A 56,750-nucleotide genomic window follows, 5' to 3' on the forward strand; every position below is an offset into this window, starting at 1 on the left:
TCGCCGTACCTGGCGTCAGCGTCAGTGGAGGAATCGTGCCGGGGCCCTGCTGCCGGGGAAGGGGACGGGAACGGGGGCGGGGCGAGGGGCGGATCGGCGGGCACGCGCGAGGACGAAGAGATGCCGGTGGGAGTACCCATCCGCTCATCTCACCATGGGTGGATCCCTCGAACGCAAGTCTTACTGGAGGTATGTCGGCTACACGTCAATTGTTCGGGCCACCCTGACGAAAAATTCCCGCCAGGGTGGCCCGTACCCCCGCCGCTGCTCGCGCCCCTGCTGGACGATTACTTGCCTTACTTGCCCTACTGCTTGCCTTACTTGACGAGGGTGATGCGGTCCGCCTTCGGCGGGGTGAGCGGACTGTCCGCCGAGGCGTGGGCCTTCAGGTAGGCCAGGAAGGCGTCCAGGTCGGCGGGGCCGACATGCTTGTTCCGGGCGTCCTTGAAGACCGGGAAGCCGTCGCCGCCGCCGGCCAGGAACTGGTTCATGGCGACGCGGTAGGTCTTGGCCGGGTCCAGGGGGGTGCCGTCGAGCTTGACCGAGTCCTTGATCACGCGGTCGGCGCCGGTCTTCGTCATATCGAGCGTGTACGTGAGGCCCTTGGATACCTGGAGGATCCTGGGGGAGGCCTCGTTGGGGCCGCTGACCTGCTGCTGGAGGCCGGTCAGCAGCTGAGCGCCGGTGAGGTCGACGACGTTCAGCAGGTTGGTGAAGGGCTGGACGGTGAACGCCTCGCCGTAGGTGACGACACCGTCGCCTTCCGAGCCGGAGGCCTGGTAGGCGAGGTCGGAGCGGATGCCGCCGGGGTTCATCAGAGCGAGCTGGGCGCCGCCCTTGTCGGCTGCCTTGGTGGCCTCGAGCTGGGCGTCGGCGATGACGTCGCCGAGCGGGGACTCGGGGGCGCCCGCGCCGCGGCCCGGGATGTCGGCGGTGATGTGCCCCACGGGGCGGTTGGCGACCGGGGCGGCCAGCTTGGTCCAGCGGTTGATCAGGGAGGTCATGTCCGCGGCCTTGGGCACGTCACGTCGTACCGCGTGGTTCGCGGACTTCACGCTGGTCCGCACGATGTCCTTGGTCCTGCGGTCGTACGTCAGCGTCGTATCCGTGTAGACCTTGCCGAACGAGGACGCCGAGGTGACCATGCGCGGGTTGCCCGCCGGGTCCGGGATCGTGCAGACGTACGCCTCGTGGGTGTGGCCGGTCACGAATGCGTCGACCTTGGGAGTGACGCCCTTGGCGATCGCGGTGATCGGGCCCGAGATACCGTCGCCGGGCCCGGGGCTGTCGCACTGGTAGTTGTACGCCTTCGAGGCCGGCTCGCCGCCCTCGTGGATCAGGGTGACGATGGACTTCACACCCTGTCTGTCCAGCTCCTCGGCGTACTTGTTGATCGTCTCGATCTCGTCGTGGAACTTCAGGCCCTTGACGCCGTCGGCCGTGACGACGTCCGGGGTGCCCTCCAGGGTCAGGCCGATCAAGCCGATCTTGACGCCGTTCTTCTTCCACACCGTGTACGGCTTGAGGATCGGCTTGTCCGTCTTCTCGTCCGTCACGTTCGCGGCGAGGTAGGGAAAGCCCGTGCCCGGGAACCTCTTCCCCTTCTCATAACAGCCGTCCTTGGGGTGACAGCCGCCGTTCTGCATCCGCTGGAGCTCGGCGCGGCCCTCGTCGAACTCGTGGTTGCCGACGCTGGTGGCGTCCAGCTTCAGCTTGTTCAGGGCCTCGATGGTGGGCTCGTCGTGGAAGAGCCCGGACAGCATGGGCGAGCCGCCGACCAGGTCGCCGGCCGCCGCGGTGATGGAGTACGGGTGCCCCTTACGGGCCGTCCGCAGGGACTGGGCCAGGTACTCGACGCCACCGGCCGGGACGGTCTTCTTCGTCCCGTCCGGCTGGAGCTCCTCGACGGTGCCGGAGGAGCCCTGCGGGGGTTCGAGGTTGCCGTGGAAGTCATTGAAGGAGAGAAGCTGCACGTCGACGGTACGGCCGGCCTGGCTGGTACGGCCGGTGCTGCCCGCGCTGCCCGCGCTGCCCGCGCTGCCCGCGCTGCCCGCGCTGCCCGCGCTGCCCGCGCTGCCGGTGTTGCCGGTGTCCGCGCCGGCCGGCAGGGCGGCGGCGGTGAGAGCGGCGACCGCCAGTGCAGTGGCCCCCAGCGTCAATCTGCCTATGGTGCGGCGCCGTTGCGGTGTCGCTGGCATGTGTGCTTCCCCTCGTGAACGGTCATGAGCGGGGGAAGCTTATGGTCAACGCGCGTAGCACAACAGGGGGTGCCGGGTTACGAGCTGGTTGCCGTGGAGCGGCGGCGGCGCTGAGGCGGGGGGGCCGCGCCGGGCCACCGGGTGGTGTGCCCACGGGGACGGGGACAAGGACGGGGACGTGGGCGGTACCCGTCGGGAACCCCGGCGCGGACGTACGCTTTCGGCATGACTGACGCTGCACAGGAGATGGGCCGGACCGGCCGCAGGATCGAGGTGGCCGACGAGCTCGCGCCGGAGGAGGCCGAGGCCGTCCTGGAGCTGATCGAACGGGCCGTGCGGACGGACGGGCAGCACGCCGTGTCCGAGCAGGGGCGGCTCCAGCTGCGGGGTGGTGGTGGGCGACGGGATCAAGAAGGGGCATCGCAAAGCGATTCTGGCCGGGGTGGTGGTGGGCGACGGGATCAAGAAGGGGCATCGCAAAGCGATTCTGGCCGGGGTGGTGGTGGGCGACGGGAGGGCGTCCGGCATGTGCTGGTGTACGCGCCCGGGGACGAGGGCGAGGAGCTCGTCGGGTACGGGCAGCTGGAGGACACCGACCCGGTGGAGGCGCCGGCCGCCGAGCTGGTTGTCCACCCCGGATTCCGGGGCCGCGGGCACGGCCGGGCGCTCGGTGCCGAGCTGCTGAACCAGTCCGGGCACCGGCTGCGGGTCTGGGCGCACGGCGGGCATCCGGCGGCCCGGCACCTCGCCCAGACGCTGGGGCTGACGATGTTCCGGGAGCTGCGGCAGATGCGGCGCTCGCTGGCGGACCTGGAGCTGGCCGAACCGGTGCTGCCGGAAGGGGTGTCGGTACGGACCTTCCAGCCGGGCGTCGACGACGTGGCCTGGCTGGAGGCGAACGCGGAGGCTTTTGCCCACCATCCGGAGCAGGGCTCGCTCACCCAGCGTGACCTGGACGACCGCAAGGCCGAGCCGTGGTTCGACCCGAAGGGCTTCTTCCTCGCGGAGAAGGAGGGCCGGCTGGTCGGCTTCCACTGGACCAAGGTGCACGCGAAGGAGGGTCTGGGCGAGGTCTATGTGCTCGGGGTACGCCCCGGCGCCCAGGGCGGCGGCCTGGGCAAGGCGCTGACCTCGATCGGGCTGCGTCATCTGGCGGGGCAGGGACTGCCGACGGCGATGCTGTACGTGGACGCGGACAACAAGGCGGCGGTGAGCGTCTACGAGCGACTGGGGTTCATGACGCACGAGACGGACCTGATGTACCGCTCGGAGACCTGAGGACCTGGGGACCCACGGGGACCTGAGGGGCCCATGGAGGCCTGAGGGCCTGAGGGGCCCCGCGACGGTGTGAGCCACAGGAATACCCACCCACCCTCCGCCGGTTGTGGCTCGCAAGGGGCCCTCGCTACCCCTAGGGGATCTGTTCGAACGCCCCCTAGGGGACGCCGAGCGAGGGCCAGCGGGCCAGGGGGCCAGGGCCAGGAATCAGGCACTCAGCGCTAACCGGGCACGTCCATGCGCTGTGTACCGATGACCGACAGCAGTCGCAGCGCCTCTTCGGAGCCGGGGGCGGCGGTGTAGATGAGGACCCGCTGGTCCCGGTCGGCGATGTCCAGGACGTCGCAGCTGACGGCAATGGGGCCGACGAGCGGGTGCTCGAAGGTCCTGCACAGGGTGGGCCGGCCGGTCACGTCATGGGCGGTCCATATGCGGGCGAACTCCTCGCTGCCGGTGAGGAGTTCGTCGACCAGTTCGGTCACTTCGGGGTCGTCGGGGTAGCGGGCCGCGGTGGTGCGCAGGTGCTGAGCCGCGGTCCGTGCGAACTCCGCCGCCTCCGAGTCGCTGTACAGCCGCCCGCCGCCGGCGCGACCGTGCCCGTTGCCCGCCTCGTGCCCGTTTCCGGCCTCGTGCTTGTGCCCGTGCCCGTGCCCGTGCCCGTTCCCGTTCCCGTTCCCGTGCTCGTACGGGCCGAGGAAGGCGCGCCGGATGAGGTTCCGGTCGCGGCGCGGCAGGGCGGAGAAGTCCTCCATCAGGGCGGCGGCCAGGTCGTTCCAGGCGATGACCTCGTACGTCGCCGACAGCACGATCGCCGCGGCCTCCGGCAGCCGGTGCAGTAGGTCCGTGATGCTCTGCCGTACCTCCCGCGAGGGCCCGGCCGGGGGGCCGGGCGGGGTGCCGGCGAGGTGGTGGAGGTGGTCGCGCTCGGCATCCGACAGGCGTAGGGCGCGGGCGAGTTGGGCCAGCACCTCGCGGGACGGGTGCGGTGCGCGGGCCTGCTCCAGCCGGGTGTAGTACTCGGCCGAGATGTACGCCAGCTGCGCCACCTCCTCACGACGCAGTCCCGGCGTACGGCGGCGCGGCCCGGCGGGCAGCCCCACGTCGGCGGGGGTGAGGCGCTCGCGCCTGCTGCGCAGGAAGCCGGCCAGTTCTCGTCGATCCACCTCCCCAGTGTGCCCCGTGCGGGCGTGGGTACCGGGCGCTCAGCCAGGTATTGCCGGTGCCTGGATGAGCGGGGCGGCCGAACCCAGGCTCGTCGGCATGAACAACACATCAGCCGACACCACCACAGCCGCCGGCCTGCTCGCCGGCAAGGTCGCCTTCATCGCCGGTGCCGGTCGCGGCATCGGCGCCGCATCGGCGCGGCTGTTCGCGCGGGAGGGGGCCCGGGTGCTCCTCGCGGCGCGCACGGAGACCGAGCTCAAGGCGGTGACCGAGGAGATCCGGGCGGCCGGCGGCATCGCGGACTACGTCCTGTGCGACCTGGCCGACCCGGCGAGCGTGCGGGCCGCCGTCGACCGGTCCGTGGAGCGGTACGGCCGGCTCGACGTCGCCTTCAACAACGGCGCGACGGGCCAGCCGCCCGGCCCGATGGACCAGTTGTCGGAGGCCGACTTCGACCGCGTCTGCGCCGTCGACTTCAAGGGCCCGTGGCTGGCCATGACCGCCGAGATCGCCGCCATCCGCGCCACCGCGAAGCGCGGCGCGATCGTCAACACGTCCAGCGTCGGCAGCTTGATGGCCAACCCCTGGCTGCCCGCGTACGGCGCGGCGAAGCGGGCGGTCAACAGCCTCACCGCGTCGGCCGCCACCACCTACGGCCCGGAGGGCATCCGCGTCAACGCCATCGCGCCCGGCACCACGCTCACCGACATGCTCTACGAGTGGGACGAGAAATCCCCCGGCACCATCGATCAGCTCAACTCCCGGACCCCGCTGGGCCGGGCGGCCGATCCGGATGAGATCGCCCAGGCCGCCGCCTGGCTCCTCAGCGACCGCGCCTCGTACGTCACCGGTACGGTCCTCCGGGTCGACGGCGGTATGTGCGCCTGAAGCGGGCGGGAGATCCGGGCCGGGCGGGGGCGCGGGCCGGGCGGGGGCGCGGGGGCGCGTGGCGCGTTGGGCCGATGGCTGGAGGGGCGCGTTGGGTGATGGCCGGGGGTAACGATCGCCAGAAGGGGTAGCGCTCAATGTGTGCCGGGCGTGCCGTGCTCCGAGACGTCCGCCGGGGAACCTCCGGGGCCAGGGCCGGGGCCGGGGCCGGGGCCGGGGCCGGGGCCGGGGCCGGGGCCGGGGCCCTGGTGGTGACCCGGGATCCGGCGGGCGCCCCGCCCTTGGTGCCTCGATGGCCTGCCCGCTGCCTGTCCGCCACATCCGCGTAACCGGCGATTCAATATCGGTTGCGAGCATCGCTGAATGCAGCCCGCTGTGCCGAAGGTCCCGAGTCCGAGACTCCGAGTCGCGCCACCGCTTCCTGCCGACCTGCCTGTTGATCTTCCCGCTGACGCGCCTGGAACGCCCGGGAAGCGGAAGAATGGGGTCATGAAGCAGCAGCCCAGCGCTCAGGCACCGGTCCAGCCCGAGACGCAGGCGCCGAAGCCCCCGCCGGTCCTGGCGCCCGCGGCCCAGCCTTCGGTGGGCTCGATCGCCGCGCACCGCCCCAACGCGGTCCGTGGGACCGTGCCGGGCCTGGAGCCCGACCTGGACGCCGATCCGGACGCGTACGTGGACCGGGGCATGGTGGGCGTGGACGGCGAGGAGCTGCCCGGCGGCCGCTTCCTGGACCGTGAACGCAGCTGGCTGGCGTTCAACGAGCGGGTGCTCGAACTGGCCGAGGACCCGGCCACCCCGCTCCTGGAGCGGGTGAACTTCCTCGCGATCTTCGCCAGCAACCTGGACGAGTTCTTCATGGTCCGGGTCGCCGGACTCAAGCGGCGGATCGCGACCGGTGTGGCCACCCGCTCCGCGTCCGGACTCCAGCCCCGCGAGGTCCTGGAGCTGATCTGGACGCGTTCGCGCGAGCTCATGGCCCGGCACGCCGCCTGCTTCCAGCAGGACGTCGCCCCCGAGCTCGCCGACCAGGGCATTCACCTGATCCGCTGGCCGGAGCTGACCGAGAAGGAGCAGGCCCGGCTGTTCACCCTCTTCCGCCAGCAGATCTTCCCGGTGCTCACCCCACTGGCGGTCGACCCCGCGCACCCGTTTCCGTACATCTCCGGCCTCTCGCTGAACCTGGCCGTCGTCGTACGCAACCCGGTCAGTGGTCATGACCACTTCGCGCGGGTCAAGGTCCCGCCGCTGCTCTCCCGCTTCCTGGAGGCCTCCCCGCAGCGTTACGTCCCCATCGAGGACGTCATCGCCGCGCATCTGGAGGAGCTGTTCCCAGGCATGGAGGTGCGTGCGCACCACATGTTCCGGGTCACCCGCAACGAGGACCTCGAAGTGGAGGAGGACGACGCGGAGAATCTGCTCCAGGCTCTGGAGAAGGAGCTGATGCGACGGCGCTTCGGGCCGCCGGTCCGGCTGGAGGTCGAGGAGTCCATCGACCCCGCCGTGCTCGACCTCCTCGTCCAGGAGCTGAAGATCTCCGACGCCGAGGTCTACCCGCTGCCCGGTCCGCTCGACCTCACCGGCCTCTTCGGGGTCGGGGCCCTGGACCGGCCCGAGCTGAAGTTCCCCAAGTTCGTCGCCGGTACGCACCGTGACCTCGCCGAGGTGGAGTCAGCCTCCGCTCCCGACATCTTCGCCGCCCTGCGCGCCCGGGACGTCCTCCTCCACCACCCGTATGACAGCTTCTCCACCTCCGTCCAGGCGTTCGTGGAGCAGGCCGCGACCGACCCCGACGTCCTCGCCATCAAGCAGACCCTCTACCGCACCTCCGGCGACTCCCCGATCGTCGACGCCCTGATAGACGCCGCCGAGGGCGGTAAGCAGGTCCTCGTCCTGGTCGAACTCAAGGCCCGCTTCGACGAGCAGGCCAACATCAAATGGGCGCGGAAGCTGGAGGAGGCCGGCTGCCATGTCGTCTACGGCCTGGTCGGCCTCAAGACGCACTGCAAGCTCTGCCTCGTCGTCCGCCAGGAAGGCGACATGCTGCGGCGCTACTCCCACGTGGGGACCGGCAACTACCACCCCAAGACGGCCCGGCTCTACGAGGACCTCGGCCTGCTCACCGCCGACCCGCAGGTCGGCGCCGACCTCTCGGACCTCTTCAACCGGCTGAGCGGGTACTCCCGCCGCGAGACCTACCGGCGTCTCCTGGTCGCCCCCAAGTCCCTGCGCGACGGCCTGATCCAGCGCATCACGCGGGAGATCGCGCACCAGCGGGCGGGCCGCCCCGCCTACGTCCGTATCAAGGTCAACTCGATGGTCGACGAGGCCGTGGTCGACGCGCTGTACCGTGCCTCGCAGGCCGGCGTTCCGGTCGACATCTGGGTACGCGGCATCTGCGCGCTGCGCCCCGGGGTCACCGGCCTCAGCGAGAACATCCGCGTCCGCAGCATCCTCGGCCGCTTCCTGGAACACTCCCGGATCTTCGCCTTCGGCAACGGAGGTGAGCCCGAGGTGTGGCTGGGCAGCGCCGACATGATGCACCGCAACCTCGACCGGCGGATCGAAGCGCTGGTCCGGGTCACCGACCCGGCGCACCGTGCCTCCCTCAACCGCCTGCTGGAGACCGGGGCCTCGGACGCCACGTCCTCCTGGCACCTGGGGCCGGACGGCGACTGGACCCGGCACGCCGTGGACGCGGACGGCGCGCCGCTGCGCAACGTACAGGAAATGCTCATCGACGCCCGGAGGCGCCGACGTGGCTCAGCGACCTGACCAGCCGACCGGGGGGCCTGCCGGTCTCATGCCCGGTGCCCGCTCGGCGGCGGCGGTGGTGGTGGACGACCCGTACGGCGGGGAAGGCGCCCTCGGCGGTGGCCCCGGACCGCTCACCCACGCCTCCCCGGCCGGCCCGGCCTCCGCAGCCGGCCCGGCCTCCGTTGTCGGTCCTGCCGTTCCTCCCGGTTTTTCCGGCCTCGCCTCCCGCACCGCCGAGGAGGTGCTCGCCGGCTACCTCCACCACCATTCCGCGGAGTTCCTGCGCAGCCTGCGGTCGCACCGCGAGAGCGGTCAGGACGTGGCGGGGGCGGGTGAGGCCGCCTGCCGGATGCGCCGCGCCGCCCGTCGGATCAGCGCCGCACTGCACACTTTCCGGCCTCTGACCGACGAGGTCTGGGCCGGCCAACTCATCGCAGAACTGGGCTGGTTGTCCGGTACGCTCGCCCGCGAACAGGCCTGCGTGGCCCGCCGCGAGCGGCTGCTGGCAGCGCTCCAGCGGCTGACCGGGGCGGCAGGCCGGGGAGAACGCACCGAACACTCCGAACACTCCGAAGGCCCCGGCCCCGGCTCCGCCGTCGGCTCCGGCCCCGGCCCCGGCCCCGCCCCCGACTCCGCTCCCGACCCTGGTGCCGCGCTGTCCGCCGGCGCCGCCCGGGCCGGGGCGCTGCTGGACCGTCAGCTCACCCTCGCCCGCACCCGCGCCCACTCCGCCGCCCTGCAGGCGCTGGGCTCGTCCCGCTTCCACGCCGTCGCCGACTCCGTCGCCGTCCTCGCCTCCGAGGCGCCACCGGCCCGTACGGCCGCGGACCAGCCGGCCGTCAAGGCGCTGCCACCGCTCGCCGAGCAGGCCCATCGGCGGCTCGCGGAGGCGGTCGCCGCCCTGCCGCTGTCCCGTGCGGGGCACCCGTACAACGCCGAGGCGCTCACCACCGACCACCGCCAGGACGCACCCTGGCACCAGGTCCGGCTCCTCGTACGGCTGACCCGCTACGCCCAGGAACTGATCGCTCCGGACCACGCCGACCATCCCCACCTGGCCGAGGCCGCCCGGGTGCTGGACCTCCACCGGGACGCCGCGGAGGCCGCCGCCGCAGCCGCCGCCGCGGCCCGTACCCCCAGAATCGCCCCGGCCACCGCATACGCCCTCGGCGTCCTGCACGCCGACCAGCGCCACCAGGTCGAGGCGGCCCGCTTCACGTTCGGCCGCCTGTGGCTCCCCCGAAGGGCATGAGCGGGTCATGACGTCCTCCCGGCAGTCGGTGGTCCGCGCCGCGGGCTGCGTCCTCTGGCGCCGTACGTCACCCGGCAACGGCCCGGAGGAGGGCGACAACCTGGAGACAGGCCACGACCTGGATACAGGGACCAGCAACCTGGAGATAGGTCTCGTCCATCGCCCCAAATATGACGATTGGTCGCACCCCAAAGGCAAATTGAAGCGCGGCGAGGACGCACTGGCCGGTGCGGTGCGCGAGGTGACGGAGGAGACCGGCATGCACTGCCGGCCCGGCGCCCCGCTGCCGACCTCGTACTACCTGGCCGCCGGCCGTCCCAAACAGGTCCACTACTGGGCCGCCGAAGCCGTCGCGGGCTCCTTCATCCCGAGTACCGAGGTCGACCGCCTGCTCTGGCTCCCACCCGCCGAAGCCCGCGCCCGTCTGACCTACGAACGCGATCGCCCCCTGGTGGACGCGCTGCTGGCGACCCTGCGCCTGACCTGAGCGCCGTGTCGTGGGGCGGGGCCGGCGCCGGTCCGGGGGCGGTGCGCGCTGCGGTCCGTACAGTGACCGGGTGAGCGAGGGCAAAAGCCAGAGCCAGGGCGAGAGCAAGCGCCAGGGCAAGAACAACAGCCAGGGCCAGGGCCAGGGCAAGAGCAGGCGGGCGGGGCGGTGCCCGGCCGCCGAGGAACTGGTCGGGACCGTGCTCGGCACCGTCGTCTACGCGGCGGATGGCGAGCCCGCCGAGGACGCCATCGAGGCGGGCGCCTCGCTGCTGGCCGCGGCCCCGGTGGGCTGGGAGGCGGTGAGCCGGGCCGTACTGGCCGCCGCCGAGGAGCGGGTACGGCGCTGCTGGGAGGGCGGCTGGCAGCCCGCCGATCTGGAGCGGATGGTGCGGCGTACGGCGGAGCGGACCGCGCCGCTGGCCGTGGACGCGATCGCCGCGGAGGCCCGACGTGGCGCCGAGGCCCGACGTGGCGCCGGTGCCCCGCGCGATCCGCGGTGGGCGGCCCAGCTGCAAGCACTGCGCGCCGAGGTGTGGTGGGAGACGGACAGCGGCTATCTGGACGGACTGGCGCGCCGCCGCCGTACCTCGCGCTTCGAGACGGCGTACGACGTGCTGGAGGCGCTGCGTACGATCGCCCGGTTGCCGCGCATCACGCCGCTGCCCGGCCGGGGCGCGGCCGCATCGGCGAGCGGAAGCGGTGCCGGGCGACGTGGACACCTCCAAGAGCTCGGGGGAGGTGAGCCGCGGGTGCTCGGCCGTATCCGGGGGTTGTTGGCCAAGGCCGAGGCGACGCAGTTCCCGGAGGAGGCCGAGGCGTTGTCGGCCAAGGCACAGGAACTGATGGCCCGGCACAGCATCGACGAAGCCTTGCTGGACGGCGCGACTGCCGGGACTGACAGGGCCAGTGGTGCTGGTGGGACCGGTGGGACCGGTAGGACCGGTGGGACGGGCGGCGCGGTGGCGGGGGGCCGGGCGCCGTCGGCCGTCCGCATCGGCATCGAGGGGCCGTACGAGCAGGCCAAGGCGCTCCTCCTGGACGCGGTGGCCACTGCCAACCGCTGCCAGGCGGTGTGGGCGGCGGAACTCGGCTTCTCCACCGTCGTCGGCTTCCCGCCGGACCTGGAGGCCGTCGAACTCCTCTACACCTCGTTGCTGCTCCAGGCCACGTCCGCCATGAACCGCGCGGGCGATGACCACCACGCGCGCGGCCGTTCGCGCCGCACCCGGGACTTCCGGCAGTCCTTCCTCGTGGCGTACGCGGACCGGATCCGCGGCCGGCTGTCGGCCGCCACCGGAGAGGCCACGGCGCAGGCCGCGAGCCGGGCACCGGATCTTCTGCCGGTGCTGGCCGCCCGCGAAGCGGCCGTGCGGGACACGGCCGGCGAACTGTTCCCCGAGACAGCCCCGGTCCGGCTGCGCGGAGTGCGTGACGCCGCGGGCTGGCACCAGGGCACGGCGGCCGCGGACCGGGCACGACTCGGCACCACGCATACGCCGGACCCGCCTACCTCCTGAACAGCCTTTCGGTACGCACACTTCGGGCGCGCGTACCCCTGACAAATGTCATGGGATTCGATGACACGGCTCGGCCTCCGGGGCCGGTGCGGGTCGACAGAATCAAGACGACCGAGATCGCACAGGCGAACGGCCGCCGCCGTAGCCGTCGTGATGGGAGACCCCATGCCCCTGCCCTGCCCCGTCCGCCGTCGCGCCCGCCGTAGCGCCCGCGTCGCCGCCACGACCACGGCCGTTCTCCTCTCACTCACCGCCGCGGCGGTGCCTGCCCAGGCGACACCAGCACCAGCCCCCGCACCAGCCCCCGCACCCACGACCGCGCCCGGCGCCCATGGCGCGCGAACGACGGCCGCCCCGCTCCACCTCGACCGCAAGGCCCTGGACGAGAGACTGGCGGCCCTGCACAAGGCGGGCATGTACGGCGTCTACGCGGCCGTCCGGGACGGCCGGGACGCCTGGCGGGGTGCGGCCGGTGTCGCCGATATCGCCACCAACCGCCCGGTCCAGCCCCAGATGCAGCAGCGCATAGGCAGCATCACCAAGGCCTTCACCTCCGTCGCCATACTGCAACAGGTCGCCGCCGGCCGGATCGACCTGGACGCTCCCCTCGCCCGCTACCTCCCCGACCTCGTCCCCGGCGAACGCGGCCGGCAGATCACCGTCCGGATGCTGCTCAACCACACCAGCGGCATCGCCGATTACATTCCGGGCGCCTTCCCCTCGCTCCTCAAGGGGAGCACCAAGAGCCTGGACGACAACCGCTACCGCCACTTCGACCCCGAGGAGCTGGTCCGCCTCGGCCTGCAGGCTCCGGCGACGGGCAAGCCCGGCGAGAAGTGGTCGTACGCCAACACCAATTACGTCATCGCGGGGATATTGCTGCGGAAGGTCACCGGTGAGAACCCGGAGGAGTACATCACCCGCAATGTCATCCGCAAGGCCGGCCTGAAGCACACGTACTTCCCGACCTCCGCACGGATATCCGGGCCGCACTCCAAGATGTACGAGTCCATGTACGGCCTCATCACCCCGGCCCGCGACTACAGCACCTATGACGTGTCCTGGGCCGGCACCGCCGGGGCCCTGGTCGCGACGATGGAGGACGTGAACGACTTCTACCGGGCCCTGCTGACCGGCAAGTTGCTCGCCCCGGCCCAACTCCGCCAGATGCAGACCACCGTCGAAGCCAAGGACGACAAGGGCAATCTGCTGATGCACTACGGCCTCGGCATTGCCGCGACGGACACGGCGTGCGGGCGTTTCTGGGGACACAACGGCGCGGTGTGGGGCGCCGAGACGGTGACATTCTCCACGCCCGACGGGAAGCGCCAGATGACGTACGGTTTCAACCGGTCCAAGTACCAGCAGATCGACGAGGAATTCCACATCAAGCCGAGCCCGATCGACACCGCGGCCGGAGAGTTCGCCCAGAAGGCGATGTGCGGCACCAACGCGCCCACCACGCCGGCGAACCCCGCACAACCGGCCGCACCTCAGCCCCCCAAGAATCTGCCCGCCCCGCTCACCCGCTCCCTCAGCGCGCCCCCGGCCCTGATATCCACGAACCACTGACCCCAACTCTCACCTGCTCGCTGCCCCGCTGCTTCATATTTCGGACAGCCTTCTACGGGATCAGGGACCTGCTGCCGCACACTGCGCGGCATGGCAGCGGCTGGGCGGGGGGCGGCTGGTTCATGCCCGTGGGGCCAGGGCCTCCCAGCGCACCGTGACCTCGCCCTGGCGGCGCCGTCGCGGGTCGCCGGTCAGTGGCCAGTCCGTCGCCAGGGTCTGTACGGCGGCGCGCCACCGCTGGCGGGCGCCGAGTGCGCCGAGCGGGGCGGCCGCCGCCCAGGCGCGGTCGAAGTCCCGGAGGAAGGCGTGCACCGGCTCGCCCGGCACATTGCGGTGGATCAACGCCTTGGGCAGGCGTTCTGCCAGGTCGGAGGGGGCCCGCAGGGAGCTGAGCCGGGTGGCGAAGGTGACCGTACGGGGGCCCTCGGGCCCCAGCGCGACCCATACGTGCCGCCGCCCGATCTCGTCGCAGGTGCCCTCCACCAGCAGGCCGCCGGGCGCCAGCCGGGCGCACAGCCGCCGCCAGACCGCGGCCACCTCGTCCTCGTCGTACTGCCGCAGGACATTCGCCGCCCGGATCAGGAGCGGTGCCCGGCCCCGCTCGCCGGGCAGCGGTACCTCGAACCCGCCGTGTGCGAAGTCCAGCCCCGGTTTGCGGTACGGGAGGGCGGCCTCGACCCGGGCCGGATCGATCTCGACGCCGACGACACGGGCGTCCGGCCGGACCGTACGCAGCCGGTCCAGCAGCTCCACGGCGGTCCAGGGCGCGGCTCCGTAGCCGAGGTCCACCGCGACGGGGTCGGTGGCGCGGCGCAGCTCGGCGCCGTGTTCCGCGGCTATCCAGCGGTCCATACGGCGCAGCCGGTTGGGGTTGGTGGTCCCTCGGGTGGGATTTCCGACGGGCCGGGACGGCGGCGCGGCGGCGGTCAGGGGGCGGCGGGGCATGGCTTCGAGAGTATGGCGTCCCGGGCCGGGCTCCGTATCTCCCCTGGTCAGGCACGACGGCTGGCCCGTCAGGTGACACCGCTGGCCCGGCCAGGCACCCGGGCGGCCGTGCACGGTCACGCTTTGGCAAAGTACGGAGATGGCGGGCCGGACGGGAAGGGAACGCCGAGGTGTGTTGTTGCAGGGGTTCGGAGGCGTGCTGCCGAACGCCCCGCCTAGGAGGTAGCTCGACGTGAGCGGATACGTGACCCGGCTCCGCGGCCGTCCCGCCGGCCAGTTCTCGGGCCAGGGGCGGCTGCGCCTGCCCGGGGGCCCGAGGCGCCCGCGCCGGGTGGCCATGCTCAGTGTGCACACCTCCCCGCTGCACCAGCCCGGCACGGGCGACGCCGGCGGCATGAACGTCTACATCGTCGAGCTCGCCAGGAAGCTCGCCTCGATCAACATCGAGGTCGAGATCTTCACCCGCGCCACGACCGGCACCCTCCCGCCCGCCGTCGAGCTCGCGCCCGGCGTCCTCGTACGTCATGTGGACGCGGGCCCGTACGAGGGCCTGGCCAAGGAGGAGCTGCCCGCCCAGCTGTGCGCCTTCACCCACGGCGTGATGCGGGCCTGGGCCGGACACCGCCCCGGCTACTACGACCTGGTCCACTCCCACTACTGGCTCTCCGGCCACGTCGGCTGGCTGGCCGCCGAGCGCTGGGGTGTTCCGCTGGTGCACGCCATGCACACCATGGCCAAGGTCAAGAACGCCGCGCTGGCGGCCGGTGACACCCCCGAGCCGGCCGCCCGGGTGATCGGCGAGACCCAGATCGTACGGGCCGCCGACCGCCTGATAGCCAACACCGCAGAGGAGGCCGACGAGCTCGTACGGCATTACGAGGCCGACCCCGGCAAGGTCGCCGTCGTCCACCCCGGCGTCAACCTCGACCGCTTCCGGCCCGCGCCCGCGAGCGGGGATGCCCATGCCAACGGGGGTGTGGCCGGGCATGTCGCCGGCTCTGACGCTGACGCCGGCGCTGTCGCAGAGAGCCGGGCCGCCGCCCGTGCCCGTCTCGGCCTGCCGCAGGACGCGGTCATCCCGCTCTTCGCCGGCCGAATACAGCCGCTGAAGGCTCCCGACATCCTGTTGCACGCGGTCGCCGACCTGCTGGCCGCGGACCCCGCCCTGCGGTCCCGCCTGGTCGTGCCCGTCGTCGGCGGGCCCAGCGGCAGCGGCCTGGCCAAGCCCGAGGGTCTGCAGAAGCTGGCCGCGCGGCTCGGCATCGCCGATGTGGTGCAGTTCCGTCCGCCGGTCGGACAGGAGCGGCTCGCCGACTGGTACCGCGCCGCATCCGTGCTGGTCATGCCCTCGCACAGCGAGTCCTTCGGGCTGGTCGCCATCGAGGCGCAGGCCTGTGGCACACCGGTCGTCGCGGCCGCGGTCGGCGGCCTGCCGGTGGCGGTACGTGACGGCGTCAGCGGCTTCCTCGTCGCCGGCCATGACCCGGCCGACTACGCGCGTGCCCTGCGGCGGTTCGTCGCCGATCCGTCGCTGTCCATCCGTATGGGCAGCGACGCGGCCCGGCACGCCCAGTCCTTCGGCTGGGACACCGCGGCGGCGGCGACCGGCGATGTGTACACCGCGGCGATGCAGGAACGGCGGCGTCACCTACGATCCCTGCATGGCTGACGAGGCGCGACGGGCGGCGATGGCGGATGAGGCACAGCGGACGGGCGACGCGCGGCAGGTGGGCGGCCCGGGCGATCCGCAGCAGGCGGGCGGCCAGGGCGATCCGCGGCAGGTGATCGAGAGGGCGCTGACCGATGCCGGTCTCGTATGGGAGTCCCCCTCCGACGGCAACTACGTCGTCACCCTCCCCGGCACCCGCAAGCTCTCCACCACCTGCTCGCTCATCGTCGGCAAGCACTCCCTCTCCCTCAACGCCTTCGTCGTCCGCCGCCCCGACGAGAACCACGAGGCGGTCTACCGCTGGCTGCTGGAGCGCAACACCCGCCTCTACGGCGTCAGTTACGCCATCGACCGGCTCGGTGACATCTACCTGGCCGGCAAACTCCCGCTCGCCGCCGTCACCCCTGACGAACTCGACCGCATCCTCGGCACCGTGCTGGAGAACGCCGACGGCAGCTTCAACACCCTCCTGGAAATGGGCTTCGCCACCACCATCCGCAAGGAGTACGCCTGGCGCGTCTCCCGCGGCGAGTCCACCCGCAACCTGGAGGCCTTCGCGCATCTGACACGCGGAAGCGGCGAGGATCAGGCATGCGGGAGCGGCGGGAATCAGACGCGCGGGCACGACCGCGAGGCGTAGGCCCCGTTGCCGGTACGGCAACAACGCTTGCCTGCTCCGTCCGCCCGGGCGCATGGTCGGCGCCATCAGGCAGAGAGCAGCAGACCGCACGAGCCACGGGAGCGAGTGTCATGGCAGCCCACGCGAGGACGAACCGTAATGCGACAGCGGCACCGGCCAACGACGACCACCACCACGATGACGACCACCAGCACGTCCATGCCGATCACGACCACGGCCACGGCGACGACTTCGACTGGGCCGCAATGGCCGATCTGCTGGAGCTGGAAGGCGAGACGCACAGCCCGTACGTACAGCAGGCCTTCGACGAGCTGACGCGTCTGACGCACCTGACTCCCCGCCGGATCCTGGACATCGGCAGCGGCCCGGGCGTCGCCGCCTGCCGGCTGGCGGCGGTGTTCCCGCAGGCCGAGGTCACCGCCGTGGACGGTACCCCGGCGCTGCTGACCCGCGCCGAGGAGCGGGCCGCACGTCTCGGCGTACGACTGCGGACGCGGCCGGCCGAATTCCCGGCCGGACTGGCCGACCTGGGCCCGGCGGACCTGGTGTGGTCGGGACAGGTCGTCCACCACGTGGGCGATCAGCAGGACGCGCTGAACCGGCTGGCCGGGCTGCTCAACCCCGGCGGCGTTCTGGCCATCGTCGAGGGCGGTCTGCCGTCCCGCTGGCTCCCGCGCGACCTCGGTTTCGGCCGTCCCGGGCTCCAGGAACGGCTCGATGCGGCGATGGCGGACCGCTTCAGCCGGATGCGGGCGGAGCTGCCCGACTCGGTGGCGGTGGCCGAGGACTGGCCCGGCATGCTGCGCGCCGCGGGTCTCACCGGCGTACGGAGCCGGACCTTCCTCGTCGACCACCCGGCTCCGCTGCCCACGGGCCCGGAACAGCCGCTACGGCTCTGGGCGCGGCGGTCGCTGGAGCGCCGCCGCGAGATGTTCGGCGAGGTCCTGGACGCCGAGGACCTGGCGACCCTGGACCGGCTTCTCGACCCGGCCGACCCGGCCTGCGTCGACCGCCGCCCGGACCTGTTCCTCCTGACCGCGAAGACCGTGCACTTCGGTCAGCGTGCGGTTCGGTGAGACGCAGGCACTGACGTTACCGACGTCGGCCTCCGCCTTTCGGCCTGTCGCGTCGCGTCACGTCACGTCACCGAATCGCTCGGCGCCGCTGGGGATGCCGACGCCGATGCCGGCGAAGGTGGAGCCGGTGGTGTCGGCGTCGGTGTCGGCGTCGAGGTCGATGAGGTGGCGGTCTCCGCCTCCGCCTTCGTCTGCTTCGGCAGGTTCCTGAGCAGCAGTCCGTAGCCCGCCGCCGCCACTGTGCCCACGGCCGCGCAGCCCGCCCAGAGCACGCCCGAGCCCAAGTGGTCGATGACCGTGCCGCCGAGCAGCGGGGCCGTGAGGGAGGCGATGGACCAGGACAGTGCGTACATGCCCTGGTAGCGGCCGCGGCCGTGGACGGGGGAGAGGCGGACGACCAGGCCCATCTGGGTAGGGGAGTTGATGATCTCGCCGAGGGTCCAGATGGCGACGGTGAGGCCGTACACGGCGACCGAATCGGCCAGCGCGGTCAGTCCGAAGCCGTAGCCGGTGAGCAGGGACGAGCCGATGAGGAGCGTCGCGGGGCTGCGGTGCTCGATGAAGCGGGTGACGGGGATCTGCAGCAGGACGATGAGGACGCCGTTGATCGCGGCCACCGAGCCGAAGTCGGCACTGGAGAAGCCGTTCTGACTCATCGACACCGGCAAGGAGACGTAGGCCTGCTGGAAGAGCAGGGCGAGCAGCAGGTTGAGGGCCACGACGGTCATGAAGCGGCCGTCCCGCAGTACGGTCAGCATGGAGACGGGGGCGGGAGCGGGGTCGGTAGCCGAGCCGGAGGGGTTCCGGCCGTCCGCGGTCGCCGGTGCCGTGGGGCGGGACTCCGGGAGCTTGCAGAAGACGACCACGGCGCAGGCCAGGACGAGCGTCGCCTCGCCCAGGAAGAGGACCAGGTAGCCGTGTTCGGCGATGAGTCCGGCGGCGGTGGCGGAGATCGCGAAGCCGAGGTTGATCGCCCAGTAGTTGAGGGAGTAGGCGCGGACGCGGTCTTCGGGGGCGACGATGTCGGCCATCATCGCCTGTACGGCGGGGCGGGAGGCGTTGGTCGCCATCCCGACCACGCTCGCCACCACCGCGATCGCGACCGGGTGTTCCAGGAAGCCCAGCAGCGCCACGGACGCCGCCGTCGACAGCTGCGCGATGAGCATGGTGGGCCGCCGGCCGAGCCGGTCGGTGAGCACTCCGGCGCCGACGGACGAGATCACGCCGCCGAGCCCGTAGAGCGCGCCGACCAGGCCGGCGTAGGACGGGGAGAAACCGCGCTCGACGGTCAGGTAGAGGGCCAGGAAGGTAGCGACGAACGCGCCGAGACGGTTGATCAGGGTGCTGGTCCACAGCCACCAGAACTGGCGGGGGAGGCCGGACACGCTCTCCGTCGCGGCGCGTTTGAGGCGGGCCAGGGCGCGGGCTCGCGGGGGAGTGGATGCGGACATGACAGTTCCGTTTCCGTCGGCGTACCGGCGAGGCGTGAGTAAGAGGGGTGAGTAAGTGGTGCGTGCGTAAGTGGTACGTGCGCAAGTGGGGTGTGAGTAAGTGGTGAATGACGTGATCGCAACCTACTGGCTGGCCGGCCGCCGACGCCATCCAATTGATCGGAAGCGTCAAACGTCACAGAGAAGCCCAGGTCACGGGCGTGCGCAAGCCCCCTCGCGGAATTCGATTACGCTCGACGCCATGGCCGACGCACCGTACAAGCTGATCCTCCTCCGCCACGGCGAGAGCGAGTGGAACGCGAAGAACCTGTTCACCGGCTGGGTGGACGTCAACCTCAACGAGAAGGGCGAGAAGGAGGCGGTCCGCGGCGGCGAGCTGCTGAAGGACGCCGGACTGCTGCCCGACGTGGTCCACACGTCCCTCCAGAAGCGCGCGATCCGCACCGCGCAGATCGCCCTGGAGTCCGCCGACCGGCACTGGATCCCGGTTCACCGCAGCTGGCGGCTGAACGAGCGCCACTACGGCGCGCTGCAGGGCAAGGACAAGGCGCAGACCCTGGCCGAGTTCGGCGAGGAGCAGTTCATGCTCTGGCGCCGCTCGTACGACACCCCGCCGCCTGCCCTTGAGGACGGCACCGAGTTCTCCCAGAGCGACGACCCGCGCTACGCCGGCATCCCCAGCGAGCTGCGCCCGCGCACCGAGTGCCTCAAGGACGTCGTCACGCGCATGCTGCCGTACTGGTACGACGGCATCGTGCCGGACCTCCTCGCCGGCCGTACGGTCCTGGTCGCCGCCCACGGCAACAGCCTGCGCGCCCTGGTCAAGCACCTCGACGGCATCTCCGACGCGGACATCGCCGGCCTGAACATCCCCACCGGCATCCCGCTCGCATACGAGCTGGACGCCGACTTCCGCCCGGTCACCCCCGGCGGCCGCTACCTCGACCCGGAGGCCGCCAAGGCCGCCATCGAGGCAGTGAAGAACCAGGGCAAGAAGAAGTAGCAGAACCAGCAGAAGTAGCAGGAGAGGCCGGCAGAAGCAGCCGGCAGGAGAAGCAGCGGGCAGGCAGCGGCCCCGGTCGGCGGTGTGCCGGCCGGGGCCGCTGTGGCGCTGGGCCGTGGGTGGCTGGTGTCGCTAGCAGCTGCCGCCGCACTGGCAGGGGCCGCCCTGCTGGCAGCCGCAGCCGCAGCCGGGGCCACAGCCGCAGGCGCCTAGCAGGGGGAGCCGAGGGCGGTCGAAGGCCGTCGGGTCGTCGTCCCGGGCGGCCGCCGCCGGGTCGGGGGAGTGCGAGTGCGCCGTAGGTGCCATGTCTTGCCTCCTAAGGGTCACCGTGGTGCCTGCGGGGTGATGCCCGGCGGGTCACCGCAGCCCATTGCAAGCCCGGGCGACAAGGCGCGTCAACGGCGCGTGGAGGCACGCGTCAACGGCGCACGGTGGCGCACGGTGGCTCACGGCGGCTCACACGGCGAAGCTGCGCCGCTCGCCCGCCGTCGTCGCTACGCGCCGTCGCCCGCCGTTCGGCTGTCGCTCGCCCGCCGCTCGCCCGCCGCTCGCCGTTACGCGCCCTCGACCGACGTCGGTGTGCTGATCTCGTCGGCGTGCTCGCCGGTCACCAGGTAGACGACCCGCTTGGCGACGGAGACCGCGTGGTCCGCGAAGCGCTCGTAGTAGCGGCCCAGGAGGGTCACGTCGACGGCCGTCTCGATGCCGTGCTTCCAGCGGTCGTCCATCAGGTGCTGGAAGAGGGTGCGGTGCAGCAGGTCCATCGCGTCGTCGTCCTGCTCCAGCTGGAGCGCGAGATCCACGTCCTTGGTGATGATGACCTCGGCGGCCTTGGCCATCAGGCGCTGTGCCAGCTGCCCCATCTCCAGGATGGTGGCGTGCAGATCGCGCGGGACGGCCGTATCCGGGAAGCGCAGCCGGGCCAGCTTGGCCACGTGCTGGGCCAGGTCGCCCGAGCGCTCCAGGTCGGCGCTCATCCGCAGCGAGGTGACGACTATCCGGAGGTCGGTGGCGACCGGCTGTTGCCGCGCCAGCAGGGCGATCGCCCGGGCCTCCAGGTCGCGCTGGAGATCGTCGACCTTCTCGTCGGCGGCGATGACGTGCTCGGCCAGTTTGAGGTCCGCGTCGAGGATCGCCGTGGTGGCGCGCCCGATCGCGGAGCCGACGAGCCGGGCCATCTCGACCAGGCCCTCGCCGATCGAATCCAGCTCCTCGTGGTACGCGTCCCGCATCTGTGACCTTCTCTCGCGTCTGTGGGTGTGTGGAAGGGAGTGGTGGGGGGTGTGGGGTGGAGTGGTCTGGTGGTGTGTGTGGGCGGCGAGTGATGTGGGGCGTTGTGCGTGGTGTGGGGGAGGTGGGACGGGGACGAGGTGCCGGGAGAACCTGTGCCCACGCTCTCACGGTCAGTGGCCCTACGGGCGGCCCGGCGGGAGGAAGCCATGCGCGACCCGCACCGCACCGCACCCTCACCTTTCGCCCTCTCACCTTGCGGCCGGATCGCGTCCTCCGGTCCCACCCGGGGTGAACCGGCACCGACGTGAAGGTGAACTCTGGGAGACGTCGTTCCGGCTGCGGGGCCGGCCGTGGGGCCGTCCGCTGAACCGTCCGCAGGCGGTCGCGCGTCGTCTCCCGGCTGCCGGAGTGAACCGGCGCGAACGCCACGGTGAACTCTGGGCGACGGCTGTTCGAGCAGCGGCTCTCGAGGCTGGGGCAGTGTCCGACCCGGCACATACTCTGGACTCATGAACGTGGATGCGGCCGTCGCCGCAGTGGCAGCGATCGCCGGGCTGTGCACCGGCGTCTTCGCCATGCTGGCGTTCCGCTGGAGCGAGCGCGACCAGGCCAAACCCACCCGTACCTCCCTGCACACCGACACCGAACTGCCGCCCGGCGTGGACACCGTCCTCTCCGTGCTCCGGTCCTCCGCCGTGGTCCTCGACGAGGCCGACGCCGTGGTCAAGGCCAGCTCGGCCGCGTACGCGCTGGGCCTGGTCCGCGGCGGCAAGCTCGCCGTCGAGCCGATGCTGCAGATGGCCCGCGACACCCGCCGGGACGGCGAGATACGCCAGGTCGAACTGGACCTTCCGCGCCGGGGCACCGGCCGCGGAGAGGCGCTGGCGGTCTCCGCCCGGGTCGCCCCGCTCGGCTCCCGGCTCGTCCTGCTGCTGGTCGAGGACCTCACGGAGGCCCGGCGCATAGAGGCGGTCCGCCGCGACTTCGTCGCCAACGTCAGCCATGAGCTCAAGACCCCCGTCGGCGCGCTCTCGCTGCTGTCCGAGGCCGTGATGGACGCCAGTGACGACCCCGAAGCCGTCACCCGCTTCGCCGGCCGGATGCAGAACGAGGCCACCCGGCTGACCAACCTCGTCCAGGAGCTCATCGACCTCTCCCGGGTCCAGAACGACGATCCGCTGGAGGACGCCGAGCCGGTCCCGGTCGACGTGCTGGTCGCCGAGGCGATCGACCGCTGCCGCCACCAGGCCGGAGCGAAGCAGATCACCATGGCCGCCGGAGGGACCGCCGACCTGAGCGTCTGGGGCAACCGCGGCCAGCTCGCCGCGGCCCTCGGCAACCTCGTCGAGAACGCCGTCAACTACTCCCCGGCGCGCACCCGCGTGGGGATCGCCGGACGCCGCGTCCCCGCGCCCGGCGGTGGGGGTACCTCTCAGGCTTTCGGCACCGGGGGAATGATCGAGATCGCGGTGACCGACCAGGGCATCGGGATATCCGAGAAGGACCGGGACCGTATCTTCGAGCGGTTCTACCGCGTGGACCCGGCGCGCTCCCGCGCCACCGGCGGGACCGGCCTCGGCCTCGCCATCGTCAAGCATGTGGCCGCCTCGCACGGCGGGGAGGTCACGGTGTGGAGTGCCGAGGGACAGGGCTCCACCTTCACCCTGCGTCTTCCGGAAGCCGGCGCCGTACGCGACCGCGGGCGGCCCGCCGCCGGCCGCTCCGCGGAGGGCCTCGACGACGAGGACCGCCCGTACGAGGGCCGGACCGACGAGGACCGCCCGTACGAGACCTTCAACGATCAGCTCCCTGCTCACCCAGCCCCGGAGGTCCTTCCGTGACCCGAGTGCTTGTCGTCGAGGACGAGGAATCGTTCAGCGATGCACTGTCGTACATGCTCCGCAAGGAGGGTTTCGAGGTCGCCGTCGCGGCAACGGGCCCTGACGGCCTGGACGAGTTCGAGCGCAACGGCGCCGACCTCGTCCTGCTGGACCTGATGCTGCCGGGCCTGCCCGGCACCGAGGTCTGCCGCCAGCTGCGCGGCCGCTCCAACGTCCCGGTCATCATGGTGACCGCCAAGGACAGTGAGATCGACAAGGTCGTCGGCCTCGAGATAGGAGCCGACGACTACGTCACCAAGCCCTTCTCCTCCCGCGAACTGGTCGCCCGCATCCGCGCCGTACTGCGCCGCCGCGGTGAGCCGGAGGAGGTCGCTCCGCAGGCCCTGGAGGCCGGCCCGGTGCGGATGGACGTGGACCGCCACGTCGTCACGGTCTCCGGCGGCAAGGTCGATCTGCCCCTGAAGGAGTTCGACCTCCTGGAGATGCTGCTGCGCAACGCCGGCCGGGTGCTGACCCGTATGCAGCTCATCGACCGGGTCTGGGGCGCCGACTACGTGGGCGACACCAAGACCCTGGACGTGCACGTCAAGCGGCTGCGCGCCAAGATCGAGCCCGATCCGGGCGCGCCGCGTTACCTGGTCACGGTCCGCGGCCTGGGGTACAAGTTCGAGCCGTAAGCCGGCGGTCGGCGAGAGGCGATATGCGTCAGGGGCGCCGGTCCGGGTGGGACCGGCGCCCCTGAGGTCAGTGGGGCCCGTAAGGAGGCCAATGGGGCCCGTGAGGCGCGCGGGAGCCGGTGAGGCACGCGGCGGCTCGTGCGGCGCTGGGGTCAGCGCTCGTTCTGCTCCCCCTGCTCACTCCGAGCCGCCCCCGCAGGCGACGAGGTCGGCGTGGCGCTGCCGGTCGGCGTGCCGGACGGTGTGCCCTTCTGGGTGGGCTCACCGGTGCTGTTCGGGGTCGCCGTACCGGTCGGCGACTGCGGGACCTGCGAGGGGCCGAAGTCCTTGAAGTAGGTCTTCGCCGGGACGACGAACGCGCTCAGCTTCACCTTGCCGGTGGAGCTGAAGTCGAACGTCAGCGGTTGGGCGTTCCCGTCCTGGACGGCCTCCCGGCCGCTCGCCAGGACGGCCGAGGCGTTGCCCTTGCCGCCGATCACGACGGAGCCGCCGGCCGGCACGGTGATCGGGCCCGATCCGCCCTCGGCGGGCGCGAGCTTCGCGGACTGGTGGGTGCCGTCGAGAGAGATCGAGGTCAGCTTCTGGTCCTGGGTGCCGTTGTTGAACAGCGTCACGGCCACCACCGCCGGGCCCTTCGCCTTCAGATCGGGCTGGGTGATGACGAGGGCGTTCTGGATCTGGATGTCGCCGGCGGAGGTCGCGGCGTTGTCCGGCTTGATCTCCAGCGTCTGGGCGTCGTTCCCGGCCGCGCACGCGGACAGCGTGGCGACGGAGAGCGAGAGGACGGTGGCGGCGAGGACGCCGCGTCGAAGGCTGCGGCTCACGGCGGCGGCATCTCCTTGACGAGCTACGGCGGCCGAACGTTCGTGCCCGGTCGCGGATGGACGGCTGGGCGGCGCTGCGTACGCGTCATACGACGGGCACGTAAAGCCGCCCTAAGGGTGTGTCAGCGCCGCTAGGTTACCGAGCCGTCCGCGCGCCGCCGCACCCGACCCGCCCCCTGGGTGATCACGGGCCCGGCACCCGCTGCCGGGAACACGACCGGAAGGCCGCCGGGAACACGACGGAAGGCCGCCGGGAACACGGCCGGAACGGGGACGAATATTCGCCACGCGACCGTTCGAGTGGCGCCCCACCCGTTTCTCCCGTCACGATTCTCCGGCGAAAAACAGTATTCACAGGGAATGTGGAGGCCCCGCGGAATTGATCACACTCTTCGTGGGCCGGTAGGTGATCAATTCCGGATTCGGCCGCGAGGGGTGTGCGGACATCCGAACGGAGTAGCGGAAGTCGCTCATGCGGATCCGTGCAAATCGGGACGTTCAGTCTGTCGATCATGGCCTTCCCGGAGTGTGACGGGCGTGTTTCCGTTCACCCGCGAAGCCCCTCCGACCTGCGAATACCCCCGTCACGGAGCCCCCGGAAGCACGTCCCGACCGCTGTTGTCAAGCCCCGAGATATGCCCTGACCTGCGAAAACGCCATTCAGAACGGCCCGTTCCCGTGTTAGCATGGATAGCCACGGAAGGGGTACCTGTCACATGACGTTCAAGGTTGGCGACACCGTGGTCTATCCCCATCACGGGGCCGCGCTGATCGAGGCCATCGAAACTCGCCAGATCAAAGGCGTGGACAAGACCTACTTGGTGCTGAAGGTCGCCCAGGGCGACTTGACTGTTCGTGTGCCAGCGGACAATGCGGAGTTCGTCGGCGTACGCGACGTGGTTGGTCAGGATGGACTGGACCGGGTCTTCGAGGTGCTCCGCGCACCGTATGCCGAAGAGCCGACGAACTGGTCCCGTCGCTACAAGGCGAATCTCGAGAAGCTTGCTTCCGGCGACGTGATCAAGGTCGCCGAAGTGGTGCGCGATCTGTGGCGGCGTGAACGCGAACGCGGACTCTCCGCCGGCGAGAAGCGGATGCTCGCCAAGGCCCGCCAGATTCTGGTGAGCGAACTCGCCCTCGCGGAGAACACCAACGAGGACAAGGCCGAGGCCCTGCTCGACGAGGTCCTCGCGTCCTGACGACGCCGCACGGCGACGGCTCGCCGTGACGACCTGTCCGTCGTGACGATGCAGCGACGTAGCAATGCCGCGGTGCCCGAGTGACGACCGCCCCGAAGGGGAGGGGTCTGTTGCCGGGCGCTGCGGCATATCTGGCATATCTGCGGGGACGGACGTAGCTGCTGGGGTGTATCCCTGGGGTGTACCCGCTGGGGGTGCATCTGCTGGTGAGGCGGCGATTCCGCTGGTCAGCGGCGATCTGCGCCGGGATCGGCGAGGACCGTCGGCTCACCGTGGAGAACCGGCGGTTCACTGTGGTGTGCCGGGCCCGGGCAGCTGACTCGACCGATGTCACGGAAGGGTCCGGTCAAGGCGTAACGCACCCGGCACTGCCCCGAGCTCTGCGAGCAGGGGGTACCCCCAGGCCATACCCATCCCGCCCGAGGAAACAAACCTGTCTGCGCCAATTCCGGGCTCGGCCCGGACTCCGGAGCCAACGATGTCAGAACCCTCCCGCCCGGTCCGCACCGCCGCGGTGATCCCCGCGGCCGGCCGCGGGGTCCGGCTCGGTCCCGGCACGCCCAAGGCGCTGCGCGCGCTGGGCGGCACCCCCATGCTGGTGCACGCCGTCCGCGCGATGGCCGCCTCCCGCGCCGTCTCGCTCATCGTCGTCGTCGCCCCGCCCGACGGCGCCGCCGAGGTCGACCGCCTGCTGAACGAGTACCCGCTCGCCGACCGCACCGGCCTCGTCGTCGTCCCCGGCGGGCGGACCCGCCAGGAGTCCGTACGGCTCGGCCTGGCGGCGCTGCCGCAGGACGTCGACGTCGTTCTGGTGCATGACGCCGCGCGCCCGCTCGTCCCGGTGGACACCGTCGACGCGGTGATTGCGGCGGTACGCGCCGGTGCGCCCGCGGTCGTCCCCGCGCTGCCGCTGGCCGACACCGTCAAGCAGGTCGAGCCGCAGGCCCAGGGCGCCCCGGAGCCGGTGGTCGGTACCCCGGAGCGGGCTCTGCTGCGCGCCGTCCAGACCCCGCAGGGCTTCGCCCCGGAGACCCTGCGCGAGGCGCACCACGCCGTCGTCGAGGGCGAGGGCGCCACCGACGACGCCGGGCTGGTCGAACGGCTCGGCACACCGGTCGTGGTCGTCCCCGGCCACGAGGAAGCATTCAAGGTGACCCGGCCGCTGGACCTCGTCCTGGCCGAGGCCGTACTCGCCCGCAGGAGGGCCACCGATGGCTATGTTTGAACCGACCGCGACGCCGCTGGTGGGCATCGGAACCGATGTCCACGCCTTTGAGCAGGGGCGGGAGCTGTGGTGCGCCGGCCTGCTCTGGGATGCCTCCGAGAGCGGGGGCTACGGGCTCGCCGGGCACAGCGATGGCGATGTCGTGGCGCACGCCGCCTGCGACGCGCTGTTCTCCGCGGCCGGGCTCGGTGATCTGGGCGCGCACTTCGGCACCGACCGCCCGGAGTGGGCCGGCGCCTCCGGCGTGGCCCTGCTGGAGGAGGCCGCCGGGATCGTGCGGCGCGCGGGCTTTGTGATCGGCAACGTCTCGGTGCAGGTCATCGGCGTACGGCCGAAGATCGGCAAGCGACGCCAGGAAGCCCAGAAGGTGCTGTCGGACGCCGTCGGGGCGCCGGTCTCGGTCTCCGGCACGACCTCGGACGGGCTGGGCCTGACGGGACGCGCCGAGGGCCTGGCGGCGATCGCCACGGCGATCGTGTTCACCGTGGCCTGAGCCTTCGCCACGGTCTGAGCCTTCGCCACGGTCTGAGCCTTCGCCACGGTCCGGGTCTCCCGCGCGGCCTGACGTCTCCTCCGCGGTCCGGTCCTCCGCGGTCCGAGCCGCCGGACCGCATGGCCCGGTGGCCGGAAACCGCGCCCGGATCTTGACATCGGGCGTATGCCGGATCCGGACGTCAGGCGTATGCGGCGCGGCGCCCGGCATTCCCGCCGGCGTGCGGGAATGCCCGGCGCCGCACGGGTGTTGGGGAGAAGCGGAGTACACCTACGCCCCGTGACTGGTCATGGCGCCGCCCCGGTGGAACGGCCCATCGGCACGGCTGACAGGAAGGACCCCTCGTGACCGCGACTCTCCCCGACTCCCTCAAGGAGCTCCTGGACACCCCTGTCTTCGTGACCCTGGCGACGATCCAGCCCGACGGCAGTCCGCAGGCGTCGCCGGTATGGGTGCTGCGGGAGGGCGACGATCTGCTGGTCTCGACGACGGTCGGCACGCGCAAGGAGGCCAACCTGCGCCGCGACCCGCGCGTCACCGTCGTCGTCCAGCCCTCCGACGCCCCGTACACCTACGCCGAGATACGCGGCACCGCCACGCTCACCACCGCGGGTGACCGGCGGCTCCACGACGAGCTGTCCTCCAAATACACCGGCAGGACGTTCGCGGAGTTCATGCCGGAGGCGCCCCATGACGCCGAGCGGGTGATCGTCCGGATCACCCCGCGCAAGGTGGTCGGCCGCGGCTGACCGGCGGGCGCTCCGGCGGGCCGGACGCTTGTCACGGATCTGTGTCCGTGCGGCCCATACGTCGCAGGGCACTGCCCGCTTCCTACTACCCTGGTTCCGTGACGATTCGCCTGTACGACACCAGCGCCCGGCAGATCCGCGACTTCACCCCGCTCGTGCCGGGCTGTGTCTCGATCTACCTGTGTGGTGCGACCGTGCAGGCCGCTCCGCATATCGGGCATATCCGGTCGGGACTGAACTTCGACATCATGCGCCGCTGGTTCGAGTACCGCGGCTATGACGTGACGTTCGTGCGCAACGTCACGGATATCGACGACAAGATCATTGCGAAGTCGCAGGCGCAGGGCCGGCCGTGGTGGTCGATCGGGTACGCGAACGAGGTCGCCTTCAACACGGCGTACGACGCCCTGGGCTGCCTGCGTCCGACGTACGAGCCGCGGGCCACCGGCCACATCCCCGAGATGATCGAGATGATGCGCGGCCTGATGGAGCGCGGTCACGCCTATGCCGCGGACGGCAACGTCTACTTCGACGTGAAGTCCTTCCCCGGGTATCTGCAGCTGTCCAACCAGGAGCTGGACAATCTGCTGCAGCCGTCGGGTGAGGGGGAGACGGGCAAGCGCGATCCGCGGGACTTCGCGATGTGGAAGGCGGCGAAGGAGGGCGAGCCGAGCTGGGAGACGCCGTGGGGGCGTGGCCGGCCGGGCTGGCATCTGGAGTGCTCGGCGATGGCCCACAAGTACCTGGGTGCGGCCTTCGACATCCACGGCGGCGGCGTCGACCTGGTCTTCCCGCACCACGAGAACGAGATCGCCCAGGCCAAGGCCTTCGGCGACGGTTTCGCCGCGTACTGGGCGCACAACGCCTGGGTGACCATGAGCGGCGAGAAGATGTCCAAGTCGCTGGACAACTCCGTGCTCGTCTCGGACATGATCAAGCGGTGGCGGCCGATCGTGCTGCGCTACTACCTGGGCACCCCGCACTACCGCTCGATGATCGAGTACAGCCAGGAGGCGCTGCGGGAGGCGGAGGCGGCCTTCGCGCGGATCGAGGGTTTCGTCCAGCGCGCGGTGGAGCTGGCGGGCGGTCCGGTGGAACCGGCCGCCGAGGTGCCGCCGGCCTTCGCCGAGGCGATGGACGACGACCTGGGCGTACCGCAGGCGCTGGCGATCGTGCACACCACCGTCCGCCAGGGCAACTCCGCCCTGAGCGCCGACGACAAGGAAGCGGCGGTGGCCCGCCTGGCCGAGCTGCGCGCCATGCTGGGAGTACTGGGCCTGGATCCGCTCGACGAGCACTGGGCGGGCGGCGGTACGGACCGGGGTGAGGACCTCCACGGGGTCGTGGATTCCCTCGTCCGTCTCGTACTGGAACAGCGCCAGGCGGCCCGCTCCCGCAAGGACTACGCCACCGCCGACGCCATCCGTGACCAGCTCCAGCAGGCAGGCCTGTCGATCGAGGACACCCCTTCCGGCCCCCGCTGGTCACTGACCTGATCACGGTTCGCAGCCCGGACCACGGACGGAAACGTCCGGGCCGGGGCCCGGAACGCCGTCGCGAGCGGCGCATCCGCCCGGTCGCACTCCGTAGCCACGTAGTCGGGGATTCGCCCTTCCGGGTGGCGACGGGCCACACTCAATCCATACGTACGTCCCCACTCCACGTCGCGAGACGTCGAGAGCAGTGAAGAAACAGGTGACCCATGGCCGGCAACAGCCAGCGCAGGAACCGCCGCACGTCCAACAAGAAGGGCGCCCAGGTCGGCAGTGGCGGTAAGCGGCGCCGGGGCCTGGAGGGCAAGGGCCCCACCCCGCCCGCCTCCGCGCGCAAGGGACACGTCAAGAACCGCATCGCCAACGCCAAGGCGAAGCAGTCCGCCAAGCGCCCGGCCCCGCGCCGGGGCGGCGCCAAGGGCACCGCGGAGCTGGTCGTCGGCCGTAACCCGGTCGTCGAGGCGCTGCGCGAGGGCGTGCCCGCCACCACGCTGTACGTGCAGCAGTTCATCGACAGCGACGAGCGGGTGCGCGAGGCCCTGCAGCTCGCCACCGAGCGCGGGCTGAACCTCCTGGAGGCGCCGCGCCCCGAGCTGGACCGGATGACGGGCGGTCTCAACCACCAGGGCCTGGTCGCGCAGATCCCGCCGTACGACTACGCGCACCCGGAGGACCTCTCCGCCGCCGCCTTCGACACCGGTGAGGACCCGCTGATCGTCGCGCTGGACGGGGTCACCGACCCGCGCAACCTGGGCGCCGTGGTCCGCTCCGTCTCCGCCTTCGGCGGTCACGGCGTGGTCGTACCGGAGCGCCGCGCCGCCGGTATGACGGCCGGTGCCTGGAAGACCTCGGCGGGCACCGCGGCCCGTACGCCGGTGGCCCGCGCCACCAACCTGACCCGGACGCTGGAGTCGTACCAGAAGGCCGGCCTGACGGTCGTCGGCCTGGCGGCGGACGGCGAGATGGAGCTGCAGGACCTGGAGGTGCTGGACGGCCCGGTCGTCATCGTCGTCGGCAGCGAGGGCAAGGGACTGTCGCGGCTGGTCGGCGAGACCTGCGACGTGCGGGTGCGGATCCCGATGCCGGGCGGCGCGGAGTCGCTGAACGCCGGTGTCGCGGCCGGTGTCGTCCTGTGGGAGGCGGCGCGGCGGCGCGGCTGAGCCCGCCGTCGGCCCGGGGCCGTCGAGCCCGGCCGCCCGGGCATGCGTATACGAGGGCGATGTACGGGTGCGACTGGGGCGCGCCGCACCCGTACCCCACCTCGGGTCATAGCCTGACCCTCCGTCCGCCGTCCGGCCGTCCCGTGATCGCCTTGACGGGCCTCGGACAGATCGGCGGGGCCGAGGCAGTGTCTTATACGCGAGTCACTCGGTTAGATGAGCGTGGACACCAGAACACCCCGCACGCCTTCGGGGGGACGCTCGCCGGGCTTCGATGACGAGCCGGGCCTGAGCTCGGTCAAGGTGCCGTGCGATCCCGCGCAGGTCATCGTCAACCACGCCAGCTTCCGCGTACAGCTCGCCGCACCGGTGACCGGTGCGGCCATGGCCGACACCGCGCGGATCCCCGCCGTTCCGCGCCCGGCTTCCGGTGCCCGGCGCCGAGCACCCGTGGTGTGGAGCGGCCGCACCGCACCGGGCGGCGCGGCCGGCGGCACCACGCAGCTCCTGCACGCGGTGCGCAACTCGGGTATCGGTCTCGACGGCGGTCAGGGCGAGGACGTCGGCACGACCCAGGTCCTGCCCCGGGTCCGCCTCGACGACCCCCCGCCCGCCCAGACCGCGCCGGCCCAGACCGTGATCGGCCAGCGCGGCCCCGCCGACTCCGACACCACCCTGATGCCCGGCATCCGCCGCGCGGGCGGCGCGTACGGCGACGACGGCGACCACACCGACCGCTACCGCACCCTCGACAGGGACGACGACGGCTGCGACGACAACGGTTACGACGGCTTCGACGGTTACGACGACGACCGCTACGGCGACGACCGGTTCGGTGACGACCGCTTCGGGGCGCGCGGCCGCTACGCCCGCGGCGGCGGGCGGCGCAGCGTCGACACCGTGCGCCACGCGTACTATCCCGGCCGCCGGATGAACCTCGGCGTCGTGCTCCTTCCGCTCCGCGTCTTCCTCGGCCTGATCTCGGTCTACGCCGGCATGGGGAAGCTCTGCGACCCCGTCTACTTCGACGGCGGAGAGCGCGGCTCCATGGTCACGTGGCTGCTCTCGCTCCACCCCTGGGCGCTGGCCGTGCCGCTGCGGGACTTCGCCGTCGCGCACCCTGTGGGCGCGGGCCTGACCGTCGCCTTCCTCCAGGTCGTCGTCGGCGTACTGACCATCTGCGGACTGTGGCAGCGGGTCGCCGCGGCGATCGGTGCGCTGCTCTCCGCGGCTCTGCTGATGACCGTCAGCTGGCGTACGGTCCCCGCCTACGACGCCCCCGACATCATCTACCTCGCCGCCTGGAGCCCGCTGATCATCGCGGGCGCTCCGGTCTACTCGCTGGACGGCCGGCTGGCAGGCGAGGCGTGGCGGCGGCTCGGCCCCCGGGTCGAGGTCGGCGACCTCCGGCGCCGGGTGCTGCGCCGTGGCGCCATGATGACCGCGATGGTGGCCGGGCTGACCCTGCTCATCGGCTCGCTCCTGGGCGGTGCCGTACGGTCCGCCACGGTCGCGACCGTGCCGCGGCCCGGCGAGCCCCCGGTGAACAACCTGCCCGGCTCACCGCTGCCCCGCCCCGGCAAGAGCACCACCCGCCCCGGCCAGCGGCACATCGGCACCGGCGCCCCCCGCCCCGGCACGCCCTCCACGGGCGCGTCCCACCGGGTGCGTACGCCGGGCAGGGCGGCCACGCCCACACCGGGCACCGGCCGCGCGACGGGCCGCACGGGCGGGCTCTCGCAGCAGCCCGGCGCCACCACCAGCGCTCCCCAGCAGACCACCCCGACCCGGGCCCCGGCCCCGACCCGCGCCCCGTCCACATCGGGCGGCACGGGCGGTGGCACGTCCGGCACGGGCACCTCCGGCAACAGCGGTTCCGGAGACTCCGGAAGCCGGGGCAACACGCTGGGCGGGCTGCTGGGCTAGCCCCTGGCTGCCTGCTGGGCCAGCCCTGGCTGCCGCGCCTGTACGCCCACCTCCCTGTGCCTTGGGAGGTGGGCGTATCCGTGCCGCGGACAGATACGGCGGATGCGCGCGCAGCAGCCGTAGCAGCTTTCGCCGTCCCTGTCACAGCACTACGCCCGCCCGGAAGCCCAAGGGCCCCTGCCCATGGCCTCCTGCCGGCTGCCGGGCGTCGAGGTCCTTGCCGGGCGTCCGGCGCCCCCGCAGACCGCTCAACGCCCGTGTGAGTTCAGCTCCTTGGCCGCCTCCGTGAGGTCCTTGGCCGTGTCGATCGCGCGCCAGTAGGCGCCCTGTGGGAGGGGGAAGCCGGCCAGGCGACGCTCGCGGGCCAGGCGGGGAAAGGTCGTACGTTCATGATCACCGCGGGTGGGGAGCAGCGCCGTGAAGCCGGCGGAGAAGACGTAGACGCCCGCGTTCACCAGGTACGGCGAGGGCGGCGCCTCGATGAAGTCGAGGACGTGACCGAAGGCGTCGGTCTCCACGACGCCCCAGGGGATGCGGGGGCGGGCCAGCGCGAGGGTGGCCTCGGCGTCACGTTCGTGATGGAAGTCGGCCATCTCGCGAAGCGGGAAGCGGGTCCAGATGTCGCCGTTGGTGGCGTACCAGGGCTCGTCCGGGCGGGGCAGCGCGCCGGCCGCGTACTTGAGGCCGCCGCCACGGCCCAGTGGCTCGGGCTCGACAACAGTCGTGACGCGCAAGGGCAGTTGGCTCCGGGAGAGCCAGTCCTGGAGTACTCCGGCGAGGTGGCCGCAGGAGACGACGGCGTCCGTGACACCTTCCTCTGCCAGCCAGTTCAGCTGGTGGCCGATGATCGGGGTCCCGGTGCCGGGAATCTCGACCATCGGCTTGGGGCGATTGTCGGTGTACGGGCGGAGACGTGATCCCTGGCCGCCGGCCAGGATCACGGCCTGCGTGGGGTACGGATGCGGGGCGCCGGTCATGGTTCGCACTCTATGCGGCCCATCCGATGCGAATGTTCCGATATGTGAATCCACCGGCGTGTGAAAGCGCCGGTCTGCGCCTGCGTGCCTATGCGCCTATGTGTCTATCTGCCTGCGGGCCTGTGCGCCTGCGCGGAGGGGGTCAGCGGACAGTGGCGGCGGCGACACCGGAGGCGTACGAAGTGTCGCAGACCGGGCGCGAGAAGGCCTGGGCGCGGTGTGCGGCCCCGCCGTACTTGGCAACCGCTGCCCGGCCGATCTGGCGGGCGAGGTAGGTGCAGCGCTTGGCCAGCGAGGGGTGCTTGGCGACCGCCTCCTGGAGGTGGGTGAGGGCGACGCCGGGGTTGCGCCGCTGGACGTCGATCAAGAGCTGCTTGCGGACGGCGTCTTCGGGGGCCCTCGGGCCGGCCTTCGTGGAGGCGGTTCCGGAGGACGCGGTCAGCATCTGTGAGTCGGTGGCCGTCGATGCCCAGGGGACGCGGGTGACCGCGAGGGTCCCCGAGAGCACGAGGACGACGGGGAGTACGAGAGCGAGAGTTCTGCCGATGCGGCGGGCTGCGGAGTTCACGGTCGAGATGGTAGCGACGAGTGATGATTTGGCGACATTTGGTCACCTTATCGGGGGACGGAATGGCTCGTCGGTGCGGTTGTGATGTTGACGCACTGATACGAAAAGGTCCGTTCTGCCCTCATAAGTTCCGAGGCTCTCGGCGATGCAGCGGCGGTGAGGCGGGGCGGTGAGGCGACGGCGGTGACGACGCGAAGTCATTCCTACCCCGCACGACCGCCGATCTCACACGCCGCCACCACCCAACCACACAGAGTCCTTCAACCGAGCAGCACTACGAAGAACCGAGAAGAGAGAGACCGCTCAGTCCGAGAGCCGCTCCCCGGACGACGTCGAGAACACATGCGTCTCACCCGGCCGCGGCACGACGTGCAGTCGGCTGCCCTTCTCCGGCACCTGACGGCCGTTGACCCGTACGACCAGGTCCTTCGTCGCGCCGCCCACCTCGGCCGTGCCGTACACATACCCGTCGGCGCCGAGCTCCTCGACGACATTGACCGTCACGGCCAGGCCGGCCGGGGCGTCCGCGGCCTCCTTCGACAGCGACTGCGCGGCGGCGCCGTTCTGCTCGACGACGTCGAAGTGCTCGGGGCGCACGCCCACCGTCACCGTTCGGTCCCCCTTGTCGGCGGCCGCGGACAGCGCCTCCCGGTTGACCGGCACCACGCTGTTGCCGAACTTCACACCGCCGTCGGTGATCGGCACCTCGACCAGGTTCATCGCGGGTGAGCCGATGAACCCGGCCACGAACAGGTTCGCCGGCCGGTCGTACATGTTCCGCGGTGAGTCGACCTGCTGCAGCAGACCGTCCTTGAGGACCGCGACCCGGTCGCCCATCGTCATCGCCTCGACCTGGTCGTGGGTGACGTACACCGTCGTGATGCCGAGCCGGCGCTGCAGGCCGGCGATCTGCGTACGGGTCTGGACGCGCAGCTTCGCGTCCAGGTTGGACAGCGGCTCGTCCATCAGGAACACCTGCGGCTCACGGACGATCGCCCGGCCCATCGCGACCCGCTGCCGCTGACCACCGGAGAGCGCCTTCGGCTTGCGCCCCAGGTACTCCGTCAGGTCAAGGATCTTCGCGGCGTCCTCGACCTTCTGCCGGATCTCGGCCTTCGGCACACCGGCGATCTTGAGCGCGAAGCCCATGTTGTCGGCGACCGTCATGTGCGGGTAGAGCGCGTAGTTCTGGAACACCATGGCGATGTCCCGGTCCTTGGGTGGGAGGTGCGTCACATCGCGGTCCCCGATGCGGATGGCGCCCTGATCGACGTCCTCCAGCCCCGCGAGCATCCGCAGCGAGGTGGACTTGCCACATCCGGAGGGGCCGACGAGGACAAGGAATTCGCCATCTTCAATGGCGATGTCCAGTTTGTCGACGGCGGGCTTGTCGGCACCCGGGTAGATACGGGTTGCCTGGTCGTAGGTGACCGTGGCCATGGTGAGAGTCCCTTCACCGGCAGGAACGTGCCGGACGATCCGAGTAAAAGGAGTGAGGTGGTCCCCATCTGCGGACCGTCCGTGACGCTACCCGGGCCCGGCCTCGCTGTCAGTAGTTCAGCCCCCACCAAAACCGGGAGCCCGGCACCCGCCCCGGCTGGGTACACTCTTCCCGCACGCCTCCTTAGCTCAGCTGGTCAGAGCACCGCTCTTGTAAAGCGAAGGTCGTCGGTTCGAATCCGACAGGGGGCTCTGAGCACTAAGTCGCTGACCTGGGGTTTCTTCCCCGGGCGGCGTGTTACGCGGCCCCGGACTCCTTGTCCGGGGCCGTTTGCGTGCGCGGTGCGTGCCCGCCCCGGTCGGCGGCTGCGTGAGCGTCGAGCGGTCAGCGGCGCCGGTGACGTCCTGGGCCGGACCGGGGGCCTTCAGGTCGGCAGGACGTTGCCCCAGTTGGCCAGCGCGGGGATGGGGGCGGGGATCGGGTGCGGGCGGAGGGGTGAGGAGGCTGGTGGGGGAGCTGTGCTGGGCAGGGGGACGGGGGTGACGGGGAGGGGGTGGGAGGAGCTGAGGGCGGCACTGAAGGCGGCGAGCATCTCCTCGAGTTGGGTGGCTGCGCGGGGGCGGGGCGGCCGGGGTGCGGACCTGGTGGCGGAGGGAGGCGGGGGTGGGGTGGGGCGGTTGTAGGCGGACTTCCACAGGGGGGCGAAGTAGGCGGGCTCGCCGTCGAGGACCATGATGAGGCGCTCGACGATGTCCCAGTCGGGGACCGCGGTGCCGTCGAGCATGGCCGTGATCTCGTCCCGGTTGAGGATGCCGCTGGAGGCGACCGCCATGGACCACGTACTGGGGGTGCCGGCGCGGCGATGCAGATAACGCAGCGCGGAGTCGAGGGAGAGCTCGCCGCGCCGTTTGGTTCCCCGGCGGATCTCGGCGTCCTCCCATACCTTGCGCAGCGCGCAGGGATCGGCGCCGCAGGCCCGGGCGATGCGGGCGGTGACGGACCAGTCGGGAAAGCGCTCTCCGCTGAGGATGCGCGAGAGGTGGCTGGCGGACAGGGAGGTGCGCTCGCCGAGGCTGCGCAGGCTGAGCCGGGAGGCGCGTTGCAGGTGGCTCAGGACGGGGGCTAAGCCGGTGGATGAAGGGACTTCGTCGGGAGGGGGAGCGGGAGGGGAAGCCGGAGAGGGAGGGAGCGGGGGAGTGGGGGCGGTGTCCGCGGCGTCAGGTGTGTGTGCTCGGTGCGTGTCGTCTCGGTGGGTATCGGCGTCGTCGTCGTTTCCCGGGCCGTGCTGCCAGGAAGCCCCGGGCGAAGGCGGAACGGACTGCCGTGGGCGGTTGGCTATCCGCTGGAGGTGACGGCCGACGTCGTACTTGCCGTACTTGCGGCGGACGCTGTCCTTGTTGAGGCTCAGGACGTCGGCAATCCGCGCCCAGGACACGCCCCGGTGGCGGGCGCGTCCGACGGCGCCGGGCAGCATCTTCTCGACGTGCTGCTGGATCTCCACCAGCGTGGTCAGCGGCCCTGCCTCGCCGGGGACGTGTGGCTCCTCCAACGCCCGGACAAGCTGCCGGACTTCGGCTTCGAGGATCTGGGCACAGGCGTTGAGGTCGCGGTCCAGAGCGGCCGTGTCGAGCCGTTCCCTTTTTCGGCGACTGCGGTAGGCCGCTTGGCGGCACGCGGTGCCGCAGTACTCGCCAGGGCGGCCGGTGCGCTGCGGGGTGAGCTGCGCTCCGCAGTTCTTACAGCCCTCCTGAGGAGGGAAATACCCCTGCATCTCTCTGTGTTCCTTTGCGGTACCTCAGCTCCCGGGCGACGGAACGGGTTCCGTCGCCCGGGAATCGTGACGAGTAACGGGGAAGTCTCTCCGTTTCGTAGGGAACGAAGGGACACCAGTGGCACGCCGGGCCAGCCGGCGGACCGCTCAGCCGCGGGCCGAAGCCCTGCCCTGCCGCCAGGCGGTGAATGCCCACAGCACCGCCGTGACAAGGAGAACTGCCTGGGCCACGGGTTCGTGCGGCGGGTTGATCACGACGAACGGCGGGGCGGGGAGGGCCGCGGCCGATCCCCAACTCCCCCAGTTGCGCGGTCCACTGGCGCTGTTGCCCGGCATACTCAGGTCGTGGGCGCCGCTGTTACTGTCACTCGCAGGTCGGCGCCCTTGGCGTTTGACCCGGAAACGAGCGGGGAACGAAGGCATAGAGCACTTCCTTGTTTCGTGCTTATCAGGAGCGCGAGCCTGACTCTTGGTCGATCCGGGCTCGCGCTCCGTGAGCCTAGGGCTCCGATTGCCCGAGTGCTATTCGCGCAAATGCCCCCATCCGCAGCACAATTGGGGGGCATCCGGACAGTTTCGTAGACTCCGCGTGGGCAATTCGTATCGCTTTTACGGGAAAACGGTATGTAGCGTCCGGATCTTGGTATGTCGACTCATCGCCGTGCCGTCGGCCAGGTCGTCGCCGCAGGTAGGCGGACGAACCGACTCGCCATGCCCATCATGCCCCTCACGCCATGCCCGTCACGTGGGCCGGCCCGGCGCAGGCGGCGGCGAGTGCCGTGGTGACCCATCGCCGGGGCGACGCCAGGAGGGATGCGGGCCTCGGCAGGGCGTAGGTCCGCAGCGAACTGCGAGCCGCTGCCGCCTCCGGTGGCGGCTTGACGAGCCGTGTGGGGTGTGGGGCGGTGGAAGGTGACGGACTGCGCCGTATAGCGGGCGCCGTCGGGTGAAACGCAGCGGCCGGTGACGGTCACGCTGGGGACATCATCGGGCAGCGTGATAAGAGCCTCTCAGACGTCGATTCCCGCGGTGTGTGCTGGATCGAAAACTGAGTGCTCCGCAGCAGATGGGTTTCGGAGTAAAGGAAGGGGCACAGCTGTGCGTCGAAGGATTGGCGCCTTGGTGGCGTCCGTAGTCATGAGCGGCTTCTTCATGGGCGCAACTGCCTCAACGGCCGTGGCCCATGTGCCCGATGTTCCCCATTCATACGCTGACTGTGTCGACACCGCCGTCACATACCAGGGAGAGTCCCCGCACAATGCGATGTGGCGCTGCGATCTGTTGGTGAAGAAGGTGGACCGGCAATCGGTGGACCTGCCGCTGCCCGACTTCCGGTAGGTCGCTTCATCGCGGCCGCGGGTCCCACTTGCGCCGGTGTGCGGCCCTGACGCACCGGACAGGGCTCAGCGGGGCCACTTCTCCGGAGTGTTGCTGGTGATCACGTGGCAGACGGCGGGCTTGCCGGGGCCGGGGGACTTCCCTGACGCGACGACGCGGACCCCGTCCAGCAGGATCCGGCAGGAGGCGACGCCGTCTCCGGTCGGGGTGACCTCCACGCGGGCCTCCTGGCCGGTGTTGACGGCGACTTCGGTGCGCCAGGGCAGCTTGGTCGGGCCCAGCCGTTCGTCCTTGTAGTCCGGCTCGAAGCTGTCGGGGTTGTGGCGGTAGACCAGGGCGGCGGCTTGCGGTGCGCCGCGGGCAGACGTGGCCTCGTACGTGAGAGACCAGGCATTCCCGCCTCGCCACTTCTTGATCTCGGTCACGTTGTTCTTGGCCCAGATCAGCCCGCCGACGATGAGGGCTGCGATCGCCAGGAGGGCAATCACAAGAAGGGTCTCGCCGCGCATACGGCGGGACGACTGCTGCGGGGGTGCCATGGTGACCTCGGACGGTTTCTGTTTTTGCGTCTGCGGCTCTGCTGTACCTGCGCCTTTCTTGTCACGGTACCCACGGTGAAGAGGACGAGTAGTCGGTCTGCTGACCGATCTCCGTCTCCACCTCCGGTCGCATGCTTCCCGTCCCCAGGGCGACCTGAAGATGACCGCTGAAGGCCGGAGGCAGGCAGATCGGAGCCGTGTACCTCAGCGCCTCCGCCAGAAGGCGTAATGGCCGACCGCTCCTGATGCCCGTGGGGAATACAGCGACAGACCGGAGATACGAACCCGGAAACACGAAGCAAGAAGCGCGAAGCGCCATGCGCTAACGCAGCACGACACGGAGAGGAACGCATCAGCTATGACCCGCGTACTGATCACGGGGTTTGAACCCTTCGGCGGTATGAGCGACAACCCGACCTGGCTCGTCGCGCAACTCCTGCGCGATGACCCGCCACCCGGGCTTGAGGTGCACTGTGCCCTGCTTCCCTGCTCCTATGCGAAATCGGAGCTGAAACTGCGCGAGGCCGTGGCGGAGAGCGATCCGGAACTGGTGGTCTGCCTGGGGCTCGCCGCCGGCCGGAGCGGCATCTCCATCGAGCGGACCGCGATCAATGTCGACGATTGCCCCGTGGCCGACAACGACGGCCGTACCCCGGTTGACGAACCGATCGTCGCCGACGGCCCGGCCGCGTACTTCAGCCGGCTGCCGATCAAACGCTGTGCCGCCGCGATCCGTGAGGCCGGGATCCCCGCGGGAATCTCCGAGAGCGCCGGGGCATTCGTCTGTAACCACGTCTTCTACACGTTGATGTACCTGCTCGCCACGGAACACCCGCAGATGCGCGGAGGCTTTGTCCATATCCCCGCCGCCCCGCACCAGGCCCTGAACGCCAACTGTCCCTCGATGCCGGTGGAAACCACTGCCCGGGGGCTGCGGACCTTGCTGGCCACGGCGGCCGCACACGACACCGATATCAAGGCGGCCGAGGGGGCGACGAGCTGACCGTGTGGCCGTTGCCGTCGGCACGAACCTGACGGGCATCGAACCTGATGGCGGCTGAATAACACCGGCTGACCCCGTCAACACAGGAGTTCACTCAAAGGTGCCCCTGAGGCCCTATGCGCTCGACATATGACTCAGGGATGGACATACTCATCCATGTTGGATGATCAAGTCTGAGCTCAAGCGGACTTCACGCTTGCTCATCGTGCGTTTCGGCTCATTCCTCCCTCCGATGGGGGAATGAACTCAGCCATGCCCATTCCCGTTCCCATGCCCGTCCACGACTCACGGTCACCTTCTGAGCCGCGAAGACCGGCGAAGCAAGTGTGGCATTAGTGGTCAAGTGCAGCATCACTAATTCAGCTACCGCCATCGAGTAATTCGAGTACAGGATGGTTGACGATGCCAGAAAAAGCTCCACGACGGAAGACGGCGACTCCTCGCGGTAAAACATCCAAGGCATCGAAAAAGGCGAGCAGCGCTGCTGCAAAAGCAAGTTCCGCTGCTGTGAAAAACCGTACGGTGATGAGCGAGGCAGGGCGGGCAGCCCTGGTCCGGGTCGGTGGTCCGTACGTGCTGCAAACGGGCTTGTCGGACTATGCGATGTGGAGTGAGATGTTCGCCGACGCCACAGCAGGCGAGGCGGATCCGCGCAGTTATCGCCGCGGTCGGATCTGGGCGTAAGTGTGGTCGACGGCCTTTCGGGAGGGTAAGTCGCTCGCCATGACACGCCATGTCCAGGCATGAGCCGTGGCGAGGGAGCGCCCTCGTCGTCCCCGGTGGGGAAGGCGAGGGGCTCGGTAGTGGAAGCAATTGGATGCGAGAGAAGGAGAAGATGATGGAGCAGAACTTCACTCCCCGCCTGTCGGCTCCTGTCGCGCGGACGTCGATCGAGACCGTCAGCGACAACAGTGCCGCCGCGGAGCAGTCCATCTGGAACAGCGGCACGAACAACTACCAGCAAGTTGGCATTGGGGGCGGGGTTTTCCCGTTTGCCGATGACGCCGAGTGAGTAACCCGCTCGACGCTGCAGTGCCGGCCGGCCACCCCGTGTCACCCGGCCGGCACTCCGGGGGCGTTCGTTCGCACGGCTCATCCGCTGGTAATGGAAAGCAAAAAGAATACGCGAAAACGTGAGAAGGAGAAGATGATGGAGCGGAACTTCACTCCTCGCCTGTCGGCTCCCGTCACCCGGGCTTCAATTCAGACCGTCAGCGACAACAGTGCGGCCGCAGAGCAGTCCATGTACAACACCGCCGACGGCAACTACCAGCAAGTTCTCGTTGGGGGCGGGGTTTTCCCGTTCGCCGACGATGCCGAGTGATTGCCCCTCTCGTAAGGAGTAGATGATGGAGCAGGATTTCGCTCCCCGTTTGTCGGTTCCCGTCACGCGGGTATCGGCCCAGACCTCCGGCGACGACGGCGCGACCGCAGAGCAGTCCATGTTCATGAACAACTCCTCGCACGCCATGCAGCAAGTGGGTGTTGGGGGCGGGGTCTTCCCGTTCGCTGACGACGCCGAGTGAGTGACCGCTCGGCTGAGTGGTGCCGGTCGGGCCACCCCGTGTCACCCGACCGGCACTACCGGGTGTTATTTCGCATATTTCAACCGCCGGTGAAGGAATGCGTCGAGCAGAGCCGGCGTACAGACGCCGGCGTATGAGCAGGGTGTGGTGATGGTTGATCTACCGGGTATTCCCGGGCTGGCGGCCTTGTGGGGGCGGACCACCGGACACGACGACATCCGCATCGCGGTGGTCGACGGTGAGGTGGATCTGGAACATCCGGCCTTCTCCGGCGCGGCGGTGACCCGTCTCGACGGTCCCTGGGCGCACATGGGTGTGGACGGCGCCAAGGCGCGGCACGGCACGAGTGTGGCGAGCGTGATCTTCGGCCAGCATCACCCGGCGCCGCCTCGATCCGGGCAGGAAGGCCCGGTGCTCGGCATGGCTCCGCGGTGCCGGGGGCTGATCGTGCCGGTGTTCTCGGAGGGACGGAAGACCTCACAGGTGGACCTGGCCCGGGGGATCGAGGCGGCGGTGGAGGCCGGCGCCCATGTGATCAATCTCAGCGGTGGCCAGCTGGCCGAGTCCGGAGAAGCGGACGGTTTGCTGCGGCGGGCAGTGGAACTGTGCGCCGAGCGCAATGTGCTGCTGGTGGCGGCGGCCGGCAACGACGGTTGTCTGTGCTCGCATGTGCCGGCCGCGCTGCCGTCCGTACTCGCGGTCGGGGCGGTCGATGACCACGGTGTGCCGCTGGAGTCGAGCAACTTCGGCAGCGAGTACGACAGTCACGGTCTGCTCGCGCCCGGGGCCGGTGTGCTCGTCGCGACGCCAGGGGGAGGGACGGCACGGGCCGGCGGGACCAGTCTGGCCACGCCGATCGTGAGCGGGCTGGCCGCCCTGCTGCTGAGCCTGCAACGCCAACGCGGCAAGGTTCCCGATCCGCTCGGGGTGGGCGCGCTGCTGCTGGCCAGCGCGGATCCATGTGATGCCGGAGATGAACAGACGTGTCAGCGGTACTTGAACGGCAAACTGAATGTGAGGAACGCAGTGAGCAAGCAGGCCGAGAGTCAGGACGTGATGGCCGAGGCGCCGGCGTCGGTCGAGCCGTCGGCGTCCGCCGCGACGCCGTCCGAGCCCGAGCCGACTGCGGCGAGTGCGACATCGTCGCCGTGCACGTGTCGGTCCGCGGACGTGCCCGCGCCCGCGCCACCGCCCGGGGAGGGGGCCACGGCACCCCGCGAGCCGGCGCGAGCCGCCGCGACCACACCCGGGGCAGCCGTCACCGCGCCCGGGATGGCCGTCACCGCGCCCCGGGCGCCCGTCACCGCGCCCCGGTCGGGCGGTGTGACGCAGTCCGGCCGAGCGACGCAGCCCGGCTACGTCACACACCCCGGTGAAGTGACGCAGTCCCATGAGCAGTCGAAGATCGGCTGGTCGCCGCTGGTCTACGCGCTGGGTACGCTGGGGTACGACTTCGGCGGCGAGGCGCGCCGGGACACGTTCAAGCAGCTGATGGACCCGGTGACGATCGACGGCACGACGGTACCGGCCAACCCGTACGACTCCCGGCAGATGGTCGACCACCTCACCGCCAACCCCTCCGAGGCCAGGTCGCTCATCTGGACGCTGAACCTGGAGCTCACCCCGGTCTACGCCCTGGAACCGGCGGGGGCCTACGGCGGTGAGGTCTACGCACTGCTGTCCAAGTTCCTGGGCGGGGAGGTCGCCGCCGAGGACGACCCGGACTACATCGAGCGGATCTCTGTTCCCGGCCGGCTGACCGACCGCACCGTGCGCCTGTTCTCCGGGCAGGTCGTGCCCGTGGTCGAGGTGGAGCAGGTGCGGGGGCTGTACGGCTGGCGGGTCAACGCGCTGCTGGACGCGGCGACCCAGGCGGCCTCGCTGGCAGCCGGCAAGGGCGCGGGCAAGGCCCAGCAGGCCGAAGTGCAGCGCTCACTGCGGGAGTTCCTCACCCGCGTCTACTACGACCTGCGCAACCTGGGCTCCACCTCCCGGGACCGGGCGCTGAACTTCGCCGCCACCAACGCGTTCCAGGCCGCCGACACCTTCTCCCAGGCGGTCGCCGCCGGGATGGCGCTGGACACCATCGACGTACAGCAGAGCCCCTTCGGCCGGCAGGACTCCGACTGCTGGGACGTCAAACTGCGCTTCTTCGACCCGGAGAACTCACGGCGGGCACGCAAGGTGTTCCGGTTCACCATCGACGTCTCCGACCTGATGCCGGTCACCCTGGGTGACATGCGTACCTGGTCGGAAGCCGGCTGAGCCACGCCGTCGGCCGTCAGCAACACAGGAGAGACCGATGCGCCTTCCCCCGCAATCGCCGCCGGTGTGCAGGCCGGAGCTGATCCAGCCACACCGGACGGTCGACGTCGAGCACGGCACCCCGGAACAGCTGATCTCCCTTCGTATCCAGCTGATGCACGGGGCCAACTTCAACGACCCGCAGTACTGGGCACCGCCGGCCCACGCCCGCCTGAAGCTGTCCGGCACATCCAGTAACCCCGTTTCTTCCGGTCCATCCGGTCCATCCGGTCCCTCCGGTCCATCTGGGCTGTCCGGGCCGTCCGGGCTGTCCCGGCCGTCCGGTGCGAATGGAGCAGCGGGTGCCTGAACTCGCTGATGTCCCAGGACTCCCCGAGTTGTGGGCGCTGACCACGGGCGATCCGCGGGTGCGGGTCGCCGTGGTCGACGGCGGACCCATCGATATGTCCCACCCGTGCTTCGACGGGGCGACCATTCTGGAAGTGGATACCGGATGGCTCGGTGATCGCGAGGCTGACGTCGAAGCCGAGCTGCTGGAGTACGCCCAGGAACACGGGACCTGGGTCGCCAGCATCCTGTTCGGCCGGCACGGCAGCACCGCCCCCGGCCTGGCACCGGGCTGCACCGGACTGATCGTGCCCTGCCTGATCGCCGAGCGGCACCACGTGGACCCGGTCAACACGGCCCGGGCGATCGAGGCTGCCGTAGGCGCCGGTGCGCACATCATCGTGATCGAACAGTGCCTGCCCAGCCGCTCCGACGACGTCGACGGCCTGTTGCGGGCCGCGGTGCGCCACGCGGAAGAGCAGGGCGTGCTCGTCATCGCGGCCGCCGGCAACGAGAAGGGGGAGTGTTCCTGCTATCCGGCGGCCCTGCCCGAGGTCCTGGCCGTGGGGGCCCACGACGACGACGGCGCGGTCTACGGATTCAGCAACTGGGGACCGCAGTACCACCCCACCGCGCTCGTCGCCCCCGGCGGCGAGATGCCCGGCGCCAGCCTCATCGACGAGAGCGGTGTCAAGCGGCACAAGGGCACCAGCTGCTCGACCCCGTTCGCCGCCGGAGTGGCCGCGCTGCTGGTCAGTCTCCAGATCGCCGACGGTGGCGCGATCGATCCGCTCGCCGTACGCCAGGCGCTCCTGGACTCCGCTGCGCCGTGCTCGACCGACGAGACGGACGATGAGCCGGCCCGCTGTCTCGGCGGCAAGCTCGACATCGCCGGCGCCACCGAGATCATCCGCAGCCGCAGCCGGACGACAACGGGTGACGCGGGCGTGGTGACGTCAGCGGTGTTGCCACGCCGCACCGGTCCCGTCTACGCGCTGGGCACGCTGGGGTACGACTTCGGCACCGAGGCGCGCCGGGACACGTTCAAGCAGCTGATGGCCCCGGTGACGATCGACGGCACGACGGTACCGGCCAACCCGTACGACTCCCGGCAGATGGTCGACCACCTCACCGCCCACCCCTCCGAGACCGGATCGCTCATCTGGACGCTGTACCTGGAGCTCACCCCGGTCTACGCCCTGGAACCGGCGGGGCCGTTCGCCGCCGAGGTCCACGCCGCGCTGACCACGCTGTTCGGCAGACAGATCCTCGCGCCGGACGACCCCGCGTCCCTGGAACGGATCTCCGTGCCGGGCCGGCTGACCGACCGCACCGTGCGCCTGTTCTCCGGGCAGGTCGTGCCCGTAGTGGAGGTCGAGCAGACCAGAGGGGTGTACGGGTGGCGCCTGCGGACCCTGCTCGACGCGGCCGTCGCCGCTCTCGGGGACCAGGCCGGCGCCGCCCCCGCCACCGAGGTCCGCGAAGCCCTTCGGGAGTTCCTCGCCCGGGTCTACTACGACCTGCGCAACCGCGGGTCCGCCGCGAAGGACCGTGCGCTCAACTTCGCCGCCACCAATGTGTTCCAGGCCGCCACCACCGTGGCCGAAGCCATCGCCACCGGGCGGGCCCTGGACACCATCACCGTGGAGAAGAGCCCCTTCTGCCGGCTGAACAGTGACTGCTGGGACGTCAAACTCCGCTTCTTCGACCCGGTGAACGGGCTGCGTTCCCGGACCGTGTTCCGCTTCACCATCGACGTCTCCGACACCCTGCCGGTCTCCCTCGGCCCGGTCCATACCTGGGCCGAATCCCGGTAGCCGGACGCGGGGCCGTCCGGGGCCGGTGAGGATCGGCAGGCGGGGAGCGGCGTTCGGTGCGGCACTGGAGGGGCGATCGGCACTGGAGGGGTGAAGTGGGGCGCGGTGGGCCGATTCGCAGTGTCCGGAGGGGGCCTTTCGGCGTAGGTTCGCCGGCATGGTGAATAGGAATGCGATGACCTCCGAGGACTACGAGCGGCGCATGGAGCGGGCCGGCCGGGCCGCCGCCGACGCCGGGCTGGCCGGGCTGATCGTGACGCCGGGGCCCGATCTGGTGTGGCTGTGCGGCTACGCACCGCCCGCGGCCACCGAGCGGCTGACCGCCCTGGTGATCGAACCGGGGCGGCGGTCGCGGCTGATGGTGCCCGTATTGGAGCAGCCGGACGCGGAGTACTCCCCGGGGGCGGAGGCGGTGGAGGTGTCCGGGTGGAGCGACGGCTCGGATCCGTACGCGCAGGTCGCCAAGTGGATGGTGCCGCAGGGGCGTTACGGGGTGTCCGACTCGACCTGGGCGCTCCATCTGCTGGGGCTGCAGCGGTCGCTGCCGGGGAGCGGATACGCCGCGCTGACGGAGGTGCTGCCGATGCTGCGGGCCGTCAAGGACGCCCATGAGGTGGAGCGGCTGGCCGCGGCCGGGGCCGCCGCGGACGCCACGTACGAGGAGATCCTGGGGGTGCGCTTCGCCGGGCGCCGGGAGTCCGAGGTGGCGGCGGACCTGGCGCGGCTGCTGCGGGAGCACGGACACAGCCAGGTGGACTTCACGGTCGTCGGCTCCGGCCCGAACGGCGCCAATCCGCACCATGAGGCGGGGGAACGGGTCATCCAGGACGGGGACATGGTGGTGCTCGACTTCGGCGGCCTGAAGGACGGGTACGGGTCGGATACGACGCGGACCGTGCACGTCGGGGAGCCGGGTGCCGAGGAGCGCAAGGTGCACGCCGTCGTGCGGGAGGCGCAGCAGGAGGCGTTCGAGGCGGTCCGGCCGGGCATCGCGTGCCAGGACATCGACCGGGTGGCCCGGCGGGTGATCAAAGCGGCGGGGTACGGCGAGTACTTCATCCACCGGACGGGGCACGGCATCGGGGTGACCACGCACGAGCCTCCCTACCTGGTGGAGGGCGAACATCTGCCGCTCGTACCGGGGATGTGCTTCTCGATCGAGCCGGGGATCTACCTGCCGGGCCGGTTCGGGGTGCGGATCGAGGACATCGTGACGTGTACGGAGTCGGGCGGGCGGCGGCTGAACGAGACGGAGCGGGAGCTGGCGGTGGTGCGGTAGGCGGTCCCCCCGGCTCTTCCTCCCTCTTCCTCCGTCTCTTCGCTGATCGGCTCTTCGCGGATCGGGTTTTCGCTGGTCAGGCCGGATTGTCAGTGGGGTGCTGCACGATGGGTCACGAGATCGGAAGGGGTGATCGCGTGGCAGGGCGCGGCAGCGGCAGGGGAAGCGGCGGCGGCAGGGGAACCGGCAGGGGAAGTGGGAACGGCAGGGGCAGCGGGAACGGAACGGTGCGGGCGGTGCGGCGGCCGGAGGTGCGGCTGCCGGCGCTGACGACGTACGACGGCGGGGAGCTGGAGGCCGAGGGGGATTACGACGGGCTGGAGTTCGCGGACGCGGACTGGGCGCGGCAGTCGGCGCGCGGCGCACACTTCATGGACTGCGCGGTGCGGCGGTGCGGGCTGGACGAAACGGGGCTCGGCCGGGCGCGGTTCGTCGACAGCGTGCTGAGCGGGGTGCGCGGGGTCGGGACGGATCTGTCCGGGGCGACCCTGCGCGATGTGGAGGTGTCGGAGGCCCGGCTCGGCGGAGTGCAGTTGCACGGTGCGGTGCTGGAGCGGGTCGTGGTGCGCGGCGGGAAGATCGACTTCCCGAATCTGCGGATGGCGAAGCTGCGGGACGTCGCGTTCGAGGGGTGCGTGCTGATCGAGGCGGACTTCGCGGGGGCGGAGCTGGAGCGCGTGACATTCGACGACTGCACCCTGACCCGGGTGGATTTCTCCCAGGCGCGGATGACGGACGTCGATCTGCGGGGTGCGGCTGTGGTGGACATCGCGCGGGGGATCGACCGGCTGTCGGGCGCGGTGATCAGCGCGGCCCAACTGATGGACCTGGCCCCGGCGTTCGCGGCGCAGATAGGCGTACGGGTGGAGTGATGGGGGGATAGGGGGATAGATGGGGGATGGGGGAGTGACGGGGGTACGGGTGGAGCGATGGGGCGGGGCGGGGGGGACGGCGGGTGGGGCCGACGGCGCGGTGCCGGGCCGGTCAGATGCGCGGGAAGCGGGCCTGGAGGTTCCAGATGGCGGGGTTGTCGGCGAGGCCGTCGTGCATGTCGGTGAGGTCGGCGATCAGGTCGTGCAGGAAATCGCGGGCCTCGCGGCGTAGCGCGGCGTGGTTGAAGGTGAGCGGGGCTTCGTCGGCCGGCATCCAGTCGGCGTCGATGTCCACCCACCCGAATCGGCGCTCGAAGAGCATCCGGTCGGCGGATTCGGTGAAGTCCAGTTCGGCGTGGATCGGGCGGGCGGAGCGGCTGCCACGGGGGTCGGTGTCGAGCTGCTCGACGATGTCGCACAGGGCCCAGGCGAAGTCGAGGACGGGTACCCAGCCCCAGGCCGTGGACAGCTCGCGGTCCGCCTTGGTGTCGGCGATGTAGACGTCGCCGCAGAAGAGGTCGTGCCGCAGGGTGTGGACATCCGCGGTCCGGTAGTCCGTCTGCGGCGGGTCCGGGAAGCGAGAGGAGAGGGAGTAGCCGAGGTCGATCACACCTTGATGGTGCCACGCCGGTGCGACGGGCCATCGCCCGCACCGGCCCGGCTCAGGGCGTCAGCGGCCCGGCTCGGGGCCGTCAGCGGTCCTCGGGGGAAGGCGATGGCCGAGGAGGGGCAGGGAAGGAAGCCCAAGGAGGGGGAAAGACCATGTCTGGTTCTCTTGTGTGCCGCTCGGGTGCCGCACTGCTCTTGGCGACCGCCCTGGTGGCGCTGCCGGTGCCGCCGGCTCCGCCTGGTGGGCAGCACGGGGCGGCGGCGTATGCGGCCGGGGCGGGCGGTGACCGTGCCGGCAGAGCGGGCGGTGACCAGGGAGCGGGGTACGGCGAGCGGCCCGGCGGCGGCCGGTGGCGGGGCGGCTGGGCGGCCTCGCCGCTGGCGCCGAACACGGTCATGGGCCCGAACTGGTCCGAGACCGGCTTCGCGCGGCAGACGGTCCGCCAGGTCGTCCGGGTCAGCATCGGCGGCACACGAGCCCGTATCGAGCTGTCCAACCGCTACGGCCGTACGCCGCTGAAGGTGGCCGGTGCCACCGTCGCCCGTGCCGGCCGTGGCGCCGAGGTGCAGGCCGGGTCGGTGCGCGCGCTGACCTTCGGGGGCGGGCGGTCGGTGACCATACCGGCGGGTGGTGAGCTGCTCAGCGACGGCGTCGGGCTGGAGGTCCGTGCGCTGGAGTCGGTGACCGTCACGATCTATCTGGACGCCCCGACCGGCCCGGCCACCTTCCACGCCCTCGGCAGGGCCACGAGCTATCGCGCGGCCGGGGACCACCGCGCCGATGTCGGTGCGGAGGCCTTCACCGAGACGTCGACGTCCTGGTACTACCTCTCCGGTGTGCAGGTCGCCGGCGGCCGGTCCGCGCACCGCGACGGAGTGGTGGCCTTCGGCGACTCCATCACCGACGGCTACGGCTCCACGCTCGACGCGAACAACCGCTATCCGGACGAGCTGGCCGAGCGGTTCGCCGCGGCCGGCCGGCCGCGCAGTGTCGTCAATGAGGGGATCAGCGGCAACAGACTTGCCAGCGACTCCGATTGGGCCGGAGAGAAGGGGGTGACCCGCTTCCGTGAGGACGTCCTGAACGACCCGAATGTGGGCACGGTCATCGTGCTGGAAGGCATCAACGACATCATGGCGAGCGAGTGGGAGAACGGGCCGGTCCCGCCGTCGCCGGACACCACGGTCGAGCGACTGATATCCGCGCAGCGGGAGTTGATACGCCAGTCGCACGCCAAGGGGGTCAAGGTCATCGGTGCCACGCTGACGCCGTTCAAGGGGAGCAGCTACTACACCGAGCGCGGTGAGCAGAAGCGGGACGCGCTCAACCAGTGGATACGCACCTCCGGTGAGTTCGACGGGGTGGCCGACCTGGACCGGGCGCTGTCCGACCCCGCCGACCGGGACCGGATGCTGGCCGCGTACGACGTAGGCGATCACCTGCACCCGAACGACGCCGGATACCGCGCGATGGCCGAGACGGTGGACCTCGGCGTGCTGACGCAAAGGCCGTGACGGAAACGTCCATTGCCGCAAGTGCCCTTGCCGCAAAGGGGGTTACGGCGACGTGAGTACCCGCGGGCCGTCGTTCGTGACCGCCACTGTGTGCTCGAAGTGGGCGGCGCGGCTGCCGTCGACCGTGCGGAGGGTCCAGCCGTCGCCGTCCGCGTAGTAGTCGTCCCCGCCGCCGGCCAGGAACATCGGCTCGATGGCGATGACGAGACCGTGGCGCAGCACCAGGCCCCGGTTCGGGCGGCCGTCGTTGGGGACCGGCGGGTCCTCGTGCATCGTGCGGCCGATGCCGTGTCCGCCGAAGTCGTCGGGGATGCCGTAGCCGGCGGCCCGTCCGACGCTCCCGATCGCGTGCGAGATGTCACCGATCCGGGCGCCGACGACGGCCGCCGCTATGCCGGCCTCCAGCGCCCGCCGGGTGGCGTCCATCAGCCGCTGGTCCTCACGGCGCGGAGTGCCGACGGTGAAGCTGAGGGCCGAGTCACCCGCCCAGCCGTCCACGACCGCGCCGCAGTCGATGCTCACCAGGTCGCCGGCGCACAGCCGGGTGGCGTCCGGGATGCCGTGCACGATCGCATCGTTGACGGAGGCGCAGATGACGGCCGGGAACGGGGTGGGGGCGAAGGACGGGCGGTAGCCGAGGAACGGTGAGTCGGCGCCCGCCTCGCGCAGGACCGTACGGGCGACCTCGTCCAGGTCCCGCAGCCGCACTCCGGGGGCGGCGGCCGCGCGTACCGCGGCCAGTGCGTCGGCGACGACCCGGCCGGCCACCCGCATGGCGTCCATCGACGCATCCGTCTTGATCTCCACCATGAGCGTTCTTCCCTCCCGAGCGCAGGCATGGACATGGACATGGACATGAACATGGGTATGGCATGGATGCGGGCATGCCTGCGGTATTTGTTTACCGGTATTTGTTTACCGGTATTAGTATCACGGGCATGGTGCGAACTCCACTGACCCCCTGGGAGCGGGAGCGCGGCGAGCGGCTCGGGACGCTGCTGCGTACCGCGCGCGGCGAGCGGAGCATGGTCGAGGTCGCGGCGGCGGCGGGGCTGTCCGCCGAGACGCTGCGGAAGATCGAGACCGGGCGGGCGCCGACGCCGGCGTTCTTCACGGTCGCCGCCCTGGCGGGCACGCTCGGGCTCTCGCTGGACGAGGTGGCGGCGCTGGCCACGCCGCCCGAGGCGGCCGCCGAGGACGCGGTCGCCTGACGCCGGCTGCCCATCCGCCTGACGCCGGCTGCCCGTCGCGGTGGTACCGGCTGCCCGGAATGCGCCGAGGGCCGGCTCCCGAACGGGAGCCGGCCCTCCAAGAGACCGCGGTGGCGCCTCAGGCGCCGGATCCTGGCCTCAGACGTTGACGCCGAAGTCCTGGGCGATGCCGCGCAGGCCCGAGGCGTAACCCTGGCCCACGGCGCGGAACTTCCACTCCGCGCCGTTGCGGTACAGCTCGCCGAAGACCATGGCGGTCTCGGTGGCCGCGTCCTCGCTGAGGTCGTAGCGGGCGATCTCGGTGCCGCCGGCCTGGTTGACGATGCGGATGAACGCGTTCCGTACCTGGCCGAAGTTCTGGCTGCGGCTCTCGGCGTCGTAGATCGAAACCGGGAAGACGATCTTGTCGACGTCGGCCGGCAGGGCCGCCAGGTTGACGTTGATCTGCTCGTCGTCGCCCTCGCCCTGGCCGGTGACGTTGTCACCGGTGTGGACGATCGACTGGTCCGGCGTGGACTTGTTGTTGAAGAAGATGAAGTGCTGGTCCGAGTAGACCTTGCCGCTCGGGTTGACCGCGATCGCGCTCGCGTCGAGGTCGAAGTCCGTGCCGGTGGTGGTGCGGACGTCCCAGCCGAGGCCGACCGTGACGGCGGTCAGGCCCGGTGCCTCCTTGGTGAGCGAGACGTTGCCGCCCTTGGACAGGCTTACAGCCATGGGGATGTCCCTTTCGTTGTCAACGCGTCGAATCGTCGGCGGGCTCCGTACCGCCCCACTGCCCACGCAGTGCCGCGCACGAAGCTACCGTCACCCACCACAACGTCGTGAGGGGACCAGGAGGTTCCAGGCTCCTTTACTTTCTTTACCGGACTGACCGTGCCCGGTCGGCGCCGAAAAGCGGATGACGGTGGCCCGGGGGCGCGAGACCATGGGGGCATGTCCGGGCCCTATGTCATCCGCGGTTCGGTTGTCCTTCCCGAGGCCGAGCTCGTATGGCGTTTCTCGCGGTCCTCGGGTCCGGGCGGCCAGCACGTCAACACCAGCGACAGCCAGGTCGAGCTGCGGCTCGACCTCGCCAGGACCGAGCAGCTGCCGCCGGTGTGGAAGGAGCGTGCCCTGGAACGGCTGGCCGGCCGGCTGGTGGACGGTGTGCTGTCCGTGCGCGCCTCGGACCACCGCTCCCAGTGGCGCAACCGCGAGACCGCGGCCGTACGGATGGCCGCGCTGCTGGCCGAGGCCACCGCGCCGCCGCCCAAGCCACGCCGTAAGGCGCGGATCCCGCGGGGTATCAACGAGCGGCGGCTGCGCGAGAAGAAGCAGCGCGGTGAGACCAAACGCGGCCGCTCGGGCCGCGACTGGACCTGAGCCGCCGGACCTGAGCTGCCGAGGCCCCAGCCGCCGGGCGTGAGCCGCTGGACCCCAGCCGCCGGTCGGCTCCTGGCGGGCCGCTCAGCCCAACTGCCGGTACTTCCCCCGGAAGTACATCAGCGGCCCTTCGTCCCGGTCGGCGGCCGACGTGGCGAGGACGCGCCCGATGACGAGCGTGTGGTCCCCGGCCGCCACGCGCTGTTCGGTACGGCACTGCAGCGTCGCCAGGGCGCCCCCGATGAGCGGCGCTCCGGACACTTCACCCCGTACATGAGGAATGTCCTCGAAGAGCAGTCGGTCGCTGATGCGGCCTTTCATCGCGAATCGCCCGGCAATCTGCCGCTGATGACCCGAGAGCACCGATACGGCCCACAGCGGCTGCGCCGCCAGCAGGTCGTCCATCCGGGAGTCGTTGCGAACGCTCACCATCACCAGTGGCGGATCGAGGGACACGGAGAGGAACGCCGTGGCGGTCATGCCGACGTCCTCGCCATGCGGCCCGGCCTCCGGGTCGTGGGCGGTGATCAGCACCACACCGGCGGCGAGACGGGACAGGGCGGCACGGAACTCGTCGTCACTCACCCCACCAGAATGCGGGATCGGCGTACCCTCCGGCGCCGATGTCAGGGCTACGGCGGGCGTGGCGGGGACGGCGGGGCCGGCGGCTGCCGCATGGGCAGGGGTTTTCGTGAACACGCCACGAACGCTAACTTCAGCCGGTCCCCGCTCGCATCGGGCGCGGGGACGACTCGCGTCCTAGGTCTGCCGACCGAGGCGCCGGGGTGGCGGTGAACGCCGGAATTTGCGTGAGGAAAGTGCGGAAAGGGTGAAAGGTGCGGCTCGACGACGGGAACGGGGGAGATCGCCAACGCCCGCTCACGTACTGTGACTTGAGTCACAGCGGGCGCAAATTGTTGACCCTGTGTACCGAGTGAACAGCTCACTGTGATTCAGTGAGCGTGGAATCGGACGACGAAGAATCGTGGAGTTTGCTGTCGAGGTCTCAGGGAGAGCGAGCGATGGAGACCGAGTCGGAGCCATACGTCCGTCTTGCGACCCTGCGGCAGCTGCACCAAGTGGTCGCCGAGCTGAATACCGCACGCAGCCTGGCGGACACCTTGCAGACCGTCGCCGACGGCGCCCTGAACGGCCTCGGCTTTGAGCTCTGCGCGGTCAACCTCGTCCGCCCCGACGGCGATCTCGTCGTCGCCGCGGTCGCCGGCAGCGCGGGCGCCGAGGCCCTGATGGCCGGGCGGGTCGGCTCCCGGTCCTCCTGGGAGCGCCGGCTGTCCATGGGGGAGCGGTGGGGCGACCTGTGCTTCATCCCGTACACCGAGGGCTGGGTGCTGGATGACGACGACGTACCGCAGTGGCACACGGCCGGACCCACGCCCCGCTTCCCCGACGAGTGGCATCCCATGGACCGCCTCTTCGCACCCATGTACACCGCGGGCAGCAGCGGCGGCGAACTGCTCGGCGTGATCTCCGTCGACCGGCCGCGGAACGGCCGGCGGCCCGGAGCCTGGGGCCAGGAGGCCCTGCAGATGTACGCGTTCCAGTCCGCCATCGCGATCAGCAACGCCCGCCTGCGGTCGAACATGCAGCGCGCGCTGGTCCGGCTGGAGCGCGAGCAGCAGGCCCTGCGCGCCAGCGAGGAAAGCTTCCGGCAGGCCTTCGAGTACGCGCCGAGCGGGATGGCCGTGGCCGAAATGGGCGGTGACCAGCACGGGCGGCTGCTACGCACCAACGACGCGCTCTGCCGGCTGCTCGGCCGCAGCGCCTCCGGACTGCGCCGCTACTCCTTCTCCGACCTCGTCCACCCCGAGGACATCGGCACGCTGTTGCGCACCTCCGCCGAGGGCGGCCGCGCCGAGCTGCGGCTGGCTCGCCGGGACGGCACGTACGTGTGGGTCTCGCTGCGCAACTCCGTCGTCGCCGACACCGCCGACGGCCCCCGGTACCTGCTCACCCACGTCGAGGACATCGAGGAGCGCAAGCGCCACGAGATCCAGCTCGCGCACCGCGCCAGCCACGACTCCCTCACCGGACTGCCCAACAGCGCCGAACTGCGCGCCCGTCTCGGCGCCCGGCTGTGCTCCCGTACGCCCGGCTCGATGGCCGACGCGTACGCCTCCTCCGGCGCGTTCCCCGGCGACCCGCACGGCTTCCGGCCGGGCGGCGCGGAGCCGTTCGACGGGATCGACGGCTTCGAGGGCGCCCCGGCGCCGTTCGACCACCACGTCCACCTCGTCGCGCCCGGGGACGGTCCGGTCGACGACGGCGCCAAGGGGCTCGCGGTGCTCTTCTGCGACCTCGACGGCTTCAAGTCCATCAACGACCGTTACGGGCACAACACCGGCGACGCGGTGCTGATCGAGGTCGCCCGCCGGCTGACCGGCGGCGTCCGGGACGGCGACACGGTCGCCCGGCTCGGCGGCGACGAGTTCGTGGTGCTCGCCGACGGCCTGGGCACGGCCGACGCCGAGGACCTCGCGGTCCGGCTGCGCAACGCGATCATCCCGCCGATCCGGGTCGAGGGCCGGGCCGTCCGGGTCGGCGCCAGCTTCGGCATCGGCTGGGCGAGCTGCGGGATGACGGCCGAGGAAGTACTGGAGTCGGCCGACCAGCGGATGTACGTGGAGAAGCGCTCCCGTTCGAAGGCGGGCCGACGGGCCGGCTGAGTGCCTTCCTCGTCACCGTTCTGTAGCGACCTTGTGGCGGTTCCGGCCCGGCGTGGTATCCCCCAAACGGGGTAGGCTGCGCCGGTGCGGCGCGGTGCCGCCGGGGCCAAACATCTGCACAGGCATCCCACCCGTCCCCTCGACCCCATCCACCTCGTCCATCTCGTACTGACGTTTCGTACAGACCGCTGGGAGTGACACGGAATGACGGCCGGCAACAACGGCGCGGGCACGCCGGAGAACGACGATCCGTTCGCCTACCTCTACCGCTCCGAGGGCGGCGAGGGCGGCGCGGCGGGCCCGTCGGGCGACGGTGTGGCGGCGGGCCGGCAGCCTGGCGTCCCCCGGGCCTCCTACAACCAGGTCCGCGCGGTCGGTGAGCGCCAGTACGGGCAGCGGCAGCAGCAGTACGGCGGCGCTCAGCAGCGGGTCGCCCCGCAGCAGCCGTACGGGCAGCGGAATGCCCACTACGCCGCCCCCGAGACCCTTCCCGGCGGCGACGCCACCCGCCAGGTCCCGCCCCCCGGCTACGCCGACCGGGCCCCGGCCCCGCGCCGCAACCACAAGGGCCTGCTGATCGGCGCCGTGGCGGTGGTCACCGTGGTCTGCGTCGGCATCGGCGTCGCCATGCTCACCCACAGCAACGACAAGAACGACACGGCCTCCGACGACCCCGCCCCGTCGGCCGGCGCCTCCACCGAGCCCAGTCAGAAGCCGTCCGGCTCGCCGACGCCGGCCCCCCTGCCCAAGGAGAACGCGGGCAGCCTGTCCCTGGGCGGCACCGCGACCACCTCCAAGGACGTCAAGGGGGCCAGGTCGCCCGGCGGTACGTACGTGACCGGCATGAACACCCCTGGCGCGTCCGCCACTTGGACCCTGAACGTTCCCAAGTCCGGTGCCTACACGGTGTTCGTGGGCTACGGCGTCCCC

General features: G+C 70.9%; 53 protein-coding genes and 1 tRNA gene (1 of these 54 only partly in view). 37 read left to right on the plus strand and 17 right to left on the minus strand.

Annotation, left to right across the window (positions count from 1 at the left end):
* Window positions 1–317: 317 nt before the first annotated feature.
* Entirely contained in the window at window positions 318–2,159 is a 1,842-nt protein-coding gene (locus AZE13_RS00300) for a bifunctional metallophosphatase/5'-nucleotidase (protein WP_181690212.1), read from the minus strand.
* A gap of 264 nt (window positions 2,160–2,423) precedes the next feature.
* Here AZE13_RS00300 and mshD point away from each other — a divergent pair, with 264 nt between their 5' ends.
* Window positions 2,424–3,476: a mycothiol synthase gene (gene mshD, locus AZE13_RS00305; RefSeq protein WP_258527511.1), complete on the plus strand. Its 1,053-nt coding sequence runs from the start codon at window positions 2,424–2,426 to the stop codon at window positions 3,474–3,476.
* 221 nt (window positions 3,477–3,697) lie between these two features.
* On the opposite strand, the gene AZE13_RS00310 is transcribed toward mshD, so the two are convergent.
* Entirely contained in the window at window positions 3,698–4,639 is a 942-nt protein-coding gene (locus AZE13_RS00310; RefSeq protein ID WP_066925236.1) for a helix-turn-helix transcriptional regulator, read from the minus strand.
* A 97-nt stretch (window positions 4,640–4,736) separates the two neighbouring features.
* On the opposite strand from AZE13_RS00310, the gene AZE13_RS00315 reads away from it, so the two are divergent.
* From AZE13_RS00315 to AZE13_RS00340, 6 genes are all read left to right on the plus strand, one after another.
* Window positions 4,737–5,528, plus strand: coding sequence for an SDR family NAD(P)-dependent oxidoreductase (locus AZE13_RS00315; protein WP_107288204.1), 792 nt, complete (start codon window positions 4,737–4,739; stop codon window positions 5,526–5,528).
* A 489-nt stretch (window positions 5,529–6,017) separates the two neighbouring features.
* Window positions 6,018–8,300 carry an RNA degradosome polyphosphate kinase gene (locus AZE13_RS00320; protein ID WP_066925242.1) on the plus strand — a complete coding sequence of 761 codons (2,283 nt, stop codon included), beginning with the start codon at window positions 6,018–6,020 and terminating at the stop codon, window positions 8,298–8,300.
* Complete coding sequence (locus AZE13_RS00325; RefSeq protein WP_258527512.1) at window positions 8,284–9,534, plus strand: CHAD domain-containing protein; 1,251 nt, start codon at window positions 8,284–8,286, stop codon at window positions 9,532–9,534. Before AZE13_RS00320 ends, AZE13_RS00325 begins: the two co-directional genes overlap by 17 nt.
* A gap of 7 nt (window positions 9,535–9,541) precedes the next feature.
* A complete protein-coding gene (locus AZE13_RS00330) occupies window positions 9,542–10,021 on the plus strand; it encodes an NUDIX hydrolase (RefSeq protein WP_079123550.1) in 480 nt (159 codons plus the stop codon).
* 199 nt (window positions 10,022–10,220) lie between these two features.
* Entirely contained in the window at window positions 10,221–11,540 is a 1,320-nt protein-coding gene (locus AZE13_RS00335) for a DUF2786 domain-containing protein (RefSeq protein ID WP_066927003.1), read from the plus strand.
* Window positions 11,541–11,705: 165 nt separating this feature from the next.
* Window positions 11,706–13,112, plus strand: a complete 1,407-nt coding sequence (locus AZE13_RS00340) for a serine hydrolase domain-containing protein (RefSeq protein WP_079123551.1) — start codon at window positions 11,706–11,708, stop codon at window positions 13,110–13,112.
* Window positions 13,113–13,232: 120 nt separating this feature from the next.
* Here AZE13_RS00340 and AZE13_RS00345 read toward each other — a convergent pair whose 3' ends face one another.
* Window positions 13,233–14,057, minus strand: coding sequence for a class I SAM-dependent methyltransferase (locus tag AZE13_RS00345; RefSeq protein ID WP_107288205.1), 825 nt, complete (start codon window positions 14,055–14,057; stop codon window positions 13,233–13,235).
* Window positions 14,058–14,289: 232 nt separating this feature from the next.
* Between AZE13_RS00345 and AZE13_RS00350 the strand changes: the two genes are divergently transcribed.
* The 3 genes from AZE13_RS00350 to AZE13_RS00360 all read left to right on the plus strand — a co-directional run bounded on the left by AZE13_RS00350 (window position 14,290) and on the right by AZE13_RS00360 (window position 17,442).
* The gene (locus tag AZE13_RS00350; protein ID WP_066925245.1) at window positions 14,290–15,726 is read left to right on the plus strand and encodes a glycosyltransferase; all 1,437 of its coding nucleotides are present in this window, start codon (window positions 14,290–14,292) and stop codon (window positions 15,724–15,726) included.
* Window positions 15,719–16,366, plus strand: a complete 648-nt coding sequence (locus tag AZE13_RS00355) for a YbjN domain-containing protein (RefSeq protein ID WP_258527513.1) — start codon at window positions 15,719–15,721, stop codon at window positions 16,364–16,366. The genes AZE13_RS00350 and AZE13_RS00355 overlap by 8 nt, the downstream gene beginning before the upstream one ends.
* A 110-nt stretch (window positions 16,367–16,476) precedes the next feature.
* Window positions 16,477–17,442, plus strand: a complete 966-nt coding sequence (locus AZE13_RS00360; RefSeq protein WP_079123552.1) for a class I SAM-dependent methyltransferase — start codon at window positions 16,477–16,479, stop codon at window positions 17,440–17,442.
* Window positions 17,443–17,504: 62 nt separating this feature from the next.
* Here AZE13_RS00360 and AZE13_RS00365 read toward each other — a convergent pair whose 3' ends face one another.
* Window positions 17,505–18,893: an MDR family MFS transporter gene (locus AZE13_RS00365; RefSeq protein ID WP_066925248.1), complete on the minus strand. Its 1,389-nt coding sequence runs from the start codon at window positions 18,891–18,893 to the stop codon at window positions 17,505–17,507.
* A gap of 241 nt (window positions 18,894–19,134) precedes the next feature.
* Between AZE13_RS00365 and AZE13_RS00370 the strand changes: the two genes are divergently transcribed.
* On the plus strand, window positions 19,135–19,896 hold the full coding sequence (locus tag AZE13_RS00370) for a phosphoglyceromutase (RefSeq protein WP_066925251.1): 762 nt from the start codon (window positions 19,135–19,137) through the stop codon (window positions 19,894–19,896).
* Between the two features lie 132 nt (window positions 19,897–20,028).
* Here the strand turns inward: AZE13_RS00370 and AZE13_RS36640 are convergent, their stop codons facing one another.
* Window positions 20,029–20,202: a hypothetical protein gene (locus AZE13_RS36640; RefSeq protein WP_181690213.1), complete on the minus strand. Its 174-nt coding sequence runs from the start codon at window positions 20,200–20,202 to the stop codon at window positions 20,029–20,031.
* 248 nt (window positions 20,203–20,450) lie between these two features.
* On the minus strand, window positions 20,451–21,128 hold the full coding sequence (phoU, locus tag AZE13_RS00375) for a phosphate signaling complex protein PhoU (protein WP_066925254.1): 678 nt from the start codon (window positions 21,126–21,128) through the stop codon (window positions 20,451–20,453).
* A gap of 510 nt (window positions 21,129–21,638) precedes the next feature.
* On the opposite strand from phoU, the gene AZE13_RS00380 reads away from it, so the two are divergent.
* Window positions 21,639–22,970, plus strand: a complete 1,332-nt coding sequence (locus tag AZE13_RS00380) for a sensor histidine kinase (protein WP_066925257.1) — start codon at window positions 21,639–21,641, stop codon at window positions 22,968–22,970.
* On the plus strand, window positions 22,967–23,647 hold the full coding sequence (locus AZE13_RS00385) for a response regulator transcription factor (protein ID WP_016572018.1): 681 nt from the start codon (window positions 22,967–22,969) through the stop codon (window positions 23,645–23,647). Before AZE13_RS00380 ends, AZE13_RS00385 begins: the two co-directional genes overlap by 4 nt.
* Window positions 23,648–23,799: 152 nt before the next feature.
* Here the strand turns inward: AZE13_RS00385 and AZE13_RS00390 are convergent, their stop codons facing one another.
* Window positions 23,800–24,471 (minus strand): DUF461 domain-containing protein, encoded by a 672-nt coding sequence (locus tag AZE13_RS00390; protein WP_066925260.1) that lies wholly within the window; start codon window positions 24,469–24,471, stop codon window positions 23,800–23,802.
* Window positions 24,472–25,187: 716 nt separating this feature from the next.
* Here AZE13_RS00390 and AZE13_RS00395 point away from each other — a divergent pair.
* From AZE13_RS00395 to AZE13_RS00425, 7 genes are all read left to right on the plus strand, one after another.
* The gene (locus tag AZE13_RS00395; RefSeq protein WP_003953493.1) at window positions 25,188–25,670 is read left to right on the plus strand and encodes a CarD family transcriptional regulator; all 483 of its coding nucleotides are present in this window, start codon (window positions 25,188–25,190) and stop codon (window positions 25,668–25,670) included.
* Between the two features lie 478 nt (window positions 25,671–26,148).
* Entirely contained in the window at window positions 26,149–26,895 is a 747-nt protein-coding gene (ispD, locus tag AZE13_RS00400; protein ID WP_066925263.1) for a 2-C-methyl-D-erythritol 4-phosphate cytidylyltransferase, read from the plus strand.
* Window positions 26,888–27,388 (plus strand): 2-C-methyl-D-erythritol 2,4-cyclodiphosphate synthase, encoded by a 501-nt coding sequence (ispF, locus tag AZE13_RS00405; RefSeq protein ID WP_066925266.1) that lies wholly within the window; start codon window positions 26,888–26,890, stop codon window positions 27,386–27,388. Before ispD ends, ispF begins: the two co-directional genes overlap by 8 nt.
* Before the next feature lie 344 nt (window positions 27,389–27,732).
* Complete coding sequence (locus AZE13_RS00410; RefSeq protein WP_066925268.1) at window positions 27,733–28,137, plus strand: PPOX class F420-dependent oxidoreductase; 405 nt, start codon at window positions 27,733–27,735, stop codon at window positions 28,135–28,137.
* Between the two features lie 98 nt (window positions 28,138–28,235).
* On the plus strand, window positions 28,236–29,633 hold the full coding sequence (gene cysS / locus AZE13_RS00415) for a cysteine--tRNA ligase (protein WP_066925271.1): 1,398 nt from the start codon (window positions 28,236–28,238) through the stop codon (window positions 29,631–29,633).
* 206 nt (window positions 29,634–29,839) lie between these two features.
* The gene (rlmB, locus tag AZE13_RS00420; protein WP_066925274.1) at window positions 29,840–30,790 is read left to right on the plus strand and encodes a 23S rRNA (guanosine(2251)-2'-O)-methyltransferase RlmB; all 951 of its coding nucleotides are present in this window, start codon (window positions 29,840–29,842) and stop codon (window positions 30,788–30,790) included.
* A gap of 216 nt (window positions 30,791–31,006) precedes the next feature.
* Complete coding sequence (locus AZE13_RS00425; protein ID WP_066925277.1) at window positions 31,007–32,716, plus strand: DoxX family membrane protein; 1,710 nt, start codon at window positions 31,007–31,009, stop codon at window positions 32,714–32,716.
* Window positions 32,717–32,964: 248 nt separating this feature from the next.
* Here AZE13_RS00425 and AZE13_RS00430 read toward each other — a convergent pair whose 3' ends face one another.
* From AZE13_RS00430 to AZE13_RS00440, 3 genes are all read right to left on the minus strand, one after another.
* Window positions 32,965–33,693 (minus strand): NDP-sugar synthase, encoded by a 729-nt coding sequence (locus AZE13_RS00430; RefSeq protein ID WP_066925281.1) that lies wholly within the window; start codon window positions 33,691–33,693, stop codon window positions 32,965–32,967.
* A gap of 142 nt (window positions 33,694–33,835) precedes the next feature.
* Window positions 33,836–34,261, minus strand: a complete 426-nt coding sequence (locus AZE13_RS00435) for a hypothetical protein (protein WP_066925284.1) — start codon at window positions 34,259–34,261, stop codon at window positions 33,836–33,838.
* Window positions 34,262–34,564: 303 nt separating this feature from the next.
* Complete coding sequence (locus AZE13_RS00440; protein ID WP_066925286.1) at window positions 34,565–35,701, minus strand: ABC transporter ATP-binding protein; 1,137 nt, start codon at window positions 35,699–35,701, stop codon at window positions 34,565–34,567.
* Window positions 35,702–35,879: 178 nt separating this feature from the next.
* Between AZE13_RS00440 and AZE13_RS00445 the strand changes: the two genes are divergently transcribed.
* Window positions 35,880–35,953 (plus strand) — tRNA-Thr (locus AZE13_RS00445).
* Window positions 35,954–36,126: 173 nt separating this feature from the next.
* Here the strand turns inward: AZE13_RS00445 and AZE13_RS00450 are convergent.
* Both AZE13_RS00450 and AZE13_RS36175 read right to left on the minus strand, forming a co-directional pair.
* A complete protein-coding gene (locus tag AZE13_RS00450; protein ID WP_066925289.1) occupies window positions 36,127–37,473 on the minus strand; it encodes a helix-turn-helix domain-containing protein in 1,347 nt (448 codons plus the stop codon).
* A 147-nt stretch (window positions 37,474–37,620) separates the two neighbouring features.
* Window positions 37,621–37,809: a hypothetical protein gene (locus AZE13_RS36175; protein ID WP_147264578.1), complete on the minus strand. Its 189-nt coding sequence runs from the start codon at window positions 37,807–37,809 to the stop codon at window positions 37,621–37,623.
* Between the two features lie 786 nt (window positions 37,810–38,595).
* Between AZE13_RS36175 and AZE13_RS00455 the strand changes: the two genes are divergently transcribed.
* Entirely contained in the window at window positions 38,596–38,811 is a 216-nt protein-coding gene (locus tag AZE13_RS00455; protein WP_147264580.1) for a hypothetical protein, read from the plus strand.
* Window positions 38,812–38,876: 65 nt separating this feature from the next.
* Here the strand turns inward: AZE13_RS00455 and AZE13_RS00460 are convergent, their stop codons facing one another.
* Complete coding sequence (locus AZE13_RS00460; RefSeq protein ID WP_066925295.1) at window positions 38,877–39,350, minus strand: hypothetical protein; 474 nt, start codon at window positions 39,348–39,350, stop codon at window positions 38,877–38,879.
* 358 nt (window positions 39,351–39,708) lie between these two features.
* Here AZE13_RS00460 and pcp point away from each other — a divergent pair, with 358 nt between their 5' ends.
* From pcp to AZE13_RS00495, 10 genes are all read left to right on the plus strand, one after another.
* A complete protein-coding gene (pcp, locus tag AZE13_RS00465; RefSeq protein WP_066925298.1) occupies window positions 39,709–40,353 on the plus strand; it encodes a pyroglutamyl-peptidase I in 645 nt (214 codons plus the stop codon).
* Between the two features lie 525 nt (window positions 40,354–40,878).
* Window positions 40,879–41,037: a cyanobactin biosynthesis PatC/TenC/TruC family protein gene (locus tag AZE13_RS39190; protein ID WP_398780095.1), complete on the plus strand. Its 159-nt coding sequence runs from the start codon at window positions 40,879–40,881 to the stop codon at window positions 41,035–41,037.
* A 133-nt stretch (window positions 41,038–41,170) separates the two neighbouring features.
* The gene (locus tag AZE13_RS00470; RefSeq protein WP_066925301.1) at window positions 41,171–41,365 is read left to right on the plus strand and encodes a hypothetical protein; all 195 of its coding nucleotides are present in this window, start codon (window positions 41,171–41,173) and stop codon (window positions 41,363–41,365) included.
* 93 nt (window positions 41,366–41,458) lie between these two features.
* Entirely contained in the window at window positions 41,459–41,677 is a 219-nt protein-coding gene (locus AZE13_RS36180) for a hypothetical protein (RefSeq protein WP_147264581.1), read from the plus strand.
* Between the two features lie 22 nt (window positions 41,678–41,699).
* On the plus strand, window positions 41,700–41,879 hold the full coding sequence (locus AZE13_RS00475) for a hypothetical protein (RefSeq protein ID WP_066925304.1): 180 nt from the start codon (window positions 41,700–41,702) through the stop codon (window positions 41,877–41,879).
* A 150-nt stretch (window positions 41,880–42,029) separates the two neighbouring features.
* Window positions 42,030–44,144, plus strand: coding sequence for a PatA/PatG family cyanobactin maturation protease (locus AZE13_RS00480; protein WP_066927017.1), 2,115 nt, complete (start codon window positions 42,030–42,032; stop codon window positions 44,142–44,144).
* A gap of 37 nt (window positions 44,145–44,181) precedes the next feature.
* Window positions 44,182–44,493 carry a cyanobactin biosynthesis system PatB/AcyB/McaB family protein gene (locus AZE13_RS39195; RefSeq protein ID WP_079123554.1) on the plus strand — a complete coding sequence of 104 codons (312 nt, stop codon included), beginning with the start codon at window positions 44,182–44,184 and terminating at the stop codon, window positions 44,491–44,493.
* Complete coding sequence (locus tag AZE13_RS00485) at window positions 44,486–46,288, plus strand: PatA/PatG family cyanobactin maturation protease (RefSeq protein ID WP_066925307.1); 1,803 nt, start codon at window positions 44,486–44,488, stop codon at window positions 46,286–46,288. The genes AZE13_RS39195 and AZE13_RS00485 overlap by 8 nt, the downstream gene beginning before the upstream one ends.
* 175 nt (window positions 46,289–46,463) lie before the next feature.
* The gene (locus AZE13_RS00490; protein ID WP_079123555.1) at window positions 46,464–47,567 is read left to right on the plus strand and encodes an aminopeptidase P family protein; all 1,104 of its coding nucleotides are present in this window, start codon (window positions 46,464–46,466) and stop codon (window positions 47,565–47,567) included.
* A 227-nt stretch (window positions 47,568–47,794) separates the two neighbouring features.
* The gene (locus AZE13_RS00495) at window positions 47,795–48,439 is read left to right on the plus strand and encodes a pentapeptide repeat-containing protein (RefSeq protein ID WP_066925313.1); all 645 of its coding nucleotides are present in this window, start codon (window positions 47,795–47,797) and stop codon (window positions 48,437–48,439) included.
* A 112-nt stretch (window positions 48,440–48,551) separates the two neighbouring features.
* On the opposite strand, the gene AZE13_RS00500 is transcribed toward AZE13_RS00495, so the two are convergent.
* On the minus strand, window positions 48,552–49,049 hold the full coding sequence (locus AZE13_RS00500; RefSeq protein ID WP_066925316.1) for a hypothetical protein: 498 nt from the start codon (window positions 49,047–49,049) through the stop codon (window positions 48,552–48,554).
* Window positions 49,050–49,201: 152 nt separating this feature from the next.
* Between AZE13_RS00500 and AZE13_RS00505 the strand changes: the two genes are divergently transcribed.
* Window positions 49,202–50,563 (plus strand): SGNH/GDSL hydrolase family protein, encoded by a 1,362-nt coding sequence (locus tag AZE13_RS00505; protein WP_066925319.1) that lies wholly within the window; start codon window positions 49,202–49,204, stop codon window positions 50,561–50,563.
* Window positions 50,564–50,605: 42 nt separating this feature from the next.
* On the opposite strand, the gene map is transcribed toward AZE13_RS00505, so the two are convergent.
* The gene (gene map / locus AZE13_RS00510; protein WP_398780096.1) at window positions 50,606–51,460 is read right to left on the minus strand and encodes a type I methionyl aminopeptidase; all 855 of its coding nucleotides are present in this window, start codon (window positions 51,458–51,460) and stop codon (window positions 50,606–50,608) included.
* Between the two features lie 41 nt (window positions 51,461–51,501).
* Between map and AZE13_RS00515 the strand changes: the two genes are divergently transcribed.
* Complete coding sequence (locus AZE13_RS00515; RefSeq protein ID WP_066925325.1) at window positions 51,502–51,774, plus strand: helix-turn-helix domain-containing protein; 273 nt, start codon at window positions 51,502–51,504, stop codon at window positions 51,772–51,774.
* Window positions 51,775–51,912: 138 nt separating this feature from the next.
* Here the strand turns inward: AZE13_RS00515 and AZE13_RS00520 are convergent, their stop codons facing one another.
* A complete protein-coding gene (locus tag AZE13_RS00520) occupies window positions 51,913–52,488 on the minus strand; it encodes a TerD family protein (RefSeq protein WP_066925328.1) in 576 nt (191 codons plus the stop codon).
* A 219-nt stretch (window positions 52,489–52,707) separates the two neighbouring features.
* Here AZE13_RS00520 and arfB point away from each other — a divergent pair, with 219 nt between their 5' ends.
* The gene (gene arfB, locus AZE13_RS00525) at window positions 52,708–53,136 is read left to right on the plus strand and encodes an alternative ribosome rescue aminoacyl-tRNA hydrolase ArfB (protein WP_066925331.1); all 429 of its coding nucleotides are present in this window, start codon (window positions 52,708–52,710) and stop codon (window positions 53,134–53,136) included.
* Window positions 53,137–53,220: 84 nt separating this feature from the next.
* Here arfB and AZE13_RS00530 read toward each other — a convergent pair whose 3' ends face one another.
* Window positions 53,221–53,721, minus strand: coding sequence for a flavin reductase family protein (locus AZE13_RS00530; protein ID WP_066925333.1), 501 nt, complete (start codon window positions 53,719–53,721; stop codon window positions 53,221–53,223).
* Between the two features lie 437 nt (window positions 53,722–54,158).
* Here AZE13_RS00530 and cdgB point away from each other — a divergent pair, with 437 nt between their 5' ends.
* Window positions 54,159–55,820: a diguanylate cyclase CdgB gene (gene cdgB / locus AZE13_RS00535; RefSeq protein WP_066925337.1), complete on the plus strand. Its 1,662-nt coding sequence runs from the start codon at window positions 54,159–54,161 to the stop codon at window positions 55,818–55,820.
* Window positions 55,821–56,024: 204 nt separating this feature from the next.
* Window positions 56,025–56,750 carry the 5' portion of a carbohydrate-binding protein gene (locus tag AZE13_RS00540; RefSeq protein WP_066925340.1) on the plus strand. 234 nt of this gene lie beyond the right edge of the window, so the window shows 726 of its 960 coding nt (coding positions 1–726); it begins with the start codon at window positions 56,025–56,027; its stop codon lies off the right edge, out of view.

Source organism: Streptomyces sp. NBRC 110611, assembly GCF_001590865.1.
Classification (GTDB): domain Bacteria; phylum Actinomycetota; class Actinomycetes; order Streptomycetales; family Streptomycetaceae; genus Streptomyces.

Bases quoted from the DNA above. Each gene is read 5' to 3' on its own strand.
- mshD (WP_258527511.1), top strand. From the start codon at position 2,424: ATGACTGACGCTGCACAGGAGATGGGCCGGACCGGCCGCAGGATCGAG.
- AZE13_RS00315 (WP_107288204.1), top strand. From the start codon at position 4,737: ATGAACAACACATCAGCCGACACCACCACAGCCGCCGGCCTGCTCGCC.
- AZE13_RS00320 (WP_066925242.1), top strand. From the start codon at position 6,018: ATGAAGCAGCAGCCCAGCGCTCAGGCACCGGTCCAGCCCGAGACGCAG.
- AZE13_RS00330 (WP_079123550.1), top strand. From the start codon at position 9,542: ATGACGTCCTCCCGGCAGTCGGTGGTCCGCGCCGCGGGCTGCGTCCTC.
- AZE13_RS00340 (WP_079123551.1), top strand. From the start codon at position 11,706: ATGCCCCTGCCCTGCCCCGTCCGCCGTCGCGCCCGCCGTAGCGCCCGC.
- AZE13_RS00345 (WP_107288205.1), bottom strand. From the start codon at position 14,057: ATGCCCCGCCGCCCCCTGACCGCCGCCGCGCCGCCGTCCCGGCCCGTC.
- AZE13_RS00355 (WP_258527513.1), top strand. From the start codon at position 15,719: ATGGCTGACGAGGCGCGACGGGCGGCGATGGCGGATGAGGCACAGCGG.
- AZE13_RS00360 (WP_079123552.1), top strand. From the start codon at position 16,477: ATGGCAGCCCACGCGAGGACGAACCGTAATGCGACAGCGGCACCGGCC.
- AZE13_RS00365 (WP_066925248.1), bottom strand. From the start codon at position 18,893: ATGTCCGCATCCACTCCCCCGCGAGCCCGCGCCCTGGCCCGCCTCAAA.
- AZE13_RS00370 (WP_066925251.1), top strand. From the start codon at position 19,135: ATGGCCGACGCACCGTACAAGCTGATCCTCCTCCGCCACGGCGAGAGC.
- AZE13_RS36640 (WP_181690213.1), bottom strand. From the start codon at position 20,202: ATGGCACCTACGGCGCACTCGCACTCCCCCGACCCGGCGGCGGCCGCC.
- phoU (WP_066925254.1), bottom strand. From the start codon at position 21,128: ATGCGGGACGCGTACCACGAGGAGCTGGATTCGATCGGCGAGGGCCTG.
- AZE13_RS00380 (WP_066925257.1), top strand. From the start codon at position 21,639: ATGAACGTGGATGCGGCCGTCGCCGCAGTGGCAGCGATCGCCGGGCTG.
- AZE13_RS00395 (WP_003953493.1), top strand. From the start codon at position 25,188: ATGACGTTCAAGGTTGGCGACACCGTGGTCTATCCCCATCACGGGGCC.
- ispD (WP_066925263.1), top strand. From the start codon at position 26,149: ATGTCAGAACCCTCCCGCCCGGTCCGCACCGCCGCGGTGATCCCCGCG.
- ispF (WP_066925266.1), top strand. From the start codon at position 26,888: ATGTTTGAACCGACCGCGACGCCGCTGGTGGGCATCGGAACCGATGTC.
- rlmB (WP_066925274.1), top strand. From the start codon at position 29,840: ATGGCCGGCAACAGCCAGCGCAGGAACCGCCGCACGTCCAACAAGAAG.
- AZE13_RS00425 (WP_066925277.1), top strand. From the start codon at position 31,007: ATGAGCGTGGACACCAGAACACCCCGCACGCCTTCGGGGGGACGCTCG.
- AZE13_RS00430 (WP_066925281.1), bottom strand. From the start codon at position 33,693: ATGACCGGCGCCCCGCATCCGTACCCCACGCAGGCCGTGATCCTGGCC.
- AZE13_RS00440 (WP_066925286.1), bottom strand. From the start codon at position 35,701: ATGGCCACGGTCACCTACGACCAGGCAACCCGTATCTACCCGGGTGCC.
- AZE13_RS00450 (WP_066925289.1), bottom strand. From the start codon at position 37,473: ATGCAGGGGTATTTCCCTCCTCAGGAGGGCTGTAAGAACTGCGGAGCG.
- AZE13_RS36175 (WP_147264578.1), bottom strand. From the start codon at position 37,809: ATGCCGGGCAACAGCGCCAGTGGACCGCGCAACTGGGGGAGTTGGGGA.
- AZE13_RS00460 (WP_066925295.1), bottom strand. From the start codon at position 39,350: ATGGCACCCCCGCAGCAGTCGTCCCGCCGTATGCGCGGCGAGACCCTT.
- pcp (WP_066925298.1), top strand. From the start codon at position 39,709: ATGACCCGCGTACTGATCACGGGGTTTGAACCCTTCGGCGGTATGAGC.
- AZE13_RS39190 (WP_398780095.1), top strand. From the start codon at position 40,879: ATGAGCGAGGCAGGGCGGGCAGCCCTGGTCCGGGTCGGTGGTCCGTAC.
- AZE13_RS00470 (WP_066925301.1), top strand. From the start codon at position 41,171: ATGCGAGAGAAGGAGAAGATGATGGAGCAGAACTTCACTCCCCGCCTG.
- AZE13_RS36180 (WP_147264581.1), top strand. From the start codon at position 41,459: ATGGAAAGCAAAAAGAATACGCGAAAACGTGAGAAGGAGAAGATGATG.
- AZE13_RS00475 (WP_066925304.1), top strand. From the start codon at position 41,700: ATGATGGAGCAGGATTTCGCTCCCCGTTTGTCGGTTCCCGTCACGCGG.
- AZE13_RS00480 (WP_066927017.1), top strand. From the start codon at position 42,030: ATGGTTGATCTACCGGGTATTCCCGGGCTGGCGGCCTTGTGGGGGCGG.
- AZE13_RS39195 (WP_079123554.1), top strand. From the start codon at position 44,182: ATGCGCCTTCCCCCGCAATCGCCGCCGGTGTGCAGGCCGGAGCTGATC.
- AZE13_RS00490 (WP_079123555.1), top strand. From the start codon at position 46,464: ATGACCTCCGAGGACTACGAGCGGCGCATGGAGCGGGCCGGCCGGGCC.
- AZE13_RS00505 (WP_066925319.1), top strand. From the start codon at position 49,202: ATGTCTGGTTCTCTTGTGTGCCGCTCGGGTGCCGCACTGCTCTTGGCG.
- AZE13_RS00515 (WP_066925325.1), top strand. From the start codon at position 51,502: ATGGTGCGAACTCCACTGACCCCCTGGGAGCGGGAGCGCGGCGAGCGG.
- AZE13_RS00520 (WP_066925328.1), bottom strand. From the start codon at position 52,488: ATGGCTGTAAGCCTGTCCAAGGGCGGCAACGTCTCGCTCACCAAGGAG.
- arfB (WP_066925331.1), top strand. From the start codon at position 52,708: ATGTCCGGGCCCTATGTCATCCGCGGTTCGGTTGTCCTTCCCGAGGCC.
- cdgB (WP_066925337.1), top strand. From the start codon at position 54,159: ATGGAGACCGAGTCGGAGCCATACGTCCGTCTTGCGACCCTGCGGCAG.